The following is a 54101-nucleotide window of genomic DNA, read 5'->3' on the forward strand; positions in this document are numbered from 1 at the left end:
CGACTGGGACGGCCTGAGCGACGATCCCGCCTTCGTCGGCCTCGCCAACTACGCGCAGCTGTTCACCCGGCCCGAGCTGTTCGGCGTGTTCTTCGTCAGCCTCTACTACCTGGCCGCCGCCGCGGTGCAGATCGCGCTGGCGCTGTACTTCGCGTTCGTGCTCAGCTTCAAGGTGCGGCTGCGGAGCCTGTTCAAGGGCATCCTGTTCTTCCCGTACCTCATCAACGGCGTCGCCGTGTCGTTCGTCTTCCTGTACTTCTTCCGCCCGCACGGCACCCTCGACGCGCTGCTCGCGCTCGTCGGCGCGCACCCGGACAAGCTGTGGCTGGGCGACCCGGACCTGGTCAACGGCTCGCTGTCGGCGGTGTCGGTGTGGCGGTTCCTGGGCCTGAACTTCGTGCTGTTCCTGGGCGCGATCCAGGCGGTGCCCGGCGAGCTCTACGAGGCCGCCGAGCTCGACGGCGCGAACCGCTGGCAGGTGTTCCGGCACATCGTCGCGCCCGGCATCCGCCCGATCGTCGGGCTGAGCGTCATCCTGGCCGTGTCCGGGTCGCTGTCGGTGTTCGAGATCCCGTTCGTGATGACCGGCGGCGCGGGCGAGAGCAAGACGTTCGTCATCCAGACGGTCAAGCTCGCCTTCCAGTTCGGCAAGTTCGGGCTCGCCTCGGCCGCGGCCGTGGTGCTGCTGATCGTCGTGCTGCTCGTGACCTGGGTCCAGCGCCGCCTGGTGCCGGACGAGAGGACGGACCTGACATGAACGCCCGCGCCGCGCTCGCCGGCACGTTGAAGTACCTCTCCCTCGTCGGCGCCTCCGTCGTGGTGCTGCTGCCGCTGGTCACCGTGTTCCTGACCTCGCTCAAGACGCCGCAGGAGCTGGCCGGGGGCGGCCCGCTCGACCCGCCGCACGACTGGCTGAACCTGCACAACTACGCCACGGCGTTCACCGGCGGGCGGATGCTCGCCGCGTTCGCGAACACCGCGATCATCCTGGTCGTCACCGTCGCCGGCACGGTGCTCGTGGGCACGCTGGCCGCCTACGCCATCGACCGCATGCGGTTCCGGTTCAAGCGGGTGGTGGTGGCGGCGTTCCTGGTGGCGACGCTGGTGCCCGGGGTCACCACGCAGGTGACCACGTTCCAGGTCGTCGACGCGATCGGCGCGTTCGACTCGCGGTGGGCGCCGATCCTGCTGTACATGGGCACCGACATCGTCGCCATCTACATCTTCGTGCAGTTCATGCGCGGCATCCCGGTGTCGCTGGACGAGGCCGCCCGGCTCGACGGGGCCTCGACGTTGCGGATCTACCGCACGATCATCCTGCCGCTGCTGCGCCCGGCGATCGCCACGGTCGTCATCATCAAGGGCATCTTCGTGTACAACGACTTCTACATTCCGTTCCTGTACATGCCGTCGGAGGAGCTGGGCACCATCTCCACCTCGCTGTTCCGGTTCAAGGGGCCGTACGGCGCGCACTGGGAGACCATCTCGGCCGGCGCCATACTGGTGATCGTGCCGACGCTGGTGCTGTTCCTGTTCCTCCAGCGCTTCATCTACAACGGCTTCACGTCCGGAGCCACGAAATGAAGGCCGCCAAAACGAAGTGAAGCGCCCGACGATCAGCGACATCGCCGAGGCCGCCGGCGTCTCCATCGGCGCGGTCTCGTTCGCCCTCAACGACCGGCCCGGGGTGTCGGCGCGCACCCGGGAGCGGATCCGGGCGATCGCCGACGAGATGGGCTGGCAGCCCAGTGCCGCCGCGCGCAACCTGTCCGCGGCCCGGGCCGAGGCGATCGGGCTGGTCATCGCCCGCGACGCGGCGACGCTGGGCGTGGAGCCGTTCTACATGAAGTTCATCGCCGGCCTGCAGACCGAGCTCGCGACCACCGGCACCGCGCTGGTGCTGCAGGTGGCCGGCGACCACGCGCAGGCGATCGAGGCCCTGCGCGGGCTGTGGGCGGCCCGGCGCATCGACGCGACGATCCTCACCGACCTGTGGGTCGACGACGTGCGGGTCGCCGCGCTCGAGCGGCTCGGGCTGCCCGGTGTGCTGGTCGGCCCGCCGCGGCCGGGCACCGCGATGCCGGCGGTGTGGAGCGACGACGCGGCCGCGTTCACCGAGGCGGTCGACTACCTGGCCGGGCTCGGCCACCGGCGCATCGCCCGGGTCGGTGGGCTGGTGTCGCTGGAGCACACCCGGATCCGCACGGCGGCGTTCGGGGCCGCGGCCCGGCGGCTGCGCCTCGCCGGGGCCGAGGTCGTCGACACCGATTACAGCTGGGAGGCGGGCGCGTGGGCGACCGAGCGGCTGCTGACCGCGCCCGAGCCGCCGACCGCGATCACGTTCGACAACGACATCATGGCCACCGCCGGGCTGCACGTGGCCCGCAAGCTGGGCCTGGACGTGCCCGGCCGGCTGTCCATCGTGGCCGGCGACGACTCGCAGCTGTGCGAGATGGCGTTCCCGGCGCTGACCGCGCTGTCCCGCGACGTGCCCGCCTACGGCGCCAACGCGGCCCGCACGCTGCTCGCGTTCCTGGCCGGCGGGCCGCCGGCCGACTTCCAGGACGCGACCGCGCGGCTGCTGGTGCGCGACAGCACAGCGCCGCCCGCGCGCTGAGCCGGTTACGCTACGTTTCGCGGTGGCGGAGGATCGGAGCGTGGATGGCGGGGCGGCGGCCGACGATGAGCGACATCGCGCGCCGGGTCGGCGTGTCGCGGGTCGCGGTGTCGTATGCGCTCAACGGCCGCCCCGGCGTCTCCGACGACCTGCGCGAGCGGGTCCGGGAGGTGGCCGCCGAGCTCGGCTTCACCGCGCACCGGGCCGCGGTGGCCATGCACGGCGCGTCCGCCGGCGTGGTCGGGCTGGCCCTGCGCCGCACGTCGGCCGCGCTGCGCAGCGAGGTGTTCCGCCGCCAGTTCATCGCCGGGTTGCAGACGGAGTTGTACTCCCGCGGCTGCGGCCTGGCCCTGCAGTTCGTGGCGGGCCCCGACGAGGAGATCGCCATCTACCGCCGCTGGCACGCCGAGCGCCGGGTCGACGGCGTGATCCTCACCGACCTGCGAGCCGACGACCCGCGCCCGGCGGCGGCGCTGGAGCTGGGCCTGCCCGCGGTCGTCGCCGGCGGCGCGGGCCCGCTGCCGGGCCTGGCCAACCTGTCCACCGATGAGCCCGCGGCCGCCGCCAAGATCACCGGCTACCTGGCGGCGCTGGGCCACCGGCGCATCGCCCGGGTCAGCGGCCCGGCCGACCTGGCCCACACGAGGGCCCGCACCGAGGCGCTGGCGGCCGGCCCGCTGGAGGTGGAGACGGTCGCCGCCGACTCCACCGGCGAGGCGGCGGCGCAGGCGACCCGCCGCATCCTCAGTGCCCGCCGCCGCCCCACCGCGATCGTCTACGACAACGACCTGATGGCCCTGGCCGCCCTCGGTGTCGCCGCGGAGATGCACGTCCCGGTGCCGGCCGGGGTGTCGATCCTGGCCTGGGAGGACTCGCCACTGTGCCAGCTGGTCCACCCGGCGCTGACCGTGCTGCGGCGCGACATCGCCGACTACGGCGCGCGCACCGCCCGGCTGCTGTTCGAGTGGCTCGACGGCCGCCCGCCGCGCAGCGTCCGCGCGCCGAACGCGGTGCTGGTCGTGCGGGACAGCACGGCTCCGCCCGCCCCGTGACGTCGCTCAGCCGGCGCGGCGCTCGGCGGCGGGGCGGCGGCGCAGGCCCGGGCTCAGCAGAGCCGGGGGCGCGTAGGCCTGGTCGAGGGCGCCGACGTCGGTGCCGGGCGGGACGATCTCGTCGATCCGGTCGAGGATATCGTCGGTGAGCGCCACGTCCAGGCCGCTGAGCAGGCCGTCGAGGTGCTCCATCGTGCGTACCCCGATGAGCGCGCTGGTCACGCCCGGGTGCGCGATGGCGAACGCCATCGCCAGGTGGGTCAGCGGCATGCCCGCCTCCTCGGCGAGCGGGATGAGCGCCTCGACGGCGTCGATCCGGTGCTCGTCGTTGAGGTGCCGGAACAGCCCGGCCCGGCGCAGCTCGTTCTGCCCGCCCTTGCGGACCCGGCCGGTGAGCAGCCCCTGGGCGAACGGGCCCCACACGAGCGTGCCCATCCCGTAGCGCTGCGCGATCGGCAGCACCTCGCGCTCGACGCCCCGGTTGAGCAGCGAGTAGGGCGGCTGCTCGGTGCGCATCCGGGCCAGGCCGCGCCGCTCGGCGACCCACTGCGCCTCGACGATGTCGGACGCCGGCGTGTTGGCCGACCCGATCGCGCGGACCTTCCCGCTGTGGATCAGGTCCGACAGGGCGGACAGGGTCTCCTCGATGTCGGTGGTGGGGTCGGGCCGATGGATCTGGTACAGGTCGATGTAGTCGGTCTGCAGGCGGCGCAGCGAGTTCTCGACCGCGGTCGTGATCCAGCGCCGGGAGGCGCCCTGCTGGTTGGGGTCCTGGCCCATCGGGCGGCTCACCTTGGTCGCCAGGACGACGCTGTCGCGGCGCCCCTTGAGCGCCTGGCCCACGACCTCCTCGGAGTCGCCGTAGGCGTCGGCGGTGTCCACGAAGTTGATCCCCGCGTCCAGCGCCTTGTGGATGATGCGGGCCGAGTCCTCGGGATCGGGGTTGCCGACGGACGTGGCGAACATCAGCGTGCCGAGCGCGTAGGGGCTGACTTTGATGCCGGTCCGGCCGAGCGTGCGGTACTGCATGTGAGTCCTCCTCAGGTGTACCCTGACGGGAAGCGGAAAGCCCTTCCGAATCAACTATACGGAAAGCTTTTCCGGAACAGCAAGCGGAGGGTGTGGTGACCGAGCACACGGACGGTCCGGCCGCGCGCGAGCGCGCCCCGCGCCGGCTGCGCGTCGACGCGCAACGCAACGTCGGCTCCCTGCTGGAGGCGGCGAAGACCGTCTTCGCCACCTCGGGCGTCGACGCGCCGGCGAAGGAGATCGCCGACCTGGCCGGGGTCGGCGTCGGGACGGTGTACCGGCACTTCCCGCTGCGCTCGGACCTGATCACGGCCGTGCTGCAGCGCGATGTCGACGCCTGCGTCGAGGCGGGCCCGGCGCTGAGCGCCACCCACGAGCCGGGCGTGGCATTGGAGCAGTGGATTTTGCGGTACACCGGATTCGTCGGCACGAAACGCGGGCTCGCCGCGGCCCTGCACTCGGGCGACCCGGCCTACGACGGCCTGCCCGCCTACTTCCTGCGGCAACTCGGCCCGGCGCTCGAGGCGTTGCTGGACGCCGCCGCGGCGGCCGGCGAGATCCGCACCGACATCAGCGCCGACGACCTGCTGCGCGCCGTCGCCCACCTGTGCCACACCGCACCCGGCGAGAGCGTCGCCTACAGCCAGCGCATGGTCGCCGTCCTCATCGACGGCCTCCGCTACCGCGCCGCACCCCGCCACCCCTGAGCCATCCACACCCCGAGCCCCGCCCGCCGCGACACCAACACTCCGCGATCATGCCCGAATCACGGTGCGCACCACGGGTTTTTCATGATCACGGAGCGGAAGTGTACCCATAGGTACAATATGTCTCCGCGATCATGAGAAAGCCGCAATTCCGCGGCGGCCACCTCATGATCGCGGAGTGTTTCCGCCCGCCGCGCCGGCCGCGAGAGGGCGGCGGCGGTCAGGACGGCAGGGTCCAGTTCTGGTTGGTCTGGCCGTTGCAGGTCCAGATCTGGATCTGCGTGCCGTCGGCGCTGTTCTGCCCGGTGACGTCCAAGCACTTGCCGGTCTCCGGGTTGACCAGGGTCTGCCCGGAGCGGGACCACTGCTGGTGGCCGTTGCCGTTACAGTCCCACAGCTGCACCTTCGTGCCGTCGGCGTTGACGCCGCCGGTCACGTCGAGGCACTTGCCCAGCGCGCGCAGCGTGCCGTCGGCGCCGACCGTCCACGACTGCGCGCCGGTGCCGTTGCAGGTGTACAGCTGAATCTTCGTGCCGTTGGCGGCGCCGGAAGCGGCCACGTCCAGGCACTTGCCGGCCAGGCCGGTGACCGGGCCGGTGCGGGAGCCGCCGCCGCTGCCGCCGGGCACGGTGAACTCGCCGCGGACGAGCACGCGGCTGTTGAAGTAGGTGTTCTGCACGGCCGCGTTGGTGTTGTAGGCGGGGTCCTGCAGGTACTCGGCCCACACCATGAAGTACGTCCACCGCGGCTGCGCCTGCAGCAGCGACACGCTCGGCACCTGCCCGACCTCGGCCAGCGCGATCGGCTTACCGCCGGCCACGTTGAGCATGGCCTGGTAGTCGCCGCCGCTCGGGGCGAGCTTGACCCAGATGTCGAGGGTGGCCACGTCGACGTACGACGGGCCGGGCCAGTAGTCGCCGATGGAGCCCATGTTGGTGTCCTTGACGTTCCACACCCACACCAGGTTGGACAGCCCCTGGCCGGCGAAGTAGTCGTGGACGATCTGGAAGAGCCGGCGGCTGCCGTTGGGCCCGGGCCGGCCGCCCCACCACGACCAGCCCTCGTTCATCTCGTGGATCGGCCGGAACAGCACCGGCACGCCGGCGTTCTGCAGCTGGCGCAGGAACGGCACCGCCTCGCTCAGCCGGTTCTTGAACGCGGTGTTCAGCCCCGAGCCGTCGGCGATCAGCTGGCTCCACTGGTTGTCGTCGAGGTGGCTGAGCACCCCGTTGGAGTCCCAGCCGCACGTGGAGCCCACGGTCGGCGGGCACATGTGCCAGGTCAGCGCGACCAGCGAGCCGCCCTGCCACTGCCGGATCGCCTCGCTGACCATTGTCTGGCGGGCGGCCACGTCGGAGGCGGCGAACAGGAAGTCGCCGCCCCACAGGCCCGGCGTCTGCCCGGTGATGCCCTGCGCGGCCCGGGTCCACTTGGTCGGGTCGGAGTTGGGTTCCCGGTTGTGCTGTCCGGTGATGGTGTACTGACCGGAGATGCTCGACAGGTAGTTGACCAGCGCGGCCGGCGTCGAGGCGGGGAACGCCCGCGCGGGCAGCGGCACGGCGACGACGGCGGCGACCAGCATCGCCAGCACGACGGCGCCCCGGACGGTTCTGGGCATGCGCACGGGGGCTCCTTCCGCGGCCAGACATCGGTTCAGTACCCTTACTGAACCGAGTAAGCGACGGAAACGCTACGACCCGATCGCGACGGTTGTCAATGCCTGCGGAACTCAGCCCTGGGCGGGGCGCGGCCCGTGCCGCACGACGCCGAGCCAGGCCAGTTCTGCCATGGCCCACCCGTACGCACCGCGCGAGCCGGCCTAACTGCCGCTCCGCGGGGCCGGCGCGTCGAGCCGGACGAGGTCGGTGCGGGCCCACTCCTCGAAGGTGGTGGTCGGCACGCCCAGGGCGCGCGCCGCGTCGGGCCGGGCCGGGGCCGGGTTGTGCTGGGAGTACTGCTGGCCGCGGGCCATCTCCGGCAGCAGCCCGTCGGCCAGCGCCGCCTCGGGGCCGGCCGGCGGCTCGATCGTGGTGCCGAGGGCGGCGGACATGAGGCGGGCGGCGGTGCGGTACGACACGCGGTCCCCGGCCAGCTCCAGCTCGACCCCGGCGAAGCGGTCCGGGTCGGCGAAGGCGGCCGCCGCGGCGGTGCCGACGTCGCGGACGGCCACCCAGGCGAACAGCGCGTCCGGGTCCACGGCCACCCGCATGCGGTCGGGGGCCGACTCCGCGTAGAGGTACGACGGGCGGACGAGGTTCTCCATGAACGTCGCGGGCCGGATGATCGTCCAGCGGTCGAAGCCCGCCGAGCGGGCCAGCTCCTCCGCCGCCGCCTTGCTCGCCCAGTAGTGCCCCATGTAGGCGCCCCATCGGGGCTCGTCGAAGGCGTCCCGGTCGAAGTGGCCGGCGCCGGAGACCGACGTGTGCACCACCTGCTCGGCGCCGGCGGCGCGGGCGGCGGTCACCAGGTTGCGGGCGTGGCGGACCTCACGGTCGCCCATCAGGTCGGCCAGGTCCGGCATCTGCACCGAGAACACCGCCCGGGCACCGGCGGCGGCCGCGGAGAGCGACGCCGGGTCGTCCAGGTCGCCGCGGACGAGGGTCGCGCCGGCGGCGGCCAGGGCGCGGGCCGGCGCCGACGAGGGGTCGCGGACCAGGGCGCGCACGGGGGTGCCGGCGGCGAGCAGCGCGCGGGCGGTGGCGCCGCCCTGCTTGCCGGTGGCGCCCGAGACGAGGACGGGACGGGGATCGGTCATGAGCCTGCTCCTATGGTACCGATGAAACGGGGTTGACCCCCGTTTAGCCCGGTCTACGATATGGGGTGCCCCTCCAATTCGTCAAAGGAGGCCTCCGATGAGCGAGCAGCCCCGGCCGGTCCGGGCCGACGGGCGGCGCAACCGGGAGCGCATCCTGGCCGCGGCCGCGCAGGTCGTGGCGCGTGACGGCGCGGGCGCGTCGCTGGAGGAGATCGCCCGCCGGGCCGGGGTCGGCTCGGCGACGCTGCACCGGCACTTCCGCTCCCGCGACGCGCTGCTCGACGAGGTGTTCCGCGACGGGGTGGAGCAGCTGCGCCACCGCGCCGACCGGCTGGCCGCCGAGGACCCGGCGCACGGGCTGATGACCTGGCTCGCGGAGCTGGCCGCCTACACCGCGGGCACGCGCGGCCTGGCCGCGTCGCTGGCGCCGCGCGGCTACGCGCCGGCCGGTGACGCCGGCGGCTGCCACGACATCGTCCGCGACGCGGCCGCGAGCCTGGCCGCGCTGGCCGAGCGGGCGGGCACCCTGCGCCCCGGCGTCGCCGTGGACGACCTGCTCGACCTGGTCAACGGCATCGCGATCGCCGCCGAGCCGGACCCGCGGCGGGCCGCCCGGCTGTTCGGGCTCGCCATGGCGGGGCTGCGCCCGCCCGGTCCGCCCGTGTGAGGCGGGCCGGACCGGGTAGTCGGCCCGGCATGGAGACCTCGGCGACGTTCATCGGGACCGCCACGGTGCTGCTGCGCCTCGGCGGGTTCACCCTGCTCACCGACCCGAACTTCCTGCACCGGGGGCAGCGGGCGTATCTCGGGCACGGGCTGTGGAGCCGGCGGCGCACTGAGCCCGCCCTGCGGCCCGGCCAGCTGCCGGCGCTCGACGGGATCGTGCTGTCGCACCTGCACGGCGACCACTTCGACCGGGTGGCCCGCCGGGAGCTGCCGCGGGAGCTGCCGGTCGTCACCACCCCGCAGGCGGCGCGGCGGCTGCGCACCTGGGAGTTCGGCGGCGCGCTCGGGCTCGGCGTGTGGGAGGACGTGGTGTGGCGGCGCGGGGACGAGACGCTGCGCATCACCGCGGTGCCGGCGCGGCACGGACCGCCCGCGGTCGACCTGGCGATGCCCCAGACGATGGGCAGCATCATCGACTGGGAGGGGGACGGGCGGCGGCTGCGGGTGTACGTCAGCGGCGACACCCGGTTCCGCCCGCGGGTGCTGCGGGAGATCCCGCGCCGTTTCGGCGCCGTGGACGCGGCGCTGCTGCACCTGGGCGGGACCCGGATCCTGGGCGTGCTGGTGACCATGGACGCGCGGGACGGGGTGGCCCTGGCCGAGCTGGTGCGCCCGGAGCGGATCGTGCCTATTCACTACGACGACTACCCGGTGTTCCGCGATCCGCTGTCGAACTTCCTGCAGCTGGCGTCCGCCCGCGGGCTCGGCGGGCGGGTCCGGCCGGTGTTCCGGGGCGAGACCGTCGACCTGGGCCCGCAGCGGTCACTCGCGCAGCTGGCGGCGCAGGAAGTCCAGCGAGTGGGTCAGCAGCCGTGAGACGTGCATCTGCGACATGCCGACCCGATCGGCGATCTCGGTCTGGGTGAGGTTGCCGTAGAAGCGCAGGGCCAGGATGCGCCGCTCGCGCTCGGGCAGGCGCTCGATCAGCACGCGCAGCGACTCGCGGTACTCGACCAGGCTGTACTCCGACGCCTCGCCGCCGACGGTGTCGGCGATCGTGGTCGTCTCGTCGGCGGTGCGGGTCGGGGTGTCCAGCGAGATCGGGCGGTACGCGTGGCCCGCGCCGAGCACCTCGACGATCTCCTCCGCACCGGCCTGCACGTCCGCGGCGAGATCGGCGATCGTCGGGGCCCGGCCGAGGCGCTGGGTGAGCTCGTCGCGGGAGTGGTTGACCTGCAGCCGCAGCTCCTGCAGGCGGCGGGGCAGCCGCACGCCCCAGGTCCGGTCCCGGAAGTGGCGCTTGATCTCGCCCGCGATCGTGGGTGTGGCGTAGGCGCCGAACTCGATGCCGCGGGACGGGTCGAACCCGTCGACCGCCTTCAGCAGGCCCAGCGCGGCCACCTGCATGAGGTCGGCGAACGGTTCCCCGGCCCCGCCGTAGCGGCGGGCGATCTGGCGGGCCGTGGGCAGACAGACCTCGATCACCTCGTCGCGGGCGCGGCGGCGGCCCGGGTCGGCGGGGTCGAACCGGTGCAGCCGGGTGAGCAGCTCGGTGACCTCCGCAGGCCAGTGGCCGTGGCCGAGGTGCAGGTCGTCGAGGTCGATCGGGAGGCGGCGGCGCTGGGCGAGCGGCCAGTCGAGGTCGTCGTACGCCCCGAGCTGCTTCGCCACGCCGGCGATCTCCAGCGCGGTGAGCACCGTGCGGGCCGGGCCGGCCAGGCGCAGCCCGCCGTCGAGGTGCTCCGCGCGCCGCCGCAGGTACAGCAGGACCTTGATCGCCGCCGCGTCGAGCAGCCGCAGGCCGCAGACGTCGAGGACGATGTGCCGGGACCCGGCGTCGAACCGTTCGAACACCACCTGGCGCAGGTAGGGCGCGGACGCGTAGTCGAGGACCCCGGTCAGCTCCAGCAGACTCTCGCGCCGCCGGGTGGACAACGTGACCGCCAGCTCCATGGCACCTCCCCCACGCCGCTCGCCGCGACGCCGTCGATGGCTGGTACCCATCGCGGGCTCAGCCCAAACGGAGTACGGCAGGCGGCCGGGGCGCAGCCGGCCCCGCCCGGGACGGGCGGGACCGGTGACGGCGGGACCGGGCGGGTCAGGCGCCGGGGCGCGGGATGTCGCCGCGCCACGCGCCGGTGGCCTGGCCGCGGTGCTCGACGAACTCCTTGAAGCGCCGGGTGTCGGCCTTGACCTGCATGTCGTCGGCGCCGATGGCGCTGCCGGCCTTCTCGGTGAGGTTCTGCGGCTGCCACTCCAGCTGCACCGTCACCCGGGTCTCCTGGTCGCCGAGGCGGTGGAAGGTGACCACGCCGGCGTGGCTGGTGTCGCCCCCGACGCTCTTCCAGGCGATGCGCTCGTCCGGGTGCTGTTCGGTGATCTCGGCGTCGAACTCGCGCCGCACCCCGCCGATCTTGGTCACCCAGTGCGTGTGCCGGTCGTCGAGCTGGCGGATCTCCTCGACGCCGCTCATGAACTGCGGGAACGACTCGAACTGGGTCCACTGGTCGTAGGCGGTGTGTACCGGGACGTGCACGTCGACGGACTCGGTGACCGTACTCATGTCGACCTCCTTACGCTCGGTTCTCCCTCTCGGGGTGCCCGTCCGGAGGCGACGGAAACGTCGGCCGCGCCGCGGCGCGCCGGCCCGGTCCCGCCGTGATGCTCCGAGTGCGGCCGGCGTGGCCAGCCCGCCACCGCCATACTCTGCCCGTCCCGGTACCCCACATCGGCCGCCGCCCGGGCACCGGCATCGCCGGCCCCCGCGAGCATGGCGGCCACGTGGTGCCCGGCCCGCGCGTCCCGACGCGCCGGGCCGGGCGCGGCCGGCGATCACGCCCCACCCGCCGGGTGCCGGCCGCCGCGGAGCACGGCGCAGCGACCGGAAGTCTCCGCGATCATGCTGTACCCGCCGCCGGCACCAACGGTTTTTCATGATCACGGAGTGCTGATGTACCCCCGTGTACCACAAGTCTCCGGGATCATGGCAAACCCGTGCTGCGGCCACCGCGGGCATCATGATCACGGAGACATACGTCCGCCCCGCCCCACGCAGCGGATGTTCCGCATGGCGCATGCAACATCCGCAACGTCCGCCCCGCCGCGCCGCCCGACATGAACCACCACGATCAGGCGCTGCCCTCATACACCACGACGGCGGACGCGCCATGAAACTGCACGTTCCCTTGGGGTCGGCGATCCCGGTTGCGGGGGTTTTGGCTGTTCAGAATCGGCTGTCGCCTGGCGGCGTCGGGGCAGGCCGAAGACGACGGCCGCGACCGCTGCGAGGCCGGCGCCGATGGCGCCCATGGCAAATCCGATGCGGTACGCCTGCTCCGACGGGATCGCCGTGTGCGCAATGGTACTGCGCGCGAGCACAGCCGCGGTGCCTGCGCCAGCGATCGCGCCGCCGACGAGCCGGAGCAGGCTGTTGACCGCGCTGGCCACTGCGGTTTCGTCGGGGCTGACGTGTTCGACGGCCATGGTGCCCAGGGCGGCGAAGGCAAGTCCGATGCCGATGCCGAGCAGGGCGGTGGCCGCGTAGATGTCGTATCGGTGTGCGTGCGACACGGCGAGCCAGAGGCTGGCCAGGGCGGTGAGGGCTGATCCCGCTGCGACCAGCGTGGTGGCCGCGAACCGGCGCATCAGCAGGCCGGCCTGGGTGGAGACCAGGATCATGAGCAAGGTGGTGGGGAGCAGGTCGAGGCCCGCCTGCAGGACCGAAGCGCCGAAGCCGTATCCGGCCTGGGTGGGGGTCTGGACGAAGTTGGGTATGAGGGTGAACCCACTGTAGAGCGCGAAGCCGACCAGCAGAGCGCAGACGCTGGCGCCGACGGTGCCGCGGTGGGTGAGCATGGCGGTGTCGACCAGCGGGGCCGGGCTGCGGCGCTCGACGAGGATCCACACGATGCCGAGGACGACGGCGCCGCCGAGCAGGGCGAGAATGCAAGGGCTGGTCCATCCCCAGGCGCTGCCCTGGCTCATGCCGAGCAGGAGGCTGACCAGCGTGCCGGTCAACAGCGCGGCGCCCGGGAGGTCGAGGCGGGCCCGGCGCGGCGGCGCGGGGTCGTGGACGACGAGGGCCGCGAACAGGGCGGCGGTCACGGCGATGCCGGCGATGGCCCAGAAGACGGCACGGTACCCGTCGGTGTAGTTGGCGACGACGCCGGCGAGCACGAGTCCGCCGCCGACGCCGATGCCGCCCGTGGCGGACACGACGCCGAGCCCGGTGGCAAGTTTCTCGCGGGGCAGTGCGCTGCGGACGATGCCGATAGCCAGCGGCAGGGTGGCCATCGAGATGCCTTGCAAGACGCGGGCGGCGATCAGGGTGGCGATCGAGGTGGAGAACGCACCCAGCACCGATCCGGTGATCAGGGCGGCCATGGTGAACAGCAGGACGGGTCGCCGTCCGTACGTGTCCCCCAGCCGGCCGAGCAGCGGTGTGGCCACCGCGCCGACGAGGAGGCTGACCGTGAAGGCCCATGCCACCGTCGTCAACGGCGCGTGCAGCGCGCTCTGCAGGCGGCCCAGCAGGGGCAGTACCGCGCTCTGCTGGATCGATGAGGCGGCCACGACCGCGGCCACGGCGATCACGGTCAGCCTCGGATTTGCGTGAGCTGCCGCCGCCGGTGATACGGGTGTCTGTACCGTGCGCATTTCGTTACCTAACTTCGTTAGACTTTCGAGGTCGGAGTTGGCCTGGGCCGGCTCCGGGGATGGCCCAACTATATACCTAAGTTAGGTATTCAATTTGGAGTGTGGTCATGACCACAGCAGCGTCCGGGGAACTGCTGGCCCGGCTGGGTGCGCTGGGCGCCGCAGTCAACCGGGGCGCGTTGTACGAGGCGGCCGTGGCGGCGACCGGCGCCGCCCTCGAGCGACCCGCCATCAACGTCCTCGCCGTGCTGAACGCAGCCGGCGGACCGCGCCGGGTCGGCGAGATCGCGGCCCAGATGCAGGTGGAGGGTCCACACGTGACCCGCCATGTCCACCGGCTCGAACAGCGCGGCATGGTCAGGACGGTGGTTGACCCCGATGATCGCCGAGCTCGCCTCGTCGAGATCACGCCGGTCGGCCAACAGGCCATCGACCGCTACCTGTCGGTAGTCCTGGGCTGGCTCGACTCCGCACTGGACGGCTGGTCCGAGCACGACCGTACGGAGCTGTTCCACCTCGCCGGTCGACTCTTCGATGACCTGACCGCCCAGCTGGCGCGGTACGAACAGCCGGACTGACTCCGCGCTCGCTGGCTCAGCAGGCCACCCCGCCGGCGCACGACTTCGTCGTCGCCTCCGCCCGATCCCGCCCGAACCGCAACTCCCGCAGGAGGCCATCCGCCACGGGCTCGACCCGCAGCTCCCCATCGAGCACCGTCCAATACCCGTCACCGGACGGCATCCGCACACGAAACACTCGGGGCACGCGACCTTCGCCTCCTGTTGATCAGCAACGTCGCGCCACTGAACAACACCCCGAGAGAAGCGATGCACAGACCTACAGCAGGGCGGTCAACACACCGCCAGGCAACGGGTCACCGACCCCGAGAGAGCGTTGGTGTCGGCGGCGGGTGGAGCATGAATCGCGGAGACTTCCGGTCGCTGCGCCGTGCGGCCCGCGGTGTACACCGTCCAGCGGCGCTGGTGGTTGCGGTCTTGCGGGGCGGTCGACAATGTGCGCGTGAGCGACCTTTTATCCAACCGGGCCGAGGCGCCCGAACCGCTGCACCGTCCGGTCGACCACGCCGAGCATACGGCGTTGAAGGCCCGGCTGGTCCGGCTCGAGCAGCTGTGCGGGCTCGGCCAGGCGCAGCCCGGCGAGGAGGGCCCTCACCTCCCCGCCTGGCTGCGCCCGACCGCCGGTGAGCACCGGCTGCCCGTGACGATCGCCCTGCTGATCATCCTCGGGCTGCAGCTGAGCATCCCCAGCGAGCTGGCGTTCCCCCCGAAGTTCGTGCTGCCGTCGCTGGAGCTGCTGCTCTACGCCGTGCTCACCGTCGCCAACCCGCGGCGGATCAACCGCGAGTCGCGCCTGGCCCGGGTCGCCGGGCTGCTGCTCGTGCTCGCCGCCAGCCTGGCCACCGCGTACTCGGCCGGGCGGCTCGTCTACCGGCTGGCCACCGGCCACGGCGGCACCGACGCCGTGGCGCTGCTGCTGCAGGGCGGTGCGATCTGGCTGACCAACATCATCGTCTTCGCGTTGTGGTACTGGGAGTTCGACCGCGGCGGGCCGGCCGCCCGGGCCAACGCCCGCCGCGTCCGTCCCGACTTCCTGTTCACCCAGATGACCTCGCCGGAGCTGGCCGACCGGGACTGGGAGCCGGGCATCGTCGACTATCTGTACCTGTCCTTCACCAACGCCACCGCGTTCAGCCCGACCGACACGCTGCCGCTGTCACGCTGGGCGAAGCTCGCCATGATGTTCCAGTCCGGCGTCTCCCTGGTCACCGTCGCCCTGGTGGTGGCGCGCGCGGTGAACATTTTCCAGTAGCGCCGCGATGACCCGGTCGGGGGCGAGGAAGGGCGCCATGTGGCCCAGTCCGTCCAGCGGCACGAAGGCCTTGCCGGGTGCCTCGATCCGCTCGGCGTACTCCTCGGCCAGCTCGGGCAGGGCGAACACGTCCCGCGTGCCGTGCAGGAGCACCACCGGCACCGCGAAGCGGGTGCCGAGCGTCTCGGGCGTGACCGCCATCGTCTCCGCGTAGAGGTGCTGGGGGAAGACCGTGACGTCGGTGAACCAGCCGAGGACGTCCCGCACGGAGTACCCGGGCATGAACAGCGTCCGGGTCAGGGCGGTCCGCTGCCAGGCGCGCCCCTCGGGGTCGAGGCTCATGGTGTAGCGCAGCCGGCGGATCCAGTCCGTCCGGTCGGGATAGGGCGGCGGGCCGAGCGCGGCCAGTCCCCCGGCCGCGCGGCGCCGGCCCGCCGAGCGGGCCTGGGCGAGCAGCCGCTCGTAGACGATCGACTCGTTGCGCGGCATGTCCACCATCTGGCTCATGCCGACGTAGGCGTGGAAGAGGTCGGGCCGGCGGCGGGCCATGCCGATGCCGACCACGGTGCCCTGGGAGTGTCCCGCGAGGACCACCCGGTCCTGCCCCAGGCGCTGCCGCAGGTGCTCGACGAGCTCCACACCGTCGGCGACGAAGCGGTCGAACGTCCAGTCGGCGTCGCCGGAGCCGCGCCCCGCGCGGCGGGTCCGCCCGACCGTGCGGCGGTCCCACTGCACCACGGTGAAGTGCCGCTCCCAGGAGGTGTACAGCGGCGTGAGCGGGATCATCGAGGCGCCGTGCGCGTGCAGCATCAGCAGCACCGGGTTGGCCCGGTCGGCACCCCGGATCTGCACCCACTGGTCCACCCCGCCGATCCGCACGTACCCCTGCTCGTCGATGCCGGACGGCGGCAGGGCGAGCCGGCGCGCGACGGCCCGGCGGCGCAGCGCGACGAACCCGGCCGGGGCGGCGATCACGATCGCGATCACGGCGGCCACCGTGAGCGGCATCCATGTCATGGGGAGAACATGACATGACGAAATCTACCTGTCAATATCTTGGTGTGTAGGGTGTCGGCAGGAGGTTCCCATGTCGTTGCGGTTCGCCCTGCTCGGGTTGCTCGCGGAAGAGCCGTCGAGCGGGTACGACCTGGCCCGTAAGTTCGAGCGGAACCTGCGCCGCTACGCCTGGCACGCCCAGCACAGCCAGATCTACCCGGAGCTGAACCGGCTCGCCGCCGACGGCCTCGCGACGGTCGTCGAGGAGGGCCCGCGGGGGCGGCGCACCTACGCGATCACCGACGCGGGCCGCACCGAGCTGCGTGCCTGGGTGCTGGACCCCAACGACGAGCCGGTCGTGCGCAACGAGCACACCCTCAAGCTCTTCCTGCTGTCCACATTGGACGCCGAAGACGCCCGGAAGGTGCTGCGGTACCAGGCCGAGGGCAGCCTGCAGGAGTACGAGCGCCTCCGCGCGGCGATCGACGAGGCCGACCGGGGCGGGCATCCCGCCGTCGCGCTGTTCTCCGCCGAGCTCGGCGCGCGCTACTTCCTGACGCTGCACGAGTGGGCGCTCTGGGCGCTGGACCGCCTCGACGCCGAGTAGGCCGCCGGCCCGTCAGAGCTCGGGCCAGGCGCCGGGCGGCGGCTCCAGCCCGGGGTTGGCGGTGGGCGGGGTCACCGCGGTGACGGTCGCGTAGCCCTCGGCGAGCAGGGCGATGTCCGAGCCCGGCACGAGCCGCTCGCCCCGCTCCTCGATCGACGTGCGCACGTAGCCCTTGCCGTGCTCGGCGATCGCCATCTGCACCTGGCCGAACGGGGCGAGCGTGGCCCGGCGCAGGCCGCGCAGCACGTCCGCCGGGCGGTCCGGCACGTTGAGGTTGAGCACGGTGCCGGGCGGGGCGGCGGCCAGCCAGGACAGCAGCCGGGCCGCGAGGTCGGCGGCGCCCGCCCAGTGGCGGGCGTTGTCGGCGGCCTCGATCAGCGCGGTGAACGCCGCCCCGCCGGAGGCGCTGGACGCCTCGGCCGGGCTGAGCACGTCCAGGGAGACGGCGAGCGCCCGCATGCCGTGGTTCGCCGCGGTCAGCGCCGCGCCGACCGTGCCCGAGTGCAGGATCGCGTGGCCGGCGTTGGCGCCGCGGTTGATGCCGGACAGTACCGCGTCCGGGCGGTCGCCGAAGGCGCCCAGACCCGCCAGGACCGCGATGTACCCGGGCGACGCCTTCACCCCGAAGCCGGGCACGCCGGGCAGGCCGTCGACGGCGACGGTGTCGAGCATCAGCCGCCCGTCCTCGGTGACCGCGGTCAGCGCGGCGCTGGAGCCGCTCGCCTCCGCGCCGGGGGCGGCGACCACCACGTCGTGGCCGAGCGCGTGCACGGCCCGGGCCAGGTGCCGGATGCCCGGCGCGGCGATGCCGTCGTCGTTGGTGATGAGGATCCTCACGCCGACTCCTCGAGGTACTCGATGCGGGTCGATGGTGACGGTCAGCGGCGCCGGGGCGAACACCATCACGCTCGGGGCCATACCTGCCTTGTGCCCCGTGCCGGCCGGGCCAAGCGCGTGGGCCGCCATCCGGCCGCCTGCCCGGTGCCGCGCGATGGTTTTCGTTTGGCTTCCTCCGCCCGAGGGTAGTGGCGGGTGAACACACCCCGGGTCGAGAGAGCTATGAACGACGTAGAGTCACGCAGCATGGTCGATCCCCGCGGGATCGTCGTGGCCGGTGCCTCCGCTGCGGGCGTCGAGGCACTCCGCGCGTTTGCGGCCGCGGAGAACGGTCACCGGCCCGCCGCCGGCCCGCTGTTCCGCACCGCCGCCCGCTGGTGGGGCCCGGCCGCCGTGGGCGTGGTGCTGTCCGGCGACCGCGACGACGGCGCCTACGGCCTCGCCGAGATCGTCCGGCAGGGCAGCACCGCGGTCGAACGGCTGGGCGCCCTGGAGGACGGTGCACCGGTGGACGAGCTGTCATGAGCGCCCAGGAACACACCAAGGACCTGGTCTGCGACCACGAGCCGGGCTTCCCGGTGACCCTGCTGCACGCCACCGGCGCGCTGACCCTGATCACGGTGGCCGAGCTGCGCCGGGCCGGGATGAAGGCGCTGACCGACCAGCCGGAGCTGCTGGTCGTCGACGTGAGCGCGATGGTGGCGGTCGACGACATCGCGCTCACCGCGCTGCCGATGCTGGCCCGCCAGGGTACGGAGACCAGCACCGGGCTCATCGTCGCCGGGCCCGGCCCGGCGCTGCGCGGGCAGCTGGAGCGGATGGGCATCGCCCGGCAGGTCCCGGTGGTGGCCACGCTCGCCGACGCGCTCGCCGAGCACGAGCGGCGGCCCGGCCCGCGTCGCCTGGACCTCGAGCTGGCGCCGGCGCCGGGCGCGACCGCGCAGGCCCGGGCGCTGGTCGACCGCGCCTGCGGTCAGTGGCGCCTGCCGCACCTGGCCGACCATGCGGCGCTGATCGTCACCGAGCTGGTCGCCAACGCCGTCCAGCACGCCGGCACGCGGATCCGTCTCAGCGTGACGCTGCGGCGGCGCCACCTGCACGTCGCCGTCCGCGACGCCTCGCCGCGGCCGCTGCGCCGCTCCGGCGGCGACGAGCAGGAGCCGGGCCGCGGGCTGCTCGTCGTGGAGGGCCTGGCCGCCGCGTGGGGCTGCATGTATACCGGCGGCGGCAAGGTGGTGTGGGCGACGCTGCGGCAGCTGCCGTGGGAATGACGTGACCCGGTGACGCGGGCCGCCCCCGACTTCACCGGCTACAAGCGGGCCAGACGCCACTGCCTTCGGCGACGGCGCGCGGCCGGCGTGGCCGGCCGCCGCCTACACCGAGCTGTTCCCGCGGGCGCCCCTCGCCGTCCCACCCGGCGCCGGCCACGTTCCGTGGCTGGACGATTCCTCCTGGTTCGTCCGGCATCTCGCCGGTCGCGATTTGCCCTGATTCGGCGGATTCGGCGTGTCGACGGCGGCCGATGGATGCGTCCCGCCCGGCCCTCGGGCCCCATGAGCGTTCTGGCAAACTGCCCGCATGCAACGACCGGCGATGCGCCTGACCGTCGGACCACACCCTCCCGCCGTCTACTGGCGCCGCCGTGCGCTCGTCGCGGTGCTGTTCGTCGTGGTGGTCTTGCTCGTCTGGCTCGCCCTGCGCGGCGGCGACGGCGGCAAGCCGGCCGCGGTGCACAGCGCGTCGGCGCCCGCGGCCGCCGCCCCCGGCACCGGCGGCGCGACCGGCCCGGCCGCCGCCACCGGCACGGCCCCGGCCGGGCCGGGCCCGACCGACCTCGCCTCGCCCTCGTTCGTCCAGGCGACCCCGGAGAGCGGCACCGCGGCGGCCACCGAGCGCCCGATGCCCCCGCCCAGCGTGCCGCCGTGCGGCGACGAGCAGATCACGGTGACGGTCGCGGTCAGCCCCTCGCCGGGGGTGCTGGGCGGCACGTTCACGTTCAGCATCGCGATCGCCAACACCACGGCCGGCTGGTGCGCCCGCGACCTCGGCCCCGGCGCCCAGGAGGTCCGCGTCCTGCGCGAGGGCACCCTGCTCTTCTCCTCCGACGAGTGCGCCGCGGACCACCGCAGCGACGTGCGGTCCTTCGCGGCCGGCGACGCGGTCAGCTACCGCTACATGTGGAGCAGCTACCGCACCACGCCGCACACCTGCGCGACCGCCGCGAGCCCCGCCCCGCCCGGCGCCTACCAGGTCGTCGCCCGGATCGGCACGAAGCTCAGCGCACCGGTGACCTTCACGATCAACCGCTGAGCCGCCGGCCGCCGCGGCGCGCGACCGCCGGGGTTCCGCCGACCTCCACCGGCGTGACGGCAGCCGGTGCTCACCGGCGGTCGGGCACAGCCAGGCGGGGAGGTGGGGGCCCTCTTCGCCGGGCTGCGCCTGGCCGAGCCCGCACAGCTGCTCGAGCCGGACCAGCCGGGCCTTCAACGCCGTATGCTCGGCGCAGCGACCGGAAGTCTCCGCGATCATGCGCAACCGGCACCGGCACCAACGGTTTTTCATGATCACGGAGCGGCGATGTACACCCGTGTACCACAAGTCTCCGGGATCATGAAAAACCCGCGACACGGCGACCGCGAACATCATGATCACGGAGGCATACGTCCGCCCGGCGGGCGAGACGGCCGCAACTCCCCGGTGGCCGGCGCCGATTGCCGTTTCAGCTGGTCAGCATGGCTGCAAGCTCGGCGGCGTTGCGCTGGGCGTAGTCCGAATAGCAGTTGTTCATGAGGACGTGGGTGCTGGCGGTCTTCTCGGCCAGGGATCGGACCTTCGGGGCCCAGGACTGCAGTTCCCTGGTGGAGTATAGGTAGCCGAACTTCTCGTGGATGTCGCGGCTGGTCCACCGGTCGCTGTGGCCGTGGAAGCGGATCGCGGCCACATCCGATGTGGCGGCGACCACCGGGGGGATCGAGGAGCGGTGGCCCTGCGGCATGTCGACGACCACGTAGGCCAGGTCGTGGGCGCGCAGGAAGTCCAGCGTCTCCCGCTCGTTGTCGCCGGTGAACCAGGAGGCGTGCCGGAACTCCACCGCGACCCGGTGGGGCTTGCAGCGGGCCGCGACCTCCAGCAGCGTCTGCTTGTTCGACCTGCGGATGGTGAACCACGGCGGGAACTGGAACAGCAGCAGCCCCAGCTTGTCCGCCTCGGCCAGCGGCTCCAGGGCGTCCAGGAAGCGGGCCCACACGTCCTCGTACGTCTGCGCCGGCACGTCCTTCGGGTAGATGTTCGGCTTGGCGGTGTCCGGGCGCAGGTCCTTCGGCAGCGCCGCCACCTTCGTCGGGTGGCCGGTCAGCAGGCTGAAGGCCTTGATGTTGAAGGTGAAGCCGGGCGGGGTGCGCTGCGCCCACAGGCGGGTGGTCTGCTCGTTCGGCGGCGCGTAGTACGTCGAGTCGACCTCGACCAGCGGGAACTGTGTCGCGTAGTAGGCCAGGCGCTGCTCCGCGCTGGTGGCCTCCGGCGGGTACCAGCCCGAGTCCAGCAGCGTGCGGTCCGTCCAGGACGCGGTGCCGACCTTGATCTCGCCCATATCGGAGGTAAATTTCCGCACCGGCGGCCGGTCAAACGTGTCGGGGCCGTGCTTGACTTCGAGTGCGCTCCAGGGCATCTACGACGACCCGGGCAAGCGCGGCGGCCACTGGGCCATGGCCGCCTACGCGGGCCCGGACGCGGACGTCCGGCTGGCCGGCGAGCTCGGGGTGCGCCCGAACCAGCTGGTCCTGGCGTGGCTGCTGCACCGCTCGGCGCCCGGGGCGATCCCGCTCATCGGCCCGCGGACGCTGGAGCAGTTCGAGGCGGCGCTGCCCGCCCTGGACCTCGAGCTGACCCGGGAGCACCTGGCCGCCCTGGACGCCGCGGGCGCCTAGGGCTGTGGCCCCAGCACGCCGGCGCCCGCGGCCGGGGCCGGCTCCTTGAGCTCGACGAAGATGCTGTGGGTCGGCGTCTCGCCCACGTTGTGCCCGGAGTGCTCCTGCGCCCCGACCCAGCGCACGGCGCCGGCCGGCAGGTCCACGTCGACGGCGCGGTGGCCGTCGCTGATGCGCCGGCGGAAGGCGGTCACCGTGTACATCACGCTGTCCGGATGCCGGTGCGGGCGTGTCCGGTCGCCGGGCCGGTCCCGGTACTCCAGCACGCGCACCCGGTCGTTCTCGAAGATCACGGTGTAGTGGTCGGGGTCGGTGACGACGGGATCGTGGGACTCCAGTACCATGGGATTACGGTACCATGATGGCGATGGCAATTCCATATGAGGCGACCGGCCGCACCCAGCAGAAGTCCCGCACCCGCCAGGCCCTGGTCGACGCGGCCCGTGAGCTGCTGGCCGACGGCCTGACCCCCAGGGTCGAGGACGCCGCCGCCCACGCCGGCATCTCCCGCACCACGGCCTACCGCTACTTCGCCAACCAGCGCTCCCTGCTGCTGGCCGCGCAACCGCAGATCCAGCCGGACACCCTGCTCGGCCCCGACGCGCCGGTCGAGCCCCGGGCCCGGCTCGACGCCTTCATGGCCGCGTTCACCCGGTACAACCTGCAGTGGCAGCCGCAGCTGCGCTCCGCGCTGCGTCTCTCCCTCGAACCGCCGGCGCACCAGCCGGCCCCGGCCGAACCGCAACGCCCGCTCCTGCGCCGGGGCCGGGCCATCGCCTGGATCGAGGACGCCCTCGCGCCGCTGCGGCACAGCCACCCCCACGTCGACCGGCACCGGCTCGCCGTCGACATCCGCTCCGCCACGGGCATCGAGTCCCTGATCTGGCTGCAGGACATCGCCGGCCAGACCCCCGAGCAGGCCGGGGAAACGGTGCGCCGCACCGCCCACGCCCTCCTCGACGCCGCGATGCGCGCCTGAGCGTGTTTGGTACGTCGTCGGGCCGCCGGTTGTCGGTCACGTCCGCCGGCGCGGTGGATGAGCCTGGCGTGTCCGCCACAGACCGGCACCGGCACACCCCCTGATGCGCCACGTGCGGTCCGGGGTGGCCGGCCCGCAGCCGCCGCGCTCACCCGCACCCCGGCGCCCTCCGGCACCGCCCGGGAAACCGGCGCCGCCGGCCGCCATGCCCGCCGGCGACCAAGCGGTGCCCGCCCCAACACGCTCGGGGCGGGCGCGATCGCACCCGTCGTGCGCGGCACGGCGCCACGACCGGAAGTCTCCGTGATCATGCGCACCCGGGCATCGACACCAAGGGTTTTTCATGATCGTGGAGCGGTGATGTACCCCTGTGTACCGAAAGGTTCCGGGATCATGGCAAACCCGTGGTGCGGTCACCGCGGACATCATGATCACGGAGACATACGTCCGCCCCCAGCCGCGCGGATCGCCGGTTGCGCCCGCCTGGTGCGACATCCGCACCGCACCGCGCCGCCCCCGGGTCGGCGCTGACCGCTTGTGCCCCCACCGGTGGCCACCGACGCCCAGCCCGCGACGGCCGCCCGACCATCAACTAACGCAGGAGGGCGGGCAGGGCGGCGAGGGCGGCGACGGCCGGGCCGGGCCAGTTCGGGGCGTTGTCGGTGAACTCGGTCGTGCGGACGGTGGTCATGCCGGCCGCCGCCGCGCCCGGCAGTTCGTCGTCGGCGCCGTCGCCGACGTAGACGCAGTCCGCCGGGTCGGTGCCGAGGCGGCCGGCGGCGGCGCGGTAGATCGCCGGGTCGGGCTTGGCCAGGCCGGCCTCGCAGGAGAAGACCGCGGCGTCGAACCGCGCGGCGAGCGGGGTGCCGGGCCACGCCTCGGCGGTGTCCGAGGTGGCGTTGCTGACCAGGGCGAGCGGGTGACCGGCGGCGCGCAACCGGTCCAGCACGGCCAGGGTGGCGGCGGAGGCGGTGGCGAGCAACCGGCGGGCGAGGGCGCGCCGGTGGTCGGCCGCGCGGGTCACCTGGCGCACGCCCGGGGTGGCGCCGAGGCGGCCGGCGAGGATGCGGACCGTTTCCTCGGCGTTCCACCGGACGAGGCGGTCGGGCCAGCTGTCGTGGTAGGCGGTGACGAGGGCGGCCGGGGCGACACCGACGATCAGGGCCATCTCGGCGACCACCCGGTCCCGTTCGTCGTCGGCGCCCGGGATCAGGGTGTTGTAGAGGTCGAAGATCACCGGACGGGCCACGGTCGGATGCTAACCGGGGGGCGGTACCTCGGTGCTGACCCCACCGAGGTGCCGCCCGTCCATGGGGTGGTACGCAACGTCAGCCGCGAAGGTTCACCAGGAGTGCAGGGTGCCGTCGGGCAGGCGGTTCACCGGCAGCGACGCGGCCTGGTACGGATACCGGGCGGCGAGCTCCTCGTCGATGTCGACGCCCAGGCCCGGGGTCTCGGCCGGGTGCAGGTAGCCGTCGGCGAAACGGTACCCGTGCGGGAAGACGGCGTCGGTGGCCTCGCTGTGGGGCATGTACTCCTGCAGGCCGAAGTTCGGCACCGCCAGGTCCAGGTGCAGGGCGGCGGACAGGCAGACCGGCGACAGGTCGGTGGCGCCGTGGCTGCCGGTGCGCACGTGGTGCAGGGCGGCCAGGTCGAAGATGCGGCGCAGGTGGGTGATGCCGCCGGCGTGCACGACCGTGGCGCGGACGTAGTCGATGAGCTGTTCGCGGATGAGCAGCTCGCAGTCCCAGATGGTGTTGAAGACCTCGCCGACCGCCAGGGGGGTGGTGGTGTGCCGGCGGATCAGGCGGTAGCCCTCCTGCAGCTCGGCCGGGACCGGGTCCTCCAGCCAGGTGAGGGCGTGCGGCTCCAGGGACTTGCCGAGGCGGGCGGCCTCGATCGGGGTGAGCCGGTGGTGGACGTCGTGCAGCAGCTTGAGGTGCGGGCCGAACTCGGCGCGGACGCGGGCGAAGACCCGGGGCACGTGGTCGAGGTACCGCTCGGTGTCCCAGACGGCCTCCGACGGGATCGCCGCGTCGGCGGGCTCGTAGACGATGCCGGGCTTGCCGACGCCGTAGGTGGTGGGCAGGCCGGGGACGCCGGTCTGCACCCGCACGGCCCGGTACCCCTGCCCGGTGAAGCGGGCGACCTCGGCCAGGACGCCGTCGGTGTCGGCGGCGCTGGCGTGGCCGTAGACGGTGACGCCCTCGCGGCTGCGGCCGCCGAGCAGCTGGTAGACGGGCAGGCCGGCGACCTTGCCCTTGATGTCCCACAGGGCGGTGTCGACGGCGGCGACGGCGGTCATGGTGACCGGGCCGCGGCGCCAGTAGGCGCCCCGGTACAGGTACTGCCAGGTGTCCTCGATGCGGGCCGGGTCACGGCCGATCAGCGCGGGCACGACGTGGTCGGTGAGGTAGGCGGCGACGGCGAGCTCGCGGCCGTTGAGGGTGGCGTCGCCGACGCCGGTGACGCCGTCGTCGGTGACGAGCTTGAGGGTGACGAAGTTGCGGCCGGGGCAGGTCACGATGACCCGGGCGTCGGCGATGCGCACGTCAGTCGGCCTCCTCACGGACCCGGGCGACGAGCTGGGTGGGATTGACGATGCGCAGCGCCAGGACGAGCAGCACGAGCATCGTCGCCGTGTACACCACGGCCATCGCGTCGATGCTCTGCTGGGCGCGGATGCCCGGGGACGCCATCTCGGCGTACAACTTGACGACCAGCGTCGAGGATTCCTCGTCCGCGGTCAGGAACGTGAGCTCGAACATGCCGATGGTGCGCACCAGCACCAGGATCGACGCGGCCAGGATGCCGGGGACGAGCAGCGGGGCGAGGATGCGCGCGAACACCTGGCCGGTGCGGGCGCCGCACATCCGGGCGGCCCGCTCGATCGCGGGGTCGATCTGCTCGATGAACGGGGTCATGGTGAGGATGACGAACGGCACCGACGGCACCAGGTTGGCCAGGATGACCCCGGAGAGGTGGCCGGCGAGGTCGTACTTGTACAGCACCGTCGCGAGCGGGATGCCGTACGTCATCGGCGGCATGAGGATCGGCAGCAGGAACGCGAGGTAGACGATCCGCTGCCCCGGGAAGCGCCGCCGGGCCAGCACGTAGGCGGCGGGCACGCCGACGAGCAGCGAGATCACCACGACCGCCAGGGACACCTCCAGGGTGACCACGAGCACGTGCAGCAGCCCGAACTCGTCCCACGCCTGGGAGTACCACTGCGTCGTGAAGCCCTGCGGGAACCAGGTGTCGAACCAGCGCGTGCCGAAGGAGCTGACCAGCACCGAGCCGACCACGCCGGCGAGGTTGAGCAGGAAGAAGATGACCGCGCCCCACACGATCCAGGCGGCGGGGCGGGCCACGATGCGCCGGTTCATCCCTTGCCTCCCGTCGGCCCGGTGTACAGCAGGGACCGGCCGCCGAGCACCGCGCCGATCACGACGAGCTCGACCAGGCCCATGACGATCGCGATCGCGGAGCCCTTGGCGAAGTCGTAGTGCTGGTAGCGGGCCTGCCAGGCGGCGTAGGCAATGACCCGGGTCTCCCCCGCCGGGTCGCCGACCAGCACCGCGGACGGGAAGACGCTGTAGGCGAGCACGAACGTGAGGCAGAACGTGGTGGCCAGGCCCGGTGCGAGCAGCGGCAGGGTGATCCGGCGGAACCGCTGCCACCAGCCGGCGCCGAGCGTCGCCGCGGCCCGCTCCAGGCTCGGGTCGATGCCGGACAGGTAGGACAGCACCAGCAGGAACGCGAACGGGAACCCGGTGATGACCAGCGACAGGAACACGCCCCACGAGTTGTGCACCAGCCGGATCGGCTCGTGGATGAGCCCGATGTCGAGCAGGGTGCGGTTGAGCCAGCCGGTCGGGCCGAGGTAGTTGAGCAGGCCCTGGGCGGTGAGCACCGTGCCGAGCGTGATCGGTACCACCAGGATGGTCGTCACGGCCCGCTTGCCGCGGAACCGGCCGCGCATCCGGTAGGCGATCGGCACCGACGCGGCGACGTTGAACACCGCGGCGGGCAGCGCGATGCGCAGCGTCGTCCAGATGGTGGCGCGGTCGTAGGCGTCGGCGAAGAAGCTGCGGTACGCCTCGAGCGGGCCGCCCTGCTCGGGCTGGAACGACAGGCCGACACCGTAGGCGAACGGGTAGATGAACAGCAGCGCGACGAACGCGGCGGCCGGGGCGAGCAGCCACAGCTGCCGGTCGACGCCGCGCTCGGCGAGGCGGTGACGCAGGGCGGCCCGCTGCGGCAGGACGGTGTCCGCCATCACGCCTCCCGCGGCGCTGGGTAGACGAGCAGGTGCGCGGGGTCGGCGGTGACCGTGACCGGGTCGTCCGGGGCCAGCCGCGCGGTGGTGCGCAGGTGCAGCACGAGCCCGTCGGGAGTGCGGGCCTCCACCGCCATTTCGCGGCCTTGGTACTCCACGACGTCCACGACGCAGCGCAGCCCCCGCTCGGCGGGCTTGAGATGCTCGGGCCGCACCGCGGCGATCACGTCGTCGCCGGGCCGGACGTCACCGACCGCGGTGCCGGCGAACTCGACCCCCTCCACGGCGAGCGCGACCCGGTCGCCGGAGACCTGCCCGGCGCGCACCGGCAGCAGGTTGCGGAAGCCCATGAAGTCGGCCACGTGCGGGTTGGCGGGACGGGTGTGCAGCTCCTCGGGGGTGCCGATTTGCTGCACCCGACCGGACCGCAGCACGACCAGCCGGTCGGCCAGCGACAGCGCCTCCTCCTGGTCGTGGGTGACGTAGACGGTGGTGAGGCCGAGGCGCTGGTGCAGCCGGCGGATCTCGGTGCGCATCTCCAGGCGCAGCTTGGCGTCGAGGTTGGACAGCGGCTCGTCCATGAGGACCAGCGACGGCGACACCACGACGGCGCGGGCGATCGCGACCCGCTGCTGCTGGCCGCCGGAGAGCTGGCCGGGCAGCTTCCCCGCGTGCTCCTCCAGGCGGACCAGCCGGATCGCCTCGTCGGTGCGCTTGCGGACCTCGGCCCGGGGCAGCCGGCGCATCTGCAGCCCGAAGGCGATGTTGCTGCGCACGCTCAGGTGCGGAAACAGCGCGTAGTTCTGGAACACCATGCCGAACCCGCGCCGCTCCGGCGGCAGCGTGTCGAGGCGCCGCTCGTCGAGCCAGATGCTGCCGGCCGACAGCGGCAGCAGCCCGGCCAGGCAGTTCAGGGCGGTGGACTTGCCGCAGCCGGACGGGCCGAGCAGGGCGATGAACTCGCCCCGGCGGATGTCCAGGCTGAGGCCCGCCAGGGCGGCGTGCCCGGCGAAGCGCCGGGTCACGCCGTCGAGGCGGAGCGTCGCGAACTCGCTCACTTGTTCACCTTCGCGCCGCCGATCTCGCGGTCCCACTTGTCGAACGCGGCGACGAGGGCCTTGGCGTCCAGCGGCACCTCGAGCGGGTTGCCGGCGATCAGCTGGTCGTACTCGGGCCGGCCGTAGTCGGCGATCGCCTTCTGGCTGTCCGCGGGCGCCATCGACAGCGGCACGTCCTTGATCGCCGGGCCCGGGTAGAAGTACCCCTTGTCGTAGGCCTTGGCCTGCTGCTCCCTGGTGAGCATGGACTGCAGCAGCAACAGGATCGCGGACTGCTTGTCGGCGGAGACACCCTTGGGCACGACCACGTAGTGCGCGTCGGTGACCCAGTGGAAGCCGGACAGGGAGCCGATCGCCGCCTCCTTCGGCACCTGGCCGAGCACCCGCGGGTTGATGTCCCAGCCGGTCGTGCTCGCGATGATCTTCGCGCTGCCGTTGGCCAGGCTCTTCATCGTCTCGCTCGTCGTCGACGGATACAGCGTGACGTACTTGTTGAGCTCCGCCAGATACGCCCAGGTCTTCTCCCAGCCGTTGACCGGATCCTTCGGGTCCTTGTCCCCCAGCAGGTACGGCAGGCCCATGAGCAGCGTGCGGCCGGGCCCGGAGTTGGCCGGCCGGGCGTACTGCACGGCGCCGGGATTGGCCTTGGCGTAGTCCAGCAGCTCCTGCGCGGTCTTCGGCGGGTTCGGCACCTTCGCCGGCAGGTACTCGATGAGCGGCCCGGACGGGTAGTAGGTGACGGTGACGCCGTACTGCCCGGCGAGCTTCTGCATCGCCTGCGCGCCCGGCAGGTAGTCGCTCATCGCCGTGAGCCGGCTGGTGAACGGCTCGAACGACAGCCACAGGCCCTGGTCGATGCCGGCGGCGAGCCCGTCGACGCCGGTCAGCACCAGATCGATGTCGACCCGGCCGGCGTCCTGCTGCGCCTTGATCTTCCCGGCCAGCTCCGGAGCGGTCGCCTTCGAGTACGTCACCTTCGAGATGACGCCGGAGTTCTTCGACACGAACTCGTCGATCATGCCCTGGGTGAGCTGCAGGTTTCCGGCCACGTCGAGGATGTTCAGGCTGACCGGGGCGGAGGGCTTGTCCGGCACGGGCACACCCGCGGACTCGGCGGCCTGGCCGCCCGGCTTGTCAGGGGCACCGCACGCGGTGAGCAGCGTTGCGGACAGGAGCAGGGCGCCGAGCCGGCGCCGGCTGAGGGACATGGCGGTTCCCTTCCAGGTGGGGGTGTCTATCGGTGCGGCGCGGCTCCGGTGGAGTCGCGGACCATGAGGTGTGACTCGAGCTCGCGCCGCGCGACGGCGCGGCCGGGGTCCTGCAGCAGGCCCAGGAGCAGCTCGACCCCGGCCCGGCCGGTCTGCTCCTTGGGCTGGGCCAGGGTGGTCAGCGCCGGCGTCACCATCTCCGACAGCACGATGTCGTCGAAGCCCATGACACTGATCCGCTCGGGCACCGCGACCCCGCGGGCCGCGAACCGGCGCAGCATGCCGACCGCGACCAGGTCGTTGTAGCCGAGCACGGCGGTCACCCCGGTGGCCAGCACCTGGTCGGCGACGGCGACCCCGCCGGCGAAGCGGGGCGCCACGTTGCCGGTCTCGACCAGCTCCACACCGGCCGCCCCGCACGCCTGGCGCAGCAGCCGCAGCCGCTCCCGGTTGGACCACGACGCCCGCGGCCCGGCCACATAGGCGATGCGGCGGTGGCCGAGGGCGGTCAGGTGGGCGACGGCCTGCCGGATGCCCTCGGTGTTGTTGACGGTGACCGACGGCATCCGCCCGATCCGCCGGTTGAGCACGACCATCGGCGTCTCACCGGTCAGCGAGCGCACGTCGTCCTCGCTCATCCGCGGCGAGCACAGGATGATGCCGTCGACCTGCTTGCTGAGCTTGCGCACCACGTCGGCCTCGGCACCGCGGTCCTCGTCGGTGTCGGCGAGGAACACCGCGTAGTCGAACTCCTGGGCGCGGCCCTGCACGCCCTTGACCACGCCCGGGAAATACGGGTTGGTCAGATCGGGCACGATCAGGCCGAGGTTGCCGGTGCGGCCGGTGATCAGCCCCCGGGCGGCCCGGTTGGGCTGGTAGCCCAGCGCGTCGGCGGCCTGCTGCACCCGCCGGCGGGTCTCGGCCCGCACCAGCCCCGGGGTGGCCAGCGCGCGGCTGACGGTCGCCGGCGAAACCCCGGCGGCCCGCGCCACATCCTTGATCGTCACCGGCACCGACGGCCTCCTCATCGAGCACCGTCGAGTCTGCAAACCTTTTCATAAGGTTGTCAAGACCGGCCCGGCGACCGCCGCCCCTACCGGGCCGGCGTCACCTGAAATCGTTTGTCACATGCGACCGCCCCGGGCCGCCTCGGCGGTGTGGTCGGCCACGACCGCCGGCGGCAGCACCGGCTCCGGGATGTCGGCCAGATGGAAGGCGAGGTGGCCGCCGAGGTACGCGCCGGTGCCCGCGACGCCCAGCCCCGCGTACGACAACACCCGGCCCAACCGGTGCGCGCCGCCCAGCCGGGCCGCCAGCGACACCGCATACAGGCCGGCCGCCGTGACGTTGGCGGCGGCGTGCACGACCGCGACCCGGCGCTGCCGGCGGGTCAGCGTCGCGTAGTCCGACCAGCCGGTCACCGCGGCCGGCAGCGCGGCGACCGTGCCCGTGCCCACCAGCAGCGCGGCCGCGCGCCGCGCGCCGGGCGTGTCCCGGTCCGGCGCGGCGTCCAGCACGGCCGCGCTCAGCCACGCGCCGACCGGGGCGTGCACCACCGCCGGGTGCAACGGATGGCCGTACCACACCCCGTGCAGCGCCGAACCGACCCGGCCCCGCCCGACCGTCGCCCGGGCCACCCGCCACAACGCGCCCGCCACCCCGTCGAGCCCGCCCGCGTCCTCCAGCATCGCCACCAGTCTGCGCATGACCCCCGGCTTCCCGGCCATGCGGCGACGAAACGTTTGCGCCGGCGACCGTCCGGGCAGCAGTCGTCCATGACCACGATCAGCGCCGACGACATCCGCGCCCTGGCCCGGTCCGACGACGCCGACCCGGCGCTCGCCATGGACGACGGCGGCGTACGGCTCGTGCCGCACGCGGCCGACACCGGCGGCCACATCGTCTACACCAAGGCCGACCTGGTCCGCGACTACGGCGAGGAGATCACCGACGTGCAGGCCGAGGTCCTCGCCGCCGGCCTCACCGCGCAACTGGCCTGACGAGCCCGGCTCACTCGGTCAGCGTCTTGAGCACGCCGGTGATCTCCAGGACCCGGCGCACCATCCCCTGCGCGTTGGCCACGCTCAGCACCGCACCCTGCGCCGCCGCCGAACGGTAGGCGCTCACCAGCGCCGCGATCCCGGTCGAGTCCAGCAGCGTCAGCCGATCCAGGTCCACCACGATCTCCGCCGCCCCCGGCACCGCCAGGGCCCGATCGAGGGCCTGGCGCAGCCGCGGCTCGGTGGCCAGGTCCACGACCCCGAGGAGCCGCACCACCACCCGTAACCCTCCGCCCTCACCGGGAAGGGCGGTCTGCTCGGTAACGAGCTGGCTGTCCATCGCCCTCCGTCCACGGCCGTGTGTGAGAGCAATATACTCACGCTTGCTTGCCGCGCGACAACTAACCCGCCCCGGTGGAGCGGGCCCCTGCGACGCGTCATATTACAGCCACGAACGGACGGCCCGGCGGCCGACCGCCAGGTGTCGAAACGGCATCTGGGTGTCAGACACCGTCGAGCTCGGCCACCACCTCCGCCGGCAGCTCGAGCCGCGCGCCCGCCACGTTCTGCCGCAGGTGCGCCACCGACGACGTACCCGGAATCAGCAGGATGTTCGGCGAGCGGTGCAGCAGCCACGCCAGCGCCACCGACAACGGCGTGCTGTCCAGCCGCGCCGCGATCGCCTGCAAGGCCGCCGACTGCAGCGGCGAGAACCCGCCCAGCGGGAAGTACGGCACATACGCGATGCCCTGCGCCGCGGTCAGCTCCACCAGCGTGTCATCGCCCCGCCGCGCGACGTTGTACAGGTTCTGCACACACACCACCGGCGCGATCGCCTGCGCCTCGGCCAGCTGCTCGGCGGTCACCGTGCTGAGCCCCAGGTGCCGGATCAACCCCCGCTCACGCAGCTCCGCCAGCGCCCCGAACTGCTCCGCGATCGAACCCGGCTCCGGCTCCTCCACCCCGCCCACCCGCAGGTTCACCACGTCCAGGACATCCAGCCCCAGATTGCGCAGGTTGTCGTGCACCTGCTCACGCAGCTCGGCCGGCGTCCGCGCGTGCGGCCAGCCACCGGTCTCGTCCCGGCGCGCGCCGACCTTCGTCACGATGCGCAGATCCGCCGGGTACGGCGACAGCGCCTCCCGGATGATCTCATTCGTGACGTGCGGGCCGTAGAAGTCCGCCGTGTCGATGTGATTGATGCCCAGCCCCACGGCGGCGCGCAACACCGCGACCGCCTCCTCGCGGTCCTTCGGCGGGCCGAACACCCCCGGACCGGCCAGCTGCATCGCGCCGTAGCCGAACCGGTTGAGCTCCAGATCCGCGACGCGGTAGGCGCCGCCGGGAAGATCACTCGTCGTCATGCCTCCACCATGCGACCCGCCGCTCCGCCCGGGCAGAGCTCCACCGATCCTGGGAGTGCCAGGACCAGGATGCGGTACCCTGCCCACCCCCTACCATGGGACCGTGACCAGGACCAACGCGCTCGGCGACTACCTGCGCGCCCGGCGCGCGCTGGTCGACCCGGCCGACGCCGGCCTCCGCGTGGTCGGCGTGCGCCGCACCCCCGGCCTGCGCCGCGAGGAGGTCGCCACCCTCGCCGGCATCAGCGCCGACTACTACCTGCGCCTCGAGCAGGGCCGCGACCGCAACCCCTCACCCCAGGTCCTCGACGCCCTCGCCCGCGTCTTCGGCCTCGACGCCGAGGCCACCCACTACCTCATGAGCCTCTCCGCCGCCCGCCCCCGCGCACCGCGCCGGCCCCGCCGCGAGACCGTCCCGACCGGCATCCGCCAGCTGCTCGACGTCCTGGCCCTCCCCGCGTTCGTGGAGAGCCGCATGTTCGAGGTCCTCGCCGCCAACCGGCTCGCCACCGCCCTGTCGCCGAGCATCCGCCCCGGCCTCAACCGGCTCCGCGCCATGTTCCTCGACCCCGGCGAACGCGACCTGCACCCGGACTGGGAACAGGCCATCGCCGGCATGGTCGCCGCCTTCCGCACCTCGCTCGGCACCGACGCCGACGACCCGCGCATCGAACAACTCGTCGGCGAGCTGTCCCTGGCCAGCGAGCACTTCCGCGCCCTGTGGGCCCGCCACGACGTCAAGGCCCTGGCCGGCGCCCCGGTCCGCATGCGCCACCCGGACGTCGGCGACCTGGAACTGCGCCGCGAGAAGCTCACGATCGGCGACACCGGCGGCCAGCTCCTGGTCATCTACCACGCCGAGCCCGGCTCCCCCACCGAGCGCGCCCTCGCGCTGCTCGGCTCCCTCGCCGCCAGCTCCCTGGCATAAAGGGGCGGGCCGCGCCACCCGGCACGGCCCGCCACCCGGGAGGGGATCAGATCCCGCGCTCGTAGCCGGAGGCGTAGTAGTCGCCGACCTTGTCGCGGTACTCCGTGGTACGGAACGTGTCCTGGTCGTACTCCGGAGAGTCCTTGATCTGGTCCTTGGTCCGGTCGACATACACCTTCCGCTCGGCGTGGTCGATGTGGTCCACCACGCCGGCCGGCAGGAGCACCTTCCGGCCGAAGATCCACGGCCCGGTGTCAACCACGAGCCAGGCGTCGCCCACCTCGTAGCTGGCCTCGTCGATGGAGCCGATGTGGCCGTCGGTCGCCTCGACCTTGTACCCGGAAAGGTCCAGGTCGGCCCGCCGCTCCGCCGCGACGTCATCCATGCCGCCTGGCACGGTGCGATCGTCCGGATAGCGGGCGGTCAGGCCCTCCGGGTCGCGCCAGGCCCACGGTACGAACGGTGTCATGGGTTGCATCAGAGCCTCCTTTCACTCTGCGGTAGGTCTACCCATCCACCGCCGTCCCAACCGCCGCACATAGGTCCCCCGCCACGTCGTCTTTCGCATCCTAGGACCCTAGGATCCAAAGTGCCCGCATACGCTCACCCGCATGCAGGTCGATCTGGTCGCCATCGTGGTCGAGGACTACGACCCAGCCATCACGTTCTTCGTCGACGCCCTCGGCTTCGACTTGGTCGAGGACTCGCCGTCGCTGACGAACGACGGCCGCCCGAAGCGATGGGTGGTCGTCCGGCCGCCCGGCGGGCAGACCGGCATCCTGCTCGCCCGCGCCGACGGGGAGCATCAGGCCGCGGTCATCGGCAACCAGCTGGCCGGCCGAGTCGGGTTCTTCCTGCGCGTCGACGATTTCGATGCCGCCTACCAACGGATGACCGCCGCCGGCGTGCGGTTCGTGACCGCGCCGCGCCCGGAGCCCTACGGGCGCGTGGCGGTGTTCCTCGACGTCGCCGGAAACCGCTGGGACCTCCTCGGCCCCGCCTGACCGTCCCGGAACCCCGGCACTGGACCCCTCGTCGTCGCCGTCACGGCGACGGCGTTCGCCAGCCGGACGGGCCGCCGGCTGGCGGCCGGCCCGCGCGGGTCGACCCCGGCCCAAGGGCGGCGCGGATGTTTCGGATATATCACCCGATGGGCGAAATATCCGACAAGCAGGGCGGGTGAATGTCTCCGGGATCATGATGCCCGCGCCGGCCGCACCACGGGTTTGCCATGATCCCGGAGACTTTCGGTACACGGGGGTACATGGACACTCCGTGATCATGAAAAACCGTTGGTGTCGGCGGCGGGTGCAGCATGATCGCGGAGACTTCCGGTCACTGCGCCACGCAGCGCCCGCCGTGTGCGTCTGGGCGGGCGCGGCCCGCGGGAGGTCCCAACGCGGCCGCCGGCGAGAGCCGCAAAGTCGGGGGCCTGTTTGACGCGCTCGTGGAGGCGCGCGCCACGCAGGCCGCCGTCGTCGGCTGGCTGGCCCGCATCCTGGGCCGCTAGGCCCGGTCGTGGCCGGGGCTGTCAGAGGTCCAGCACCAGCCTCGGCGACTTCGAGCGGCCCACGCAGATCATCATCGTGGCGCCGCGGGCCCGCTCCTCCGGAGTGAAGATGTCGTCGCGGTGGTCCGCAACGCCCTCGAGCACCTTGGTCTCGCAGGTGCCGCAGTAGCCTTCCTCGCACGAGTACGGCACCGACGGCGCCACGTCGAGCACGACCGACAGCAGCGTGCGGTCCGGCGGCACGACCAGCGTCACGCCGGTGCGCCGCAGCTCGACCTCGAACTGCTCGCCCGTGCCGATCTCCTGCGCGACCGAGCCCTCCTTCGGCGCCTGCGACCCGAAGCGCTCCAGGCACAGCGTGTGACCGGTCCGCTCGCAGGCCTCCTCGGCCGCGCGCAGCAGCCCCTCCGGGCCGCAGGCGTAGACGACCGCGTCGGAGGGCGCCTGCGCCACCGCGCCGGCCAGGTCGAGCAGCCCGTGCACGTCCTGGGGCAGGATCTGCCCGGGGGCGGCGCCGAGGGCGAGCAGCTCGTCGACGAAGGCCATGTGCCGGCAGTCGCGGCCGCCGTACAGCAGCCGCCAGCTGCCGCCCTCCCGGGCCACCTGGCGGACCATCGCGAGGATCGGCGTGATGCCGATGCCGCCGGCGAGGAACACATACGACGGGGCCGGGCGCAGCTCGAAGTGGTTGCGCGGGCCGCGGACGTCCAGCGTCCGGCCGACCAGCGCCGTGTCGTGCAGCTCGACCGAGCCGCCGCGGCCGCTGACCTCGCGCAGCACGGCGACGGTGTACGAGCGGCGGTCGGCCGGATCGCCGCACAGCGAGTACTGCCGGATCCGCCCGCTGGGCAGGGTCAGGTCCAGGTGCGCGCCGGGCTGCCACTCGGGCAGCTCGGCCCCGTCCGGATCGGTCAGGGTGATCGAGACGACGTCGGCCGCCTCGGCACGCACCTGCTTGACCAGCAGCGCCCGCGCGGTCAGCCGCGCGTCGGCGTCGGTGGCCGGCGCGGCCGAGCTGGGCACGGTTGGGGCGGGCCCGGCTGGGGTGGTCGCGACCGTCACCGAAGGCTCCCGGCCCGGGTGCGGGCGGTCATCGCCACACCCCGAACGCCATGCCCACGCCGGTGCCGCCGGTCGAGCGGTAGGCGGGCAGGTAGTCGAGCAGCTCCATCGGCCGCCCCTCCAGCGCCCCGCCGACCGCGATCCAGTTGAGGATCTCCGAGGTACCGGAGCGCATGTAGTCGCGCGGGATGTCGGTGAGCGACTCGGCCCGGTCCGCGGACAGCGCGTCGAGCACCCGCCGGTCGAGCTCCTCGTCGACCACGAAGTGGCTCAGGCCGCCGGAGGCCACGACCGCGACCGTGATGTCTTCCGGGTACGACTCGATCGCCCGCCGCAGCGTGCGGCCGAAGCGCAGGCAGCGGCCCGGCGACGGCTGGTTCGGCGGGTTGTACGTGTTGATCGCGACCGGCAGGATCGGGATCATCCGCTCGCCCATCATGCGGCGGCGCACGAAGGTGAAGGCGTGGCCGAGGGTCCGCCCGTAGGGCTGGCGGGTCACCGCGACCGGGTCGAACTCGGCGACGACCAGCTCGGTGAGCACGTGCAGCCCCAGCGCGGCCGGCACCTTGTAGGTCTCCCCCGTCTCGCTGTGCGCGGCCCACAGGGCGGCGCGCAGCCCGGCCGCCATCTCGCTCTTCTCCTCCTCGTCCGGCGGCACGTCGGAGACGGTCTCGCCGGCGAACACGGCGAAGGTCGGCATGCAGTCCTCGACGAACATCTCCTCCTGGTCGTCGCCGATCACGACGACGACGTCGGGGGCCGTCTCGGTGAGGATCCGCCCGAGCTGTGCGACGGCGGCCTGGCTGCGCCCGTGGATGTCGCTCCAGACCTCGGCGTTCAGCCGCCGCGGGTCGACGTTCCAGTCCGCGACGGCTTCCAGCTCGTCGTAGGTGTGGTACTGCCCGTCCCGGCCGAGCAGCAGCGGGTTGCGCCGGTCCCGGCCGGCGTGGTCCTGCCACCACTCGGTGGAGGTGCTCAGCTGCGGAGTGTGCGAGGTACCCAATCCCAGCACGATTCGCGCCATCGACGGCTCCTGTCAGGGTGTGTCCGACGCGGCGGAGCGCGTCTGAAGGGTGTGGTATCCGGCCGCGGCGCGGGCCTGTGACAGCGGCGTGCCGGACTCGACCTCCGCGCGAATCCGGTCCTCCTTGGCCTCGATCTCGCCCGCGACCCGCAGCACGTCCTCGGCCCGCTCGGCCGGCACGGCCACGACGCCGTCCTCGTCGCCGACGAGGATGTCGCCGGGGCGGACCCGGACCAGGCCCACGGTGACCGGGACCTGGGTGGCCACCATCTGCACGCGGTCCTTGCCGGTGCGCATCCAGTTGCCGCGGGCGAAGACGGGGTAGTCCAGCTCGCGGGAGCGGCGGCGGTCGCGGCAGACGCCGTCGATGACCGTGCCGCCGATGCCCCGCTGGGCCGCGACCAGGGTGAGGATGTCGCCCCAGACGGTGGCGTCGGTGCGCCCGGCGTTGTCGATGACGACGACGTCACCGGGCGTGACCTGCTCGATGTAGTCGCCGACGGTGCCGCCGTCGACGTCGACCGGCTGGTACTGCACCGTGAACGCCCGCCCGGCCAGGCGGAACGTGTGGCTCAGCGGGTGGATGCCGAACACCTGCCCGGCGATGCCGAGGCGGTCCAGGGCGTCGGACAGGGTCGGGGTGGAGAACTCGCCCAGCGCGGCGACGACGTCACGCATCGCCGGCCACCGCCTCGACGAGCAGCTGCACGAGGAACCCGGGCGGCAGCGCCCGGACGGTCGTGTGCCGGGCGGGCCGGTCGCCGGGGTCGGGGAACCAGGCGAGCCAGTGCTTGTTGATCTCACCGCGGAGGGCGTCGTCGGCGAGCAGGACCTCGAGGAAGACGATCCGCTCGAGGCCGAGGCCGGCCACCCGCAGCAGCGCCTCGACGTTGGCGAAGACCTGCGCCACCTGGGTCGCGCCGTCCTCGGCGAGCACGCCGGTGGCGGGGTCGCGGCCCATGACGCCGCTGGTGCGGAACACGTTGCCGACCTGGCTGGCCAGCGGGATGGGCGTGGCGCCGTGGTCCAGTCCCGGCAGCTCGAAAGTCTTGCGCTTGCCCACTGTTCGATTTCCTCCGTTATGTCGGTGCGCCGCCCCGGATGAGGGCGCGCCGCATCGCCCCGCCGGGCGGCGGGGTGGCGGTGGCGCGCGGTGGCCCGGGGTCAGCCCGTCGTGCGGGCCCGTTCCCGGATCATGGCGAGCGAGCCGGCGATGTGCTGGCGCATCGCCTCGGCCGCGGTCTCGGCATCCCGGTTGACCACGGCGCGGACGATGGACTTGTGCTCGCGGTGGGCCGACCTCGCGGTCTGCTTCGTGCGCAGCAGGATCAGCCGGTAGCGGTCGGTGCGGTCCCACAGCGTGTCGAGGATCTCCACGAGCGTGGGGTTGCCGCAGGCGACGTAGATGGCGCGGTGCATGGCCCGGTTGGCGTGCAGGTCGGCGACCGGGTCGTCGAAGGTCGGCGGCACGCAGAGCCGCTCGATCTCGCGCAGCTGCTCCTCGGTGGCCTGGGCGGCGGCGAAGGCGACGGCGAGGGGGTCGAGGGAGAGCCGCACCGCGTAGGTGTGCTCCAGCAGCTCCAGGGAGACCGGGGCGACGATCGTGTCGCGGTGCGACCGGCTGATCACCAGGCGCTCGGACTCGAGGCGGCGCAGCGCCTCGCGGATCGGCGTGGTCGACAGCCCGAGCCGGCTGGCGAGCGCCTCCTGGTCGAGCACCGCGCCGGGGGCGAGGATGCCCTCGAAGATCTCGTTGCGCAGCAGCGCGTAGGCCAGGTCCACCTTCGTCATCGGCGCGGCGGACACCGGCCCCCCGTAGGGAGAACTCCAGCTCATGCGCATCCCGCCTCTTGCACCGAATGCGTCATGTCGCGCTCCTGGGTAGTCGGTCCCGATGCCGCGTCGGGCGATCGGAGGTCGTCGAGGTCCCGCCCCGGCAGGTCGTACAGATCCAGCGTCCTGGCCCCGGCGTGGAGTTGCTTGATGATGTCATGCTCACGGTCGCGTCGTTGCCTGCCCAGGGCCACCACGTCGGCCAGGCGCGCCATGGGCAGGGCGAAGACGCCGTCGCCGTCGCCGAGGACGAAGTCGCCGCGGGAGATCGTGATGTCACCGACGCGGACCGGCTCGCCGAGCGTCCCGGCGCCGTCGGGATCCTTGCCGGTACCGCGGATGCACAGCCCCCGCGCGAAGACCGGCACGCCCACCGCGGCGAGCTCGTCGACGTCGCGGACGCAGCCGTCGATGATCGCGCCGGCGATCTCGCGCGCCGCCGCCGCGTAGGACAGCACCTCGCCCCAGTAGCCGAAGTCGAAGCCGCCGCCGGTCGAGACCACCAGGACGTCGCCGGGGCGGGCGGCGTAGACGGCGCGGTGCAGCCACAGGTTGTCGCCCGGCGGGGTGTACACCGGGAAGGCGGGGCCGGACGCGACGAGGCCCGGGGTCATCCGGACCACCGCGGGATCGACGACGCCGACCTGTCCGGCCGCCTCGTGCAGGGTGGCGGTGCCCAGCGCCGCGGCCGTGCGGAACAGCTCGGCCCACGGGTCCTCGCCGGCCGGGGGTGGCGGCGCCGCGCCGCTCATCGGGCACCGTCCTCGCCGGACAGCATGTGCTCGTACGCCCCGCCGAGGACCTCGGTGACGCCGCGCCCGTCGCGCAGCGCGGCCTGCATGCCGGCCTCCTTGCCGACGATGGCGCCGGCCCGCTCGAGGACGCGCTCGACGTGCTCGGCGGCGATCACGACCACGCCGGTGCCGTCGGCCACGACATAGTCGCCGGGGGCCACCGCGACGCCCGCGATGGTGACCGGGACCCCGCTGGCCAGCTCGTGGGCGCGGCCCCGGGCGGTGCGCACGGTGCTGGCCCGGGCGAAGACCGGGAAGCCCAGGCCGCGGGCCTCGTCCACGTCCCGGCAGGCCCCGTCGACCACCACGCCGGCCACCCCGCGGTGGGTCGCCGCGGCGCTGAGCAGGCCGCCCCAGGCGCCCATGGCGGTGCGGCCCTCGTTGGCGACCACGATCACGTCGTCGGGCCCGCAGGCGGCGATCGCGCGGGCGCCGAGATGGACCGGCGGCGCGTCGCGCGGCGCGGGTCCCTCCGCCATCCGCACGGGGTAGGCCCGCCCGGCGACCGTCGCACCCTCCCACACCGGGCGGATGCCGTCCACCACTCCGCTCAGCGACAGCGCGTCCAGCGCGTCCGACAGCACGCAGGTGTCCAGCTCACGCAGCCGGCTCACCACGGCGTGGCTCGGGTCGATTCCGACCGATGTCATAGTTCCTCCAGCGTTACAGGGAAGCTTCGCCGGCGCCCGGGCTCAGCCGTTGGACGCGATCTTCAGGCGCGGGAAGAGCTTCCGGGCGGACTCGGAGAAGATGAGCGCCCGCTCCTGCTCGCTGAGGAAGTCGAACCCCTCAATGACCGGCCGCAGGTCGTCGAAGTTGCGGCCGGTCGCCGGGTTGAACGCCGAGCCGCTGCCCGGGTTCTCGGTGCCGAACAGGACCCGGTCGGCGCCGACGGTCTTGAGCAGCAGCTCCAGCGACAGGGGATGGTGCAGCACGGTGTCGAAGTAGAAGCGGCGCAGCGCGACCTCGAACCGCTCGTTGTCCGCGTGCCCGCCGAGGCTGGGCAGCAGGCGCTCGGCCTGCCAGCGACCGATCTGGTAGGGCACCGAGCCGCCGCCATGCGCCACGATGATCTTCAGCGTCGGGAAGTCGGTGAAGACGTTCGAGCGCAGCATGCTGAGGATCGCGATCGACTCCTCGGTGATGAAGTGCTCGCTGTAGCTCTCCCGGCCGTTCTCGCAGCCGGAGGAGTGCACGAGCACCGGGACGTCGAGCTCGGCCAGCTTCTCGTAGAGCGGGTACCAGTAGCGGTTGCCCATGTCCGGCGAGTTGCCCTTGCCCTCGTAGGGGTCGGGGTTGAGCGAGACGCCGACGAAGCCGAGCTGCTCGACGGTGCGCTCCAGCTCACCGATGGCGTCGGTGACCGGGGAGCCGGCGCAGACCGGCAGGCCGGCGACGCCGGCGAAGCGGTTGGGATACAGCTCGACGGTGCGGGCGATCAGGTCGTTGTTCGCGGCGATCCACCAGTGGACGAGTTGGTCGGGCTTCTGCGACTGCATCTGGTGGAACGGGCGGGGGCAGAGCAGCTGCACGTCCGTGCCGACCTTGTCCATGATCGCGACGTTGCCGGCGGCGGAGGCGGCCAGGGCCTCGTCGCTGACGGCGGGCGAACCCTTGTGGTAGCCGCCGGACGCCAGCAGCGACGCGCGGTAGCCGTAGAACTCCGGTGGGGCGACAAGGTGAGCATGGATATCGATGATCACGAGTGACTCCTCGTCGGCGGACTGCGTGAGCTCGGTGGGATCCGCCCGGCCGGGCCGCAGGGGTTCGGGGGGCTGGCGCCACGAGATTTGCAGCCTATAGGCGACAATCTGTCGCGAGCAACCCCCGTTTTTCTCGATCTTCCGAACGCCCGAACCCTTGTGCCGAGGGGCGTCGTGTCGCATGCTTGGGAACCCATACGGGCACATCAGACCGCATGTGTGCGGCCGGCGTGGCCGAGATGCAACTGCAACCAGGCGGGCTCTTGACTACACCTACAGCCTATAAGTGAATGACGTTTATAGGCTGTAAAGCATAGGGAAGCGATCGCGATGGATGAGCTCGGTGCCGCCGCAGGCGCACCGCTCCCCGCCCTGTTCGACCGTTCGCATGGAGGAACCAGATGCTCAGTGCACAGCTCAACAAGCGCCTGACCGAAGTTGGACCCGGGACCCCGATGGGCGGCCTGCTGCGGTGTTACTGGCAGCCGGTGGCCGCCGTCGACGAGCTGCGCGACCGGCAGACCAAGAAGATTCGTATCCTCGGCGAGAACCTCGTGCTCTTCCGCCAGGCCGGCGGCGGCTACGGCCTCGTCGGCGAGCGCTGCATGCACCGCGGCTGCTCGCTCGAGCGGGGCATCCCCGACCCGCGCGGGCTGCGCTGCCCGTACCACGGCTGGCTCTACGGCGCGACCGGCGAGTGCCTCGAGCAGCCGGCCGAGGCCGACCACGCCACCTTCCGCGAGCGCGTCCGGATCGCCGCGTACCCGGTGCAGGAGCTCGGCGGCATGCTGTTCGCGTACCTGGGCGAGCAGCCCGCGCCGGTGCTGCCGCCGTTCGACGTGTACGTCTGGCCGGACTCGGTCCGCCAGATCGGCTACACGAAGCTGCCGGTCAACTGGCTGCAGCCGATGGAGAACTCGCTCGACCCGCACCACCTGGAGTGGCTGCACGGGCACTTCGGCGACTACGTGCTGACCCAGCAGGGCGAGAAGCCCTCGGCCGGCATCTCCCGTAAGACCCTGCGGATCGGCTTCGACCAGTTCGAGTGGGGCATCATCAAGCGGCGCGTCGTGGAGGGCACCACCGAGGAGGACGACGCCTGGAAGGTCGGGCACCCGATCGTCTTCCCGAACATCCTGCGGGTGGGCCGCAACGGCATCTACGGCTTCCAGATCCGGGTGCCCATCGACGACACCAACACCATGATCTGGTGGTACACCTGCTTCCGCCCGCGCGGCGTCGAGGTCCCTGAGCAGGAGCGCGTCCCCGTCTTCGAGATCCCCTACGCGGACGAGCACGGCGAGTTCATCCTCGACACCATCGAGGGCCAGGACATGATGGCCTGGGTCACCCAGGGCGAGATCGCCGACCGCACGACCGAGCACCTCGGCGCCTCCGACCGCGGCGTGGTCATGTACCGCCAGCTGCTGCAGGCGGAGATGGCCAAGCACGAGGACGGCAAGGACCCGATGGGCGTGATCCGGGAGGCCCCGACCGACGGCGTGATCGTGCTGCCGCAGGAGGAGGACCTCTACTACCGCACCGCCGACTCGCTGCGCGACGAGCTCCTGCGCGGGCCGGGCATGCGCTACAGCCCGATCACCGAGGAGATCATCGAGCTGTTCTCGCAGAACCCGGCCGAGAATGCCTGAGCCGAAGGCCGGCCGCGACCGCCGGATGCGGGTCGCCCTGATCGGGCTGGGGACCGCGAGCACGCAGATCGTGCCCGAGATCCTCAGCCACCCCAACCTCGACCTGGCCTCCGGGTGCGACACCCGCGAGGAGGCCCGCGACCAGTTCACGAACAAGTACGGCCTGCCGGCCTACGCCACCGTGGCGGAGATGGTCGCCGATCCCGGCGTCGACGCGGTCTACGTCGCCAGCCCCAACCGGTTCCACTGCGAGCACGTGACCACCGCGGCCGAGGCCGGCAAGGAGGTCATCGTCGAGAAGCCGATGGCGCTGTCCCTCGACGAGTGCGACGTCATGATCGACGCCTGCGACCGCAACGACGTGCGGCTGCTGGCGGGGCACACGCACAGCTTCGACGCGCCGATCGTGGCGATGTCGGAGCTGATCCGCCAGGGCGTCATCGGCGACGTCTACATGCTGCACAACTTCTACTACACCGACTGGCTGTTCCGCGGCCGGCTGCCCGAGGAGCTCGACACCGAGCTGGGCGGCGGCACCGTCTACCGCCAGGGCCCGCACTCGGTCGACATCGTGCGGCTGCTGGCCGGCTCGCCCGCCAAGAGCGTGCGGGCCGTGGTCAGCACCGCCGACGACGCGCACCCGACCGAGGGCGGGTTCGTCACGCTCATGACCTTCGAAAGCGGCGCCGTCGCGACGATCGTCTTCAGCGGGTACGCCTACTTCGACAGCAGCGAGCTCACCTTCGGCTACGGCGAGGCCGGCGCGCCGCGGTCGCCGTCGACGCACGCGGACGCCCGGCGGCTGATCGGCGGCCTCACGCCCGCGCAGGAGGCCCGCTACAAGGACTCCATGCGCTTCGGCGGCGACCGCGCCGGCGACTGGATGCGCGACGAGGTCGACGTCGACCCGGCCCTGCGCCGGCACCCGTTCTACGGCCTGACGGTGGTCAGCGGCACCAAGGGCGACCTGCGCCAGTACCCGGAGGGCGTGCGGATCTACGGCGCCGGCGGCGTGCGCGACATCGAGGTGCCGATGGCCTCGCTGGAGCGGGAGGCGGAGCTCGACGTGCTGTACAAGGCCTGGCGCGACGACACCGCCCTGCCGTCCCACGACGGGCGGTGGGCGAAGGCCAGCCTCGAGGTGCTGCTGGCCATCCGCGAGTCCAGCCGTACCGGCCGCGAGATCCAACTGTCGCACCAAGTCGGACCCACGGCGCACTGAGCCCCGGGCGACCAGAGGAGGACGCGCGTGAGCGCGATTGCCGAGACGGAGCAGCGACCTGCTCTGATACAGATCGACAAGGTCTCCAAGACCTACGTGCGCAACAAGGCGCTGACCTACGCCATCGAGGACATCAGCTTCGCCGTCCCGGCCGGCGAGGTGGTGGCCATCGTCGGCCCGAGCGGCTCGGGAAAGTCGACGCTGCTCAACATGATCGCCGGGCTGCTGCGCCCGACCAGCGGCGTGGTCCGCTACTCCGGCGCGCCGGTCGCCGCGGTCAACACCAAGGTCGGCTACATGACGCAGCACGACACGCTGCTGCCGTGGCGCACCGCGCTGGCCAACGTCAGGGTGGCCCTGGAGATCCAGGCCGTGCCGCGCAAGGACGCGGACGAGCGGGCCCGCAAGGCGCTCGCCGACGTCGGCCTGGAGGCGTTCGCGAAGCACTACCCGACGCAGCTGTCCGGCGGCATGCGCAAGCGCGTCCAGCTGGCCCGCACGGTCGTCTACAACCCGCAGACGCTGCTGATGGACGAGCCGTTCGGCGCCCTCGACGCGATCCTGCGGGTCAACCTGCAGCAGGACTTCCTGCGGCTGCTGGCGACCCGTGCCGAGCCGCTGACGGTGGTCCTGGTGACCCACGACCTGGAGGAGGCGGTGACGATGGCCGACCAGGTGATCGTGCTCAGCGGCTCGCCGGCCCGGGTGTCGCACGTCGAGCGGCTCCGCGGCATCCGGGAGGCCGCGCTGTCGACCGGCGTCGTGGAGGCGCGCCGCTCCCCCGAGTTCGGCCGGTACCTGAACCTGCTGTGGAACCAGCTGCACCTCGGCCGCGACCTGCGCGGCGCCGGGGCGCCCGAGCTGCGCGAGGAGGCGACCCGATGACCGCCGAAGCGGGCACGATCGCACCGGCGGCCGCGAAGCCGTCCACCGGCGAGCGCCTCCTGGCCGCCGAGGCGGCCCGGATCCGGCGCCGGCGCACGCTGGTGCACAGCCTGCAGGTCCTCACCCTGGTCGTCGTCCTCGGCGCCTGGGAGATCTGCTCGCGGACCGTCATGGACCCGTTCATGGTGTCCAGCCCGTCGAAGATCGGCCAGCAGATCTGGGAGTGGCTGGGCAGCGGCTACCTGCTGGAGCACGTGAGCATCACGCTGGAGGAGACCGCCGTCGGCTTCGTCTCCGGTGCCGTGGTGGGCATCGTCCTGGGCATCCTGCTGGCCAACAGCCAGCTGGCCTCGAAGGTGCTCAACCCCTACATCAACGCGCTGTACAGCCTGCCGAAGGTCGCTCTCGGTCCGCTCTTCGTGGTCTGGTTCGGCCTCGGCGTCGAGATGAAGTACGTGATGTCGGCGGCGTTCGTCGTCTTCCTGGTCTTCTACAGCACCTGGAACGGCATCGCCCAGGTCTCGGAGGACCTCGTCGAGTCGCTGCGGGTCATGGGGGCCAGCCGGATGCAGATCGTCCGCCGGGTCATGCTGCCCAGCGCGCTGACCTGGATGTTCAGCGGCCTGCGCATCTCCTTCCCGCAGGCGCTCATCGGCGCCGTCGTCGGCGAGATCATCGCCGCCAACCGGGGCGTCGGCTACGTGATCGAGAACTCCTCCGCGCAGTTCAACACGACGGGCGTCTTCGCCGGCATCCTCGTGCTGACGATCGCCGCGGTGATCTTCGACCGGTTGCTGACCATGGTGCAGAACCGGGTGTTCCGGTGGAACCCCGACTCGCTGCGCGCCTGACCCCGCCGCCGGCGGCGGGGCGGGCGCGCCCGGTCCGATCGTTTCCCCATCGATGAAGCTGGATGACTGATGCACGAGCAGACTTGGTACTGTCCCCGCTGCGGCGCGCTGCTGGACGAACGCAGCTTCATCGGCGAGTGGTGGTCGGCCTCGGCCACCAACCTGGCCATCTGGTGCGTCCGCTGCGGCTGGGAGGGCGTCATCGCCGAAGAGGGCCGGGTGACGGCGTTCGAGTTCGAGTCGGCCGAAGGCCCCGCGACGTGACCGGCACGGAGGAGCTCGCCGGGCAGGTCGCGCTGGCCAGCCGCATCCTGGCCGCCGCGGGCCTGGCCCGGGAGGCGACCGGGCACGTCAGCGCCCGCACGGGCGCGGGCCGCATGCTGCTGCGCTGCCGCGACGACCGCGAACCGGGCCTGCGCTTCACCGAGCGGGCCGTCGCGGAGATCGACTTCGACGCGCCGGCCACCCAGGCGCCCGACGGCATGCGCCTGCCCATCGAGCGGCACATCCACGGCCAGTTGCTCGCGGCCCGGCCCGAGATCAACGCCGTGGTACACGTCCACCCGTGGTCCACCTGGCTCACCGGGATCGCCGGCATCCCCCTGGCGCCGGTGCTCGGGGCGTTCGACCCCGGCGCGCTCGCCTGCGCGGTCAACCCGCCACCGGTCTACCCGCAGAGCTGGCTGATCAACTCCGCGGCCCGCGGCGCCGACATCGCCGCCCTGATGGACGGGCACGACGCCTGCGTCCTGCGCGGCCACGGCATCGTGACCGTCGGCGCGAGCGTGGAGCAGGCGACGGTACGCGCCCTGCGGCTCAACACCATCGCGATGGCCAGCGCCATGGCGCACCTGGCCGGCAGCACCTACCGGCTCGGCGAGGACGAGATCGCCGAGCTGGTCACCGCCGACCCGGCCGTGATCGCCGCCGCCGAGCACGAGGTCTGGCTGCACTACGCCGAGTTCGCCGCGCAAACCCCGGCGCCGACCGGCTTCCTGCCGTTCCTGTACTGAGCCTTTCCCGCAGATCCCACCCGCCCGGCGTGCACCCCGCGCCGGAGCGCACACACCCCACCCGCCATGACGATCCGAAGGAGTCTGAATGAAACGAGGGATTGCGAGGCGCGCGCTCGCGGCGTTATCCGTCGCGGTGCTGCTCACCCCGCTCGGCGCCTGCAAGGGCGGTGACGACGGCGGCGGCAAGAGCAGCGGCGGTCTCACCAAGGTCACGGTGATCGAGAGCCTGCTGTCGCTGGGGTACGTCCCGTTGTACCTGGGGATTTCGCACGGCTTCTTCAAGAACCACGGCCTGGACGTCAACCTCATCGACGCGACCGGCGGCAGCACCGCCGGCACGGCGCTGCTCAGCGGCGACGCGCAGTTCGCCGGCATCTCGATCACCAACGCGGTGGCCTCGGCCGGGCAGGGCAAGCCGCTGGTCGCCTTCGCCGAGATGCAGGCGCAGATCTCGGTGCCGGTCGTGGTCAGCACGAAGCTGTGGCAGTCCTCCGGCCTCACCGACAGCTCGCCACTGGAGGACAAGATCAAGCTGCTGCGCGGCAAGCAGCTCGGCGTGATCAGCCCGACCGGCCAGAACGCCCAGGTCTTCAACTACCTGTTCAAGGCGCATAACATCGATCCGGGCGGCGCGCAGCAGAACGTGCTCAAGACCCCGGCCGCCATGGTCAGCGCGCTGCAGCACGGCCAGGTGGACGCGCTGAACGTGGCGCCGCCCTACCCGCAGCAGATGGTCGACGGCGGCTTCGGCCACATCCTGATCAACCTCACCAAGGGCGAGGACCCGACGATCAACGGCGCGGACTCCGACGGCATCGTCACCACGCCGCAGTACATCAAGGACCACCCGGACCTCGTGCAGGCGTTCTACGACGCGATGGTCGACTCCGACGTGTACCTGATCGACCACCCGACGGAGGCGGCCGACGAGGTCTACAAGAAGTACTTCTCGCAGACCGACCGCAAGAGCTTCGACGAGGGCTTCCAGGCGCAGATCGACGGCGGCGTGTGGTCGAAGGACCCGGCCATGACCCAGCAGGGCATGGAGCGGCTCATCGGCTTCCTCAAGGGCGCCGGCGTGGAAGTGCCGAACAACTGGAACGACGCCTGGACCGACAAGTTCAGCAAGGCGCACAGCTGACGGCCGCGCGCGGCGGGCCCGGCAACGGCGCCGGGCCCGCCGCGCCACCGGCGGATCGCGGGGTGCAGGGGAGAGGGTGCGGGCAGTGGGCAGGGGAATGCGATGAGAGTTGAGGCGGCGCCGGAGGCGCCACCCTGGGGTGCCGTCCCGCCGGTGCGGGACGTGGGGCGCGGCCGGGCACTGATCCGCGCGGCCCGGGCGCGGATGCCGCGCGCGACGGTCGTGCTGGACGACGACCCGACCGGCTCGCAGTCGGTGCACGACCTGCAGGTCGTGACGAGCCTGGAAGCACCGGAGTACCGCTCGGCGATGGACGATCCGGCCGGCGGGTGCTTCGTGCTGACCAACACCCGCAGCCTGCCGCGGCCGGAGGCCGTTGCGCTGACCGCCGGGGTCGCCGACGACCTCTTCGCCATCGCCGGGGACCGTGGCACCCCGCTGGAGCTGGTCAGCCGCAGCGACTCGACGCTGCGCGGGCACGTGATCGCCGAGGTGGACGCGCTCGACGCGGCGCACCGCCGCGCGCTGGGCACCGGCTACGACGCCGTCCTGCTCGCGCCCGCGTTCCTGGAGGCGGGCCGGGTCACCGCCGGCGACGTGCACTGGGCCCGCGTCGGCGGGCAGTTCCTCCCCGCCGGCGAGACCGAGTTCGCCCGGGACAAGTCCTTCGGCTACACCGCCTCGAACCTGCGCGAGTTCGTCGCGGAGCTCTCCGGCGGCCGGATCGCCGCCGCCGGCGTCGGCAGCATCGGGCTCGCCGACATCCGCGAGGGCGGCCCGGAGGCCGTCGCGCGGGTGCTGCAGGACTCGGGCGGCGGCCGGTTCGTGGTGGTCAACGCGCTCGACTACGCCGACCTGGAGATCGTGGTGCTCGGCGCGCTGGCGGCCCAGGAGCGCGGGATGCGCCTGCTCTACCGCACCGGCCCGTCGTTCGTCCGCGCGCTGCTCGGCCAGCAGCCGCGGCCGCCGCTGACCACCGAGCAGATCTGGCCGGAGGGCCGGCCCGCCGGGCACGGGCTCGTCGTGGTCGGCTCGCACGTCGGCCAGACCGGCCGGCAGCTGGCGGAGCTGGCCCGCCGGGGCGGCGCGGCCGAGGTCGAGCTGGACGTCACCGACCTGCTCGCCCGCGCCGCCGGCGGCGCCGACGACCTGGTGCGGCGCACCGGCGACCGGGTCGCGGACCTGCTGAGCGGCTCCGACGTCGTGCTCTACACCAGCCGCCGGCTCGTCGCCGGCGACAGTGCCGCCGCGAGCCTGGAGATCTCCCGCCGGGTGTCCGCGGCCGTCTCCGCCGTCGTCCGCGGCGCGCTGCCGGCCCGCCCCGCCTGGGTGCTCGCCAAGGGCGGGATCACCTCGCACGACGTCGCCGTGCACGGCCTGTCGATCCGGCGGGCCGAGGTCGCCGGGCAGTTCTTCCCCGGCGTCGTGTCGCTGTTCCGCCCGGTGGCGGCCCATCCGGCGATCCTGGGCCGACCGTACGTCGTCTTCGCCGGCAACGTCGGCGACGACACCGCCCTGGCCGACGTCGTCACCAGGCTGCGGGGCGAGGGCTGATGCGGGTCGGATGGCTGGGCCTCGGCGCCATGGGGCTGCCGATGGCGACCTGTCTGGTCGGGGCCGGGCACGCGGTCACGGGCTACGACCTGGACCCGGACCGGCTCGCCGCGCTGGTCGCGGCGGGCGGCGCCGAAGCGGGCTCGCCGGCGCGGGCGGCGGCCGGAGCCGACGTCCTCGCGGTCATGGTCGCGACCCCGGCCCAGGCCGCGGGTGCCCTGTTCGGGGCGGAGGGCACGGACGGCGCCGAGGGCGCGGCCGCGGCGCTCTCCCCCGGCGCGATCGTGCTGATCATGGCGACGCTCGGGCCCGCCGCCGTCGCGGAGATCGCCGAACGGCTCGCCGATCGCGGGATCGCCGTGGTCGACGCCCCGGTCTCCGGCGGGGTCGGCCGGGCCACCACCGGCGACCTGCTGTTCATGGTCGGCGGGGCGCCCGAGCACCGCGCGGCCGTGCGCCCGCTGGTCGACGCGATGGCCGCCAAGGCCGCCGACGCCGGGCCCGCGCCCGGTGACGGGCAGCGGGTCAAGCTGGTCAACCAGCTGCTGTGCGGCGTGCACATCGCCGCCGCGGCCGAGGCCCTCGCCTTCGCCGAGCGCATCGGGCTGGACCCGCGGGCCTGCTGGGAGACGATCCGGCACGGCGCCGCCGCCTCGTTCATGCTCGACGACCGCGGGGAGCGGATGCTGGCCGACACGCACACCGACGTGCGCAGCGCGCTGAGCATCTTCGTCAAGGACATGGACCTGGTGGTGAGCACGGCGCAGCGGCACGAGTACCCGGCGCCGCTCGCCGAGGCGGCCGAGCGGCTCTACCTGGAGGGCGCGCGGGCCGGGCTCGGGCGGCTCGACGACTCCGTGCTCATCGAGGTCATGCGCGGCCGGCACGACGCACAGGGGCGGTGAGCGGTGCGCTGGAGCGTCGACGACCGGCTCACCGGGCTGGTCGAGCAGTACACCGGCGGGCTGCGGCTGCCGCCGATGCGCCGGGCGCGCAGCCTGCGGGCGTCCGAGGAGGTCCCGGACGTCGCCGAGGCGGTCTCCGCCGAGGTGCGCCGCCTGCTCGCCGGGGCCGGCGGTGACGGCGGCGGGGCGCCGATCGCGGTCGGCGTCGGCAGCCGCGGCATCGCCGGCATCGCGCTGATCGTGCGGACCGTCGTGGCGGAGCTGGCGGCCGCCGGGTTCGCGCCCTTCGTCGTGCCGGCGATGGGCAGCCACGGCGGGGCCACCGCGCCCGGGCAGGCCGAGGTGCTCGCCGGCTACGGCATCACCGAGGAGTACCTCGGCGTGCCGATCCGGGCCACCATGGACACGGTCGTCATCGGCGAGGTCGGCGGCGTGCCGGTCCACCTCGACCGCAACGTCGCCGAGGCCGGCCGGGCGCTGCTCGTCGCGCGGATCAAGCCGCACACCGACTTCCATGGCCCGATCGAGAGCGGCGCGGCCAAGATGGCCGCGATCGGCCTCGGCAAGCGGGCCGGCGCGCAGGCCATCCACCGCCTCGGCGTGCCCGGGCTGCGCGACGTCATGCCGCGGATCGGGCGGTACATCGCCGCCCGGGTGCTGCTCGGCGCGCTGACCGTGGTGGAGAACGAGTTCGACCGGACCGGCGTCGTGCGCGCGCTGCGGCCCGAGGAGATCGGCGCGGCCGGCGAGTCCGAGCTGCTCGAGCTCGCCCGGGCCGGCCTGCCGCGCCTGCCGGCCGGCGACCTCGACGTCCTCGTCGTGGACCGGATGGGCAAGGACGTCAGCGGGGTCGGCCTGGACCCCAACGTGACCGGGCGGTGGCTGGTCAACGGCGTGCCCGAGCCGCCCGGCCGGCAGATCCGCAGCCTGGCCGTGCTGAGCCTGTCCGAGGCCTCGCACGGCAACGCGATCGGCGTCGGGCTGGCCGACTTCGTCCCGGCCCGGCTCGTGGAGCAGGTCGACGTGGAGCAGTCCTACGTCAACGTGCTGACCGCCGGCTGGGCCGGTCTCGGCCGCGGCCGGCTGCCGATGGTGCTGCCCACCGACCGCGACGCCGTCACGACCGCGGTCATGGCGTCCGGGCGCCACGACCGGCCGCGCATCGTGTGGATCCGCGACACCCTGCACACCCGGGTCTGCGCGGTCAGCGAGGCGCTGTGGCCCGAGATCGGCGCCGACGCGGAGCTGGAGCTGTTCGGCCCCGCGTTCCCGCTGCCCTTCGACGACACGGGCCGCCTCGCCGGCTTCACCGACGCCGAGGACCGACACGAGACCTACGCGAGGACGACATGAAGATCATCATCACCGGCGGAGCGGGCTTTCTCGGCAATCGCCTGGCCCGCGCGATCCTGGACTCCGGGTCGATCGCGGTCGACGGCGCGGCGCCGGCCCCGGTCGAGCAGGTCGTCCTGCTGGACCGGGTCGAGCTCGGCGCCGATCAGCTCGGCGACCCGCGGCTGCGCAGCGTCGCGGTCGACCTCGCCACCGCCACCGCCGCCGAGCTCGCCGCCCTCGGCGTGTTCACCGGCGCCGCCGCGGTGTTCCACCTGGCCGCCGCGGTCAGCGCCGACTGCGAGGCCGACTTCGACCTCGGCATCAACGCCAACCTCCGCGGCGGGCAGGCCGTCCTGGAGGCGTGCCGCGCCGCCGGCAACCGGCCGGTCCTGGTCTTCGCCAGCTCCCTCGCCGTCTTCGGCGGCTGGCCGGACCAGCCGCTGCCCGCGGTGATCACCGACACCACCCTGCCGACGCCGCGCTCCAGCTACGGCATCCAGAAGTTCATCATGGAACAGCTGGTGTCCGACTACACCCGCAAGGGCTTCCTCAACGGCCGCACGGTGCGGCTGATGACTGTCTCGGTCCGCCCGGGCCGGCCCAACGGCGCCGCGTCGGGCTTCCTCAGCGGGATCATCCGCGAGCCGCTGGCCGGGCTGCCCACGACCTGCCCGGTCCCGGCCGGCCTCGAGGTCGCCCTGTCCTCGCCCGAGGCCAGCGTCGAGGGCCTCCTCACCGCCGCCGGCACCGCCGAGCCGGTCTGGGGCTCGCCGGTCGCGGTCAACCTGCCGGCGCTGACCACGACGGTCGGCGGCATGGTCGACGCCCTGGCCGAGGTCGCCGGCGAGGCGGCGACGAAGCTCATCAGCTGGGTCCCCGACGAGCGGATCGCCGCCCTGGTCGGCAGCTGGCCGGCCCGCTTCGACACGGCCCGGGCCGACCGGCTCGGGCTGCGGGCCGAGCCCGACTACGGCACCGTCGTGCGCCGCTACCGGCAGGCCTACGGCGCGGCCGCGACGGGAGCCCGGCCATGATCGCCACCCGGGGCGGCGCGGCGGCCGGGGCGGCGCCCGCCCTGGCCCGGCTGCGCGACCGGCTGGCCCGCGAGGAGCGGCTGATCGTCGCCTTCTCCGGTGGCGCGGACTCCGCCCTGCTCGCCTGGGCGGCGCACGACGTGCTCGGCGCGAACGCCGTCGCCGCGACGGCGGTGTCGGCCAGCCTGCCGGCCCGGGAGCGGCGGGCCGCGAAGGCGTTCGCCGCACGGTACCGAATCCCCCATGTCGAAATCGCCACCGACGAACTGGACCGCGCCGAATACCGCGCCAACGACGCCCGGCGCTGCTTCCACTGCAAGACCGCCCTCTTCGACGCGCTGGCCCCGCTGGCCGCCGCGCTGGGCGCGCCCATCGCGCTCGGCACCAACCTCGACGACCTCGGCGACTACCGGCCCGGGCTGCGCGCGGCCCGGCTGCGCGCGGGCATCGCCCCGCTCGTCGACGCCGGCCTGAGCAAGGCCGACGTCCGCGCGGTCAGCGCCGAGGCCGGCCTGGAGACCAGCGACAAGCCGGCCGCCGCCTGCCTCGCCTCGCGGATCCCCTACGGCGAGCCGGTCTCGGCCGAGCTGCTGGCCCGGATCGAGCGGGCCGAGGACGCGCTGCACCGCCACGGCCTGACCGTGTGCCGGGTGCGGGCGCACGGCGGGGGGACCCTCGCCCGCATCGAGGTGCCCGTCGAGGACCTCGACGAGCTGCTGCGCCGCCGCGGCGAGATCGACGCCGAGCTGCGCGAGTGCGGCTTCGTGCACGTCGCGGTCGACCTCGCCGGCTTCCGCAGCGGCAGCCTGAACGCGCTGCTGCCGCTCGGGCGGACCCGGCCGTGACCGGCGACCCGCGCTTCGCCACCCGTTTCCGCGGCGGCGGCCCGAACGTGCCGCCCGGCCTCGGGGTGGCCCGGCCGTGACCGCCGACCTGGGCTTCGCCACCCGTTTCCGCGGCGGCGGCCCGAACGTGCCGCCCGGCCTCGGGGTGGCCCGGCCGTGACCGCCGACCTGGGCTTCGCCACCGTTGACGTCGACCGGGAACGGCGCCAGGGCGTCGCCGAGATCATCTACGGGCCGGGCA

At 73.0% G+C, this 54101-nt stretch carries 61 protein-coding genes (2 of these 61 cut by a window edge); 31 read left to right on the forward strand and 30 right to left on the reverse strand.

All coding sequences use genetic code 11. The features are described from left to right. The 4 genes in view from ACQPXD_RS29435 to ACQPXD_RS29450 are tightly spaced (at most 44 nt apart) and all read left to right on the forward strand, a layout consistent with a single transcriptional unit that may run on beyond the window. Positions 1 to 757 carry the 3' portion of a carbohydrate ABC transporter permease gene (locus ACQPXD_RS29435; RefSeq protein ID WP_432824558.1) on the forward strand. It extends 101 nt beyond the left edge of the window, so the window shows 757 of its 858 coding nt (coding positions 102-858); its start codon lies off the left edge, out of view; its stop codon occupies positions 755 to 757. Continuing rightward, entirely contained in the window at positions 754 to 1584 is an 831-nt protein-coding gene (locus ACQPXD_RS29440; protein WP_432824559.1) for a carbohydrate ABC transporter permease, read from the forward strand. The genes ACQPXD_RS29435 and ACQPXD_RS29440 overlap by 4 nt, the downstream gene beginning before the upstream one ends. 16 nt (positions 1585 to 1600) lie before the next feature. Then, positions 1601 to 2617, forward strand: coding sequence for a LacI family DNA-binding transcriptional regulator (locus ACQPXD_RS29445; protein WP_432824560.1), 1017 nt, complete (start codon positions 1601 to 1603; stop codon positions 2615 to 2617). A gap of 44 nt (positions 2618 to 2661) precedes the next feature. Continuing rightward, entirely contained in the window at positions 2662 to 3669 is a 1008-nt protein-coding gene (locus tag ACQPXD_RS29450; protein ID WP_432824561.1) for a LacI family DNA-binding transcriptional regulator, read from the forward strand. Between the two features lie 6 nt (positions 3670 to 3675). Here the strand turns inward: ACQPXD_RS29450 and ACQPXD_RS29455 are convergent, their stop codons facing one another. Beyond that, entirely contained in the window at positions 3676 to 4698 is a 1023-nt protein-coding gene (locus ACQPXD_RS29455) for an aldo/keto reductase (RefSeq protein ID WP_432824562.1), read from the reverse strand. A 95-nt stretch (positions 4699 to 4793) separates the two neighbouring features. Here ACQPXD_RS29455 and ACQPXD_RS29460 point away from each other — a divergent pair, with 95 nt between their 5' ends. Beyond that, complete coding sequence (locus ACQPXD_RS29460; RefSeq protein ID WP_432824563.1) at positions 4794 to 5405, forward strand: TetR/AcrR family transcriptional regulator; 612 nt, start codon at positions 4794 to 4796, stop codon at positions 5403 to 5405. A gap of 220 nt (positions 5406 to 5625) precedes the next feature. Here ACQPXD_RS29460 and ACQPXD_RS29465 read toward each other — a convergent pair whose 3' ends face one another. Next, positions 5626 to 7023, reverse strand: coding sequence for a glycosyl hydrolase (locus ACQPXD_RS29465; protein ID WP_432824564.1), 1398 nt, complete (start codon positions 7021 to 7023; stop codon positions 5626 to 5628). 201 nt (positions 7024 to 7224) lie between these two features. Next, positions 7225 to 8160: an NmrA family NAD(P)-binding protein gene (locus ACQPXD_RS29470; protein WP_432824565.1), complete on the reverse strand. Its 936-nt coding sequence runs from the start codon at positions 8158 to 8160 to the stop codon at positions 7225 to 7227. 97 nt (positions 8161 to 8257) lie between these two features. Between ACQPXD_RS29470 and ACQPXD_RS29475 the strand changes: the two genes are divergently transcribed. Together ACQPXD_RS29475 and ACQPXD_RS29480 are read left to right on the forward strand one after the other, a co-directional pair. Further along, complete coding sequence (locus ACQPXD_RS29475) at positions 8258 to 8827, forward strand: TetR/AcrR family transcriptional regulator (RefSeq protein ID WP_432824566.1); 570 nt, start codon at positions 8258 to 8260, stop codon at positions 8825 to 8827. A gap of 29 nt (positions 8828 to 8856) precedes the next feature. Next, positions 8857 to 9702, forward strand: a complete 846-nt coding sequence (locus ACQPXD_RS29480; protein ID WP_432824567.1) for an MBL fold metallo-hydrolase — start codon at positions 8857 to 8859, stop codon at positions 9700 to 9702. Here the strand turns inward: ACQPXD_RS29480 and ACQPXD_RS29485 are convergent. The 3 genes from ACQPXD_RS29485 to ACQPXD_RS29495 form a co-directional block, all read right to left on the reverse strand. Next, positions 9649 to 10779, reverse strand: coding sequence for a SigB/SigF/SigG family RNA polymerase sigma factor (locus ACQPXD_RS29485; RefSeq protein WP_432824568.1), 1131 nt, complete (start codon positions 10777 to 10779; stop codon positions 9649 to 9651). The genes ACQPXD_RS29480 and ACQPXD_RS29485 overlap by 54 nt on opposite strands. A gap of 145 nt (positions 10780 to 10924) precedes the next feature. Continuing rightward, a complete protein-coding gene (locus tag ACQPXD_RS29490; RefSeq protein WP_432824569.1) occupies positions 10925 to 11389 on the reverse strand; it encodes an SRPBCC family protein in 465 nt (154 codons plus the stop codon). A 578-nt stretch (positions 11390 to 11967) separates the two neighbouring features. Beyond that, positions 11968 to 13410 carry an MFS transporter gene (locus ACQPXD_RS29495; protein ID WP_432824570.1) on the reverse strand — a complete coding sequence of 481 codons (1443 nt, stop codon included), beginning with the start codon at positions 13408 to 13410 and terminating at the stop codon, positions 11968 to 11970. A gap of 179 nt (positions 13411 to 13589) precedes the next feature. Here ACQPXD_RS29495 and ACQPXD_RS29500 point away from each other — a divergent pair, with 179 nt between their 5' ends. Next, positions 13590 to 14060 (forward strand): MarR family winged helix-turn-helix transcriptional regulator, encoded by a 471-nt coding sequence (locus ACQPXD_RS29500; RefSeq protein ID WP_432824571.1) that lies wholly within the window; start codon positions 13590 to 13592, stop codon positions 14058 to 14060. A 16-nt stretch (positions 14061 to 14076) separates the two neighbouring features. Here the strand turns inward: ACQPXD_RS29500 and ACQPXD_RS29505 are convergent, their stop codons facing one another. After that, positions 14077 to 14223, reverse strand: a complete 147-nt coding sequence (locus ACQPXD_RS29505) for a hypothetical protein (RefSeq protein WP_432824572.1) — start codon at positions 14221 to 14223, stop codon at positions 14077 to 14079. A 279-nt stretch (positions 14224 to 14502) separates the two neighbouring features. On the opposite strand from ACQPXD_RS29505, the gene ACQPXD_RS29510 reads away from it, so the two are divergent. Continuing rightward, entirely contained in the window at positions 14503 to 15312 is an 810-nt protein-coding gene (locus ACQPXD_RS29510) for a hypothetical protein (RefSeq protein WP_432824573.1), read from the forward strand. Here the strand turns inward: ACQPXD_RS29510 and ACQPXD_RS29515 are convergent. Next, positions 15217 to 16329 carry an alpha/beta fold hydrolase gene (locus ACQPXD_RS29515; RefSeq protein ID WP_432824574.1) on the reverse strand — a complete coding sequence of 371 codons (1113 nt, stop codon included), beginning with the start codon at positions 16327 to 16329 and terminating at the stop codon, positions 15217 to 15219. The genes ACQPXD_RS29510 and ACQPXD_RS29515 overlap by 96 nt on opposite strands. A 70-nt stretch (positions 16330 to 16399) precedes the next feature. Between ACQPXD_RS29515 and ACQPXD_RS29520 the strand changes: the two genes are divergently transcribed. Next, complete coding sequence (locus tag ACQPXD_RS29520) at positions 16400 to 16915, forward strand: PadR family transcriptional regulator (protein ID WP_432824575.1); 516 nt, start codon at positions 16400 to 16402, stop codon at positions 16913 to 16915. A gap of 12 nt (positions 16916 to 16927) precedes the next feature. Here the strand turns inward: ACQPXD_RS29520 and surE are convergent, their stop codons facing one another. Beyond that, positions 16928 to 17752 (reverse strand): 5'/3'-nucleotidase SurE, encoded by an 825-nt coding sequence (gene surE, locus ACQPXD_RS29525; RefSeq protein ID WP_432824576.1) that lies wholly within the window; start codon positions 17750 to 17752, stop codon positions 16928 to 16930. Positions 17753 to 17998: 246 nt separating this feature from the next. Between surE and ACQPXD_RS29530 the strand changes: the two genes are divergently transcribed. The 3 genes from ACQPXD_RS29530 (at position 17999) to ACQPXD_RS29540 (ending at position 20062) form a co-directional block, all read left to right on the forward strand. Continuing rightward, positions 17999 to 18277 (forward strand): chemotaxis protein CheB, encoded by a 279-nt coding sequence (locus tag ACQPXD_RS29530; protein WP_432824577.1) that lies wholly within the window; start codon positions 17999 to 18001, stop codon positions 18275 to 18277. Further along, positions 18274 to 19023 carry an ATP-binding protein gene (locus ACQPXD_RS29535; protein WP_432824578.1) on the forward strand — a complete coding sequence of 250 codons (750 nt, stop codon included), beginning with the start codon at positions 18274 to 18276 and terminating at the stop codon, positions 19021 to 19023. Before ACQPXD_RS29530 ends, ACQPXD_RS29535 begins: the two co-directional genes overlap by 4 nt. Positions 19024 to 19330: 307 nt before the next feature. Continuing rightward, the gene (locus tag ACQPXD_RS29540; RefSeq protein ID WP_432824579.1) at positions 19331 to 20062 is read left to right on the forward strand and encodes a hypothetical protein; all 732 of its coding nucleotides are present in this window, start codon (positions 19331 to 19333) and stop codon (positions 20060 to 20062) included. A gap of 409 nt (positions 20063 to 20471) precedes the next feature. On the opposite strand, the gene ACQPXD_RS29545 is transcribed toward ACQPXD_RS29540, so the two are convergent. Then, a complete protein-coding gene (locus tag ACQPXD_RS29545; protein WP_432824580.1) occupies positions 20472 to 21341 on the reverse strand; it encodes a DUF72 domain-containing protein in 870 nt (289 codons plus the stop codon). Positions 21342 to 21393: 52 nt separating this feature from the next. On the opposite strand from ACQPXD_RS29545, the gene ACQPXD_RS29550 reads away from it, so the two are divergent. After that, the gene (locus ACQPXD_RS29550) at positions 21394 to 21678 is read left to right on the forward strand and encodes an aldo/keto reductase (RefSeq protein ID WP_432824581.1); all 285 of its coding nucleotides are present in this window, start codon (positions 21394 to 21396) and stop codon (positions 21676 to 21678) included. Here the strand turns inward: ACQPXD_RS29550 and ACQPXD_RS29555 are convergent. Then, a complete protein-coding gene (locus ACQPXD_RS29555; protein ID WP_432824582.1) occupies positions 21675 to 22022 on the reverse strand; it encodes a cytoplasmic protein in 348 nt (115 codons plus the stop codon). The two genes, ACQPXD_RS29550 and ACQPXD_RS29555, sit on opposite strands and share 4 nt — an antisense overlap. Before the next feature lie 23 nt (positions 22023 to 22045). On the opposite strand from ACQPXD_RS29555, the gene ACQPXD_RS29560 reads away from it, so the two are divergent. Next, positions 22046 to 22657: a TetR/AcrR family transcriptional regulator gene (locus ACQPXD_RS29560; protein ID WP_432824583.1), complete on the forward strand. Its 612-nt coding sequence runs from the start codon at positions 22046 to 22048 to the stop codon at positions 22655 to 22657. 592 nt (positions 22658 to 23249) lie between these two features. Here ACQPXD_RS29560 and ACQPXD_RS29565 read toward each other — a convergent pair. From ACQPXD_RS29565 to ACQPXD_RS29600, 8 genes are all read right to left on the reverse strand, one after another. Beyond that, positions 23250 to 23906 (reverse strand): HAD family hydrolase, encoded by a 657-nt coding sequence (locus ACQPXD_RS29565; RefSeq protein ID WP_432824584.1) that lies wholly within the window; start codon positions 23904 to 23906, stop codon positions 23250 to 23252. 93 nt (positions 23907 to 23999) lie between these two features. After that, positions 24000 to 25208: a D-mannonate dehydratase ManD gene (gene manD, locus ACQPXD_RS29570; RefSeq protein WP_432824585.1), complete on the reverse strand. Its 1209-nt coding sequence runs from the start codon at positions 25206 to 25208 to the stop codon at positions 24000 to 24002. Position 25209: 1 nt separating this feature from the next. After that, complete coding sequence (locus ACQPXD_RS29575; RefSeq protein WP_432824586.1) at positions 25210 to 26043, reverse strand: ABC transporter permease; 834 nt, start codon at positions 26041 to 26043, stop codon at positions 25210 to 25212. After that, positions 26040 to 26936, reverse strand: coding sequence for an ABC transporter permease (locus ACQPXD_RS29580; protein WP_432824587.1), 897 nt, complete (start codon positions 26934 to 26936; stop codon positions 26040 to 26042). Before ACQPXD_RS29580 ends, ACQPXD_RS29575 begins: the two co-directional genes overlap by 4 nt. Further along, positions 26936 to 27994, reverse strand: a complete 1059-nt coding sequence (locus ACQPXD_RS29585) for an ABC transporter ATP-binding protein (protein ID WP_432824588.1) — start codon at positions 27992 to 27994, stop codon at positions 26936 to 26938. Before ACQPXD_RS29585 ends, ACQPXD_RS29580 begins: the two co-directional genes overlap by 1 nt. Further along, positions 27991 to 29202, reverse strand: coding sequence for an ABC transporter substrate-binding protein (locus ACQPXD_RS29590; RefSeq protein WP_432824589.1), 1212 nt, complete (start codon positions 29200 to 29202; stop codon positions 27991 to 27993). Before ACQPXD_RS29590 ends, ACQPXD_RS29585 begins: the two co-directional genes overlap by 4 nt. 26 nt (positions 29203 to 29228) lie before the next feature. Continuing rightward, a complete protein-coding gene (locus tag ACQPXD_RS29595) occupies positions 29229 to 30209 on the reverse strand; it encodes a LacI family DNA-binding transcriptional regulator (RefSeq protein WP_432824590.1) in 981 nt (326 codons plus the stop codon). Positions 30210 to 30326: 117 nt separating this feature from the next. After that, on the reverse strand, positions 30327 to 30908 hold the full coding sequence (locus tag ACQPXD_RS29600; RefSeq protein WP_432824591.1) for a DUF2231 domain-containing protein: 582 nt from the start codon (positions 30906 to 30908) through the stop codon (positions 30327 to 30329). A 69-nt stretch (positions 30909 to 30977) separates the two neighbouring features. On the opposite strand from ACQPXD_RS29600, the gene ACQPXD_RS29605 reads away from it, so the two are divergent. Next, positions 30978 to 31202 carry a hypothetical protein gene (locus tag ACQPXD_RS29605; protein ID WP_432824592.1) on the forward strand — a complete coding sequence of 75 codons (225 nt, stop codon included), beginning with the start codon at positions 30978 to 30980 and terminating at the stop codon, positions 31200 to 31202. Positions 31203 to 31212: 10 nt separating this feature from the next. On the opposite strand, the gene ACQPXD_RS29610 is transcribed toward ACQPXD_RS29605, so the two are convergent. Next, a complete protein-coding gene (locus ACQPXD_RS29610) occupies positions 31213 to 31542 on the reverse strand; it encodes an STAS domain-containing protein (protein ID WP_432824593.1) in 330 nt (109 codons plus the stop codon). Positions 31543 to 31705: 163 nt separating this feature from the next. Then, entirely contained in the window at positions 31706 to 32566 is an 861-nt protein-coding gene (locus ACQPXD_RS29615) for an oxidoreductase (RefSeq protein ID WP_432824594.1), read from the reverse strand. Positions 32567 to 32669: 103 nt separating this feature from the next. Here ACQPXD_RS29615 and ACQPXD_RS29620 point away from each other — a divergent pair, with 103 nt between their 5' ends. After that, entirely contained in the window at positions 32670 to 33494 is an 825-nt protein-coding gene (locus tag ACQPXD_RS29620) for a helix-turn-helix domain-containing protein (protein WP_432824595.1), read from the forward strand. A gap of 46 nt (positions 33495 to 33540) precedes the next feature. Here ACQPXD_RS29620 and ACQPXD_RS29625 read toward each other — a convergent pair whose 3' ends face one another. Next, positions 33541 to 33972, reverse strand: a complete 432-nt coding sequence (locus ACQPXD_RS29625; protein ID WP_432824596.1) for a PRC-barrel domain-containing protein — start codon at positions 33970 to 33972, stop codon at positions 33541 to 33543. Between the two features lie 133 nt (positions 33973 to 34105). On the opposite strand from ACQPXD_RS29625, the gene ACQPXD_RS29630 reads away from it, so the two are divergent. Next, positions 34106 to 34498: a VOC family protein gene (locus tag ACQPXD_RS29630; RefSeq protein WP_432824597.1), complete on the forward strand. Its 393-nt coding sequence runs from the start codon at positions 34106 to 34108 to the stop codon at positions 34496 to 34498. Between the two features lie 527 nt (positions 34499 to 35025). Here ACQPXD_RS29630 and ACQPXD_RS29635 read toward each other — a convergent pair. The 8 genes from ACQPXD_RS29635 to ACQPXD_RS29670 form a co-directional block, all read right to left on the reverse strand. Beyond that, a complete protein-coding gene (locus tag ACQPXD_RS29635) occupies positions 35026 to 36066 on the reverse strand; it encodes a PDR/VanB family oxidoreductase (RefSeq protein WP_432824598.1) in 1041 nt (346 codons plus the stop codon). A 28-nt stretch (positions 36067 to 36094) separates the two neighbouring features. Beyond that, positions 36095 to 37090 carry a hypothetical protein gene (locus tag ACQPXD_RS29640; RefSeq protein ID WP_432824599.1) on the reverse strand — a complete coding sequence of 332 codons (996 nt, stop codon included), beginning with the start codon at positions 37088 to 37090 and terminating at the stop codon, positions 36095 to 36097. Between the two features lie 12 nt (positions 37091 to 37102). Beyond that, complete coding sequence (locus tag ACQPXD_RS29645) at positions 37103 to 37768, reverse strand: RraA family protein (protein ID WP_432824600.1); 666 nt, start codon at positions 37766 to 37768, stop codon at positions 37103 to 37105. Next, positions 37761 to 38153: a RidA family protein gene (locus ACQPXD_RS29650; protein WP_432824601.1), complete on the reverse strand. Its 393-nt coding sequence runs from the start codon at positions 38151 to 38153 to the stop codon at positions 37761 to 37763. Before ACQPXD_RS29650 ends, ACQPXD_RS29645 begins: the two co-directional genes overlap by 8 nt. Positions 38154 to 38254: 101 nt before the next feature. Beyond that, positions 38255 to 38926, reverse strand: a complete 672-nt coding sequence (locus ACQPXD_RS29655; protein ID WP_432824602.1) for a GntR family transcriptional regulator — start codon at positions 38924 to 38926, stop codon at positions 38255 to 38257. Then, on the reverse strand, positions 38923 to 39675 hold the full coding sequence (locus tag ACQPXD_RS29660; RefSeq protein WP_432824603.1) for an RraA family protein: 753 nt from the start codon (positions 39673 to 39675) through the stop codon (positions 38923 to 38925). Before ACQPXD_RS29660 ends, ACQPXD_RS29655 begins: the two co-directional genes overlap by 4 nt. Continuing rightward, on the reverse strand, positions 39672 to 40367 hold the full coding sequence (locus ACQPXD_RS29665; protein WP_432824604.1) for an RraA family protein: 696 nt from the start codon (positions 40365 to 40367) through the stop codon (positions 39672 to 39674). Before ACQPXD_RS29665 ends, ACQPXD_RS29660 begins: the two co-directional genes overlap by 4 nt. Positions 40368 to 40409: 42 nt before the next feature. Then, positions 40410 to 41420, reverse strand: coding sequence for an amidohydrolase family protein (locus tag ACQPXD_RS29670; protein WP_432824605.1), 1011 nt, complete (start codon positions 41418 to 41420; stop codon positions 40410 to 40412). A gap of 401 nt (positions 41421 to 41821) precedes the next feature. On the opposite strand from ACQPXD_RS29670, the gene ACQPXD_RS29675 reads away from it, so the two are divergent. From ACQPXD_RS29675 to larB, 13 genes are all read left to right on the forward strand, one after another. Then, a complete protein-coding gene (locus ACQPXD_RS29675) occupies positions 41822 to 43072 on the forward strand; it encodes a Rieske 2Fe-2S domain-containing protein (RefSeq protein WP_432824606.1) in 1251 nt (416 codons plus the stop codon). Continuing rightward, complete coding sequence (locus ACQPXD_RS29680) at positions 43065 to 44294, forward strand: Gfo/Idh/MocA family protein (protein WP_432824607.1); 1230 nt, start codon at positions 43065 to 43067, stop codon at positions 44292 to 44294. Before ACQPXD_RS29675 ends, ACQPXD_RS29680 begins: the two co-directional genes overlap by 8 nt. Before the next feature lie 27 nt (positions 44295 to 44321). After that, complete coding sequence (locus ACQPXD_RS29685) at positions 44322 to 45179, forward strand: ABC transporter ATP-binding protein (RefSeq protein WP_432824608.1); 858 nt, start codon at positions 44322 to 44324, stop codon at positions 45177 to 45179. Continuing rightward, positions 45176 to 46030, forward strand: a complete 855-nt coding sequence (locus ACQPXD_RS29690) for an ABC transporter permease (protein ID WP_432824609.1) — start codon at positions 45176 to 45178, stop codon at positions 46028 to 46030. The genes ACQPXD_RS29685 and ACQPXD_RS29690 overlap by 4 nt, the downstream gene beginning before the upstream one ends. Positions 46031 to 46099: 69 nt before the next feature. Then, a complete protein-coding gene (locus ACQPXD_RS29695) occupies positions 46100 to 46294 on the forward strand; it encodes a hypothetical protein (RefSeq protein ID WP_432824610.1) in 195 nt (64 codons plus the stop codon). Then, a complete protein-coding gene (locus tag ACQPXD_RS29700; RefSeq protein WP_432824611.1) occupies positions 46291 to 47043 on the forward strand; it encodes a class II aldolase/adducin family protein in 753 nt (250 codons plus the stop codon). Before ACQPXD_RS29695 ends, ACQPXD_RS29700 begins: the two co-directional genes overlap by 4 nt. An 88-nt stretch (positions 47044 to 47131) precedes the next feature. After that, positions 47132 to 48187, forward strand: coding sequence for an ABC transporter substrate-binding protein (locus tag ACQPXD_RS29705; protein ID WP_432824612.1), 1056 nt, complete (start codon positions 47132 to 47134; stop codon positions 48185 to 48187). Positions 48188 to 48289: 102 nt separating this feature from the next. Beyond that, positions 48290 to 49741 (forward strand): four-carbon acid sugar kinase family protein, encoded by a 1452-nt coding sequence (locus ACQPXD_RS29710; RefSeq protein ID WP_432824613.1) that lies wholly within the window; start codon positions 48290 to 48292, stop codon positions 49739 to 49741. Further along, positions 49741 to 50646 (forward strand): NAD(P)-dependent oxidoreductase, encoded by a 906-nt coding sequence (locus ACQPXD_RS29715; RefSeq protein ID WP_432824614.1) that lies wholly within the window; start codon positions 49741 to 49743, stop codon positions 50644 to 50646. Before ACQPXD_RS29710 ends, ACQPXD_RS29715 begins: the two co-directional genes overlap by 1 nt. 3 nt (positions 50647 to 50649) lie before the next feature. Further along, on the forward strand, positions 50650 to 51999 hold the full coding sequence (locus ACQPXD_RS29720) for a hypothetical protein (RefSeq protein ID WP_432824615.1): 1350 nt from the start codon (positions 50650 to 50652) through the stop codon (positions 51997 to 51999). After that, complete coding sequence (gene denD / locus ACQPXD_RS29725; protein WP_432824616.1) at positions 51996 to 53015, forward strand: D-erythronate dehydrogenase; 1020 nt, start codon at positions 51996 to 51998, stop codon at positions 53013 to 53015. The genes ACQPXD_RS29720 and denD overlap by 4 nt, the downstream gene beginning before the upstream one ends. Continuing rightward, positions 53012 to 53860, forward strand: coding sequence for an ATP-dependent sacrificial sulfur transferase LarE (larE, locus tag ACQPXD_RS29730; protein WP_432824617.1), 849 nt, complete (start codon positions 53012 to 53014; stop codon positions 53858 to 53860). The genes denD and larE overlap by 4 nt, the downstream gene beginning before the upstream one ends. A gap of 156 nt (positions 53861 to 54016) precedes the next feature. Next, on the forward strand, positions 54017 to 54101 hold the 5' portion of the coding sequence (gene larB, locus ACQPXD_RS29735; RefSeq protein ID WP_432824618.1) for a nickel pincer cofactor biosynthesis protein LarB. The gene runs 593 nt beyond the window's last position; 85 of the gene's 678 nt are visible here — the first part of the coding sequence; it begins with the start codon at positions 54017 to 54019; its stop codon lies off the right edge, out of view.

Origin of the sequence: Dactylosporangium sp. CA-092794, from assembly GCF_050948465.1 — a bacterium.
Lineage (GTDB): Bacteria > Actinomycetota > Actinomycetes > Mycobacteriales > Micromonosporaceae > Dactylosporangium.

Bases quoted from the DNA above. Each gene is read 5' to 3' on its own strand.
- ACQPXD_RS29440 (WP_432824559.1), top strand. From the start codon at position 754: ATGAACGCCCGCGCCGCGCTCGCCGGCACGTTGAAGTACCTCTCCCTC.
- ACQPXD_RS29450 (WP_432824561.1), top strand. From the start codon at position 2,662: ATGGCGGGGCGGCGGCCGACGATGAGCGACATCGCGCGCCGGGTCGGC.
- ACQPXD_RS29455 (WP_432824562.1), bottom strand. From the start codon at position 4,698: ATGCAGTACCGCACGCTCGGCCGGACCGGCATCAAAGTCAGCCCCTAC.
- ACQPXD_RS29465 (WP_432824564.1), bottom strand. From the start codon at position 7,023: ATGCCCAGAACCGTCCGGGGCGCCGTCGTGCTGGCGATGCTGGTCGCC.
- ACQPXD_RS29470 (WP_432824565.1), bottom strand. From the start codon at position 8,160: ATGACCGATCCCCGTCCCGTCCTCGTCTCGGGCGCCACCGGCAAGCAG.
- ACQPXD_RS29475 (WP_432824566.1), top strand. From the start codon at position 8,258: ATGAGCGAGCAGCCCCGGCCGGTCCGGGCCGACGGGCGGCGCAACCGG.
- ACQPXD_RS29480 (WP_432824567.1), top strand. From the start codon at position 8,857: ATGGAGACCTCGGCGACGTTCATCGGGACCGCCACGGTGCTGCTGCGC.
- ACQPXD_RS29485 (WP_432824568.1), bottom strand. From the start codon at position 10,779: ATGGAGCTGGCGGTCACGTTGTCCACCCGGCGGCGCGAGAGTCTGCTG.
- ACQPXD_RS29490 (WP_432824569.1), bottom strand. From the start codon at position 11,389: ATGAGTACGGTCACCGAGTCCGTCGACGTGCACGTCCCGGTACACACC.
- ACQPXD_RS29500 (WP_432824571.1), top strand. From the start codon at position 13,590: ATGACCACAGCAGCGTCCGGGGAACTGCTGGCCCGGCTGGGTGCGCTG.
- ACQPXD_RS29505 (WP_432824572.1), bottom strand. From the start codon at position 14,223: ATGCCGTCCGGTGACGGGTATTGGACGGTGCTCGATGGGGAGCTGCGG.
- ACQPXD_RS29515 (WP_432824574.1), bottom strand. From the start codon at position 16,329: ATGACATGGATGCCGCTCACGGTGGCCGCCGTGATCGCGATCGTGATC.
- ACQPXD_RS29520 (WP_432824575.1), top strand. From the start codon at position 16,400: ATGTCGTTGCGGTTCGCCCTGCTCGGGTTGCTCGCGGAAGAGCCGTCG.
- ACQPXD_RS29530 (WP_432824577.1), top strand. From the start codon at position 17,999: ATGGTCGATCCCCGCGGGATCGTCGTGGCCGGTGCCTCCGCTGCGGGC.
- ACQPXD_RS29535 (WP_432824578.1), top strand. From the start codon at position 18,274: ATGAGCGCCCAGGAACACACCAAGGACCTGGTCTGCGACCACGAGCCG.
- ACQPXD_RS29540 (WP_432824579.1), top strand. From the start codon at position 19,331: ATGCAACGACCGGCGATGCGCCTGACCGTCGGACCACACCCTCCCGCC.
- ACQPXD_RS29545 (WP_432824580.1), bottom strand. From the start codon at position 21,341: ATGGGCGAGATCAAGGTCGGCACCGCGTCCTGGACGGACCGCACGCTG.
- ACQPXD_RS29555 (WP_432824582.1), bottom strand. From the start codon at position 22,022: ATGGTACTGGAGTCCCACGATCCCGTCGTCACCGACCCCGACCACTAC.
- ACQPXD_RS29560 (WP_432824583.1), top strand. From the start codon at position 22,046: ATGGCAATTCCATATGAGGCGACCGGCCGCACCCAGCAGAAGTCCCGC.
- ACQPXD_RS29575 (WP_432824586.1), bottom strand. From the start codon at position 26,043: ATGAACCGGCGCATCGTGGCCCGCCCCGCCGCCTGGATCGTGTGGGGC.
- ACQPXD_RS29580 (WP_432824587.1), bottom strand. From the start codon at position 26,936: ATGGCGGACACCGTCCTGCCGCAGCGGGCCGCCCTGCGTCACCGCCTC.
- ACQPXD_RS29590 (WP_432824589.1), bottom strand. From the start codon at position 29,202: ATGTCCCTCAGCCGGCGCCGGCTCGGCGCCCTGCTCCTGTCCGCAACG.
- ACQPXD_RS29600 (WP_432824591.1), bottom strand. From the start codon at position 30,908: ATGCGCAGACTGGTGGCGATGCTGGAGGACGCGGGCGGGCTCGACGGG.
- ACQPXD_RS29605 (WP_432824592.1), top strand. From the start codon at position 30,978: ATGACCACGATCAGCGCCGACGACATCCGCGCCCTGGCCCGGTCCGAC.
- ACQPXD_RS29610 (WP_432824593.1), bottom strand. From the start codon at position 31,542: ATGGACAGCCAGCTCGTTACCGAGCAGACCGCCCTTCCCGGTGAGGGC.
- ACQPXD_RS29615 (WP_432824594.1), bottom strand. From the start codon at position 32,566: ATGACGACGAGTGATCTTCCCGGCGGCGCCTACCGCGTCGCGGATCTG.
- ACQPXD_RS29625 (WP_432824596.1), bottom strand. From the start codon at position 33,972: ATGCAACCCATGACACCGTTCGTACCGTGGGCCTGGCGCGACCCGGAG.
- ACQPXD_RS29630 (WP_432824597.1), top strand. From the start codon at position 34,106: ATGCAGGTCGATCTGGTCGCCATCGTGGTCGAGGACTACGACCCAGCC.
- ACQPXD_RS29640 (WP_432824599.1), bottom strand. From the start codon at position 37,090: ATGGCGCGAATCGTGCTGGGATTGGGTACCTCGCACACTCCGCAGCTG.
- ACQPXD_RS29645 (WP_432824600.1), bottom strand. From the start codon at position 37,768: ATGCGTGACGTCGTCGCCGCGCTGGGCGAGTTCTCCACCCCGACCCTG.
- ACQPXD_RS29655 (WP_432824602.1), bottom strand. From the start codon at position 38,926: ATGAGCTGGAGTTCTCCCTACGGGGGGCCGGTGTCCGCCGCGCCGATG.
- ACQPXD_RS29660 (WP_432824603.1), bottom strand. From the start codon at position 39,675: ATGAGCGGCGCGGCGCCGCCACCCCCGGCCGGCGAGGACCCGTGGGCC.
- ACQPXD_RS29665 (WP_432824604.1), bottom strand. From the start codon at position 40,367: ATGACATCGGTCGGAATCGACCCGAGCCACGCCGTGGTGAGCCGGCTG.
- ACQPXD_RS29675 (WP_432824606.1), top strand. From the start codon at position 41,822: ATGCTCAGTGCACAGCTCAACAAGCGCCTGACCGAAGTTGGACCCGGG.
- ACQPXD_RS29680 (WP_432824607.1), top strand. From the start codon at position 43,065: ATGCCTGAGCCGAAGGCCGGCCGCGACCGCCGGATGCGGGTCGCCCTG.
- ACQPXD_RS29690 (WP_432824609.1), top strand. From the start codon at position 45,176: ATGACCGCCGAAGCGGGCACGATCGCACCGGCGGCCGCGAAGCCGTCC.
- ACQPXD_RS29695 (WP_432824610.1), top strand. From the start codon at position 46,100: ATGCACGAGCAGACTTGGTACTGTCCCCGCTGCGGCGCGCTGCTGGAC.
- ACQPXD_RS29705 (WP_432824612.1), top strand. From the start codon at position 47,132: ATGAAACGAGGGATTGCGAGGCGCGCGCTCGCGGCGTTATCCGTCGCG.
- ACQPXD_RS29710 (WP_432824613.1), top strand. From the start codon at position 48,290: ATGAGAGTTGAGGCGGCGCCGGAGGCGCCACCCTGGGGTGCCGTCCCG.
- ACQPXD_RS29715 (WP_432824614.1), top strand. From the start codon at position 49,741: ATGCGGGTCGGATGGCTGGGCCTCGGCGCCATGGGGCTGCCGATGGCG.
- denD (WP_432824616.1), top strand. From the start codon at position 51,996: ATGAAGATCATCATCACCGGCGGAGCGGGCTTTCTCGGCAATCGCCTG.
- larE (WP_432824617.1), top strand. From the start codon at position 53,012: ATGATCGCCACCCGGGGCGGCGCGGCGGCCGGGGCGGCGCCCGCCCTG.